Below are 57029 nucleotides of genomic sequence, written 5' to 3' on the forward strand. Positions count from 1 at the left end.
AGCCAGGAGCGGAGGTGCATGACGACATCCAAACGAGGCGGCGACGGGACGGAGCCGTTGCAGCGGCGAGCGAAGCTCGGCGGAGGGCGGCGGCGTGAGCGGGAACTGAGAATCCGCGTCTGCGACCAAGAGTACGAAGAGTTCCACGAAGCGGCGACGCGAGCCGGACTCGCGTGTAGCGCTTTCGTCGTAAAGACGGTTCGGACTGCGATTCGCGAGGAGCAGCCTGTGGACGGGGCGCTCGTCGCGTTGCATGCTGACCTGCGGAATGCCAGCCGTCAGGTGAATGCGGTAGGGGTCAACCTCAACCAGCTCGTGCGCCATGCCAACGCCTACAACGAGGTTCCGGAGTCGGTGGCGTGGTTGGCGGCGTATTGCTTTCAGGTGGTGCGGCGGACGGAGGCCGTCATCGTCGAACTTGGCAGGCGTCTGCCATGATCGCGAAGGTCACGCGCGGCACGGATGTCGGGAACCTTCTGCGGTACTTGTACGGGCCGGGCAAGCGCAACGAGCACACCGACCCTCACCTCGTCGCCGGGTACCGGCACCCGGCCGCACTGGAACCGGCAAGGCGCACGGACGGAAGGCGCGATCTTCGGCCGTTGGGCGAGGCGCTGCACTCTCCGCTGGAGACGATGCGGCGAAGCCGGCCGACGGGACCGGTCTGGCAATGCTCGCTGCGGACGGCCCCCACTGACAGGGCCTTGACCGATGAGGAGTGGGCCGATGTCGCCGAGGAGTTGATGCACCAGACCGGCATCGCCCCACGCGGCGATGCGGAGGCGTGCCGGTGGATCGCCGTGCGGCACGCCGACGATCACATCCATGTCGTGGCCACGCTCGCTCGAGAGGACGGCCGGCGGCCGAACGTCACTCGCGACTACCTCAAGGCGCGGAAGGCGTGCCAGGTCGTCGAGGAACGGTATGGGCTGTGCCGTACCGCTCCTGCAGATCGGACGGCGGCGCCCCGTCCTTCGCGCGCTGAGCTGGAACGAGCCGAGCGCGCCGGGTTGGAGGAGCCGCCTCGTACAGTGCTGCGTCGGCAGGTGGCCACGGTCGCTGCCTCGTCCGATAGCGAAGAGGCGTTCTTCGCCGGCCTGCGTGAGCGCGGGCTGGCGGTGCGGCTGAGGTTCAGCGTTCGCACGCCCGGCGAGGTGACGGGATATGCCGTTGCGGTGCCCGAATACACCAACTCGGAGGGGGAGCCGATCTTCTTCTCCGGGGGCAAGCTCGCCGATGACCTGACCCTTCCCCAGGTGCGCCGCCGGTGGGAAAACGGCGCGATCGGTCGGCCCGCTGCCCCCTCGCGCCGGTGGGCACCGGGCTCGTCCGCCGACCACCGGGTGCGGACCGCGGCCTATCGGGAGGCCGCCCAGGTGGCCGGCACGGCGGCGTGGCAGATGCGCGAGTTCCGCGATCCCCGTGTTCGCGCCGATTTGTCGGCGGCGGCCTCTGACGTCCTGCACGTCACCGCGGACATCACCGGCAACCGCGAACTGGCCGAGGCCGCCGACATCTACGACCGCGCCGCCCGAGAACCGTTCGGCCGTTCGCCATCGGTCACGCCATATGGAAGCGCTCTTCGCGCGGTAGCGCGGACGCTCGCGGTCACCAACGTGCGCTGGGGAGATCGACGCGAACACAAGAGGAACCTCACCGTCGATCTGCTGTTCCTCATCGCGAACCTCGCCGATCTCATCGAATCGACGGCCGAACATCGCCTTGCCCAGCAACGCATCGCCCAAGCCGATGCAGCACGCCAGGCCGCAGGACGGCTGCACGCTATCCGGCGGACGGCACCTGGGCCGGCCACACCGGTGCCGCGGCACGTCGCGGAAACCCTCGACGAGGGCCGGACGATGGCGAGGCTTGCGGCCGAGGCCTTCCCCGTACCGCTGGCTGAAGGACTGGGCTCGACCGCCGCACCCATTAGTCGTCCATCTCAGGCGCCACAGCCTCGTAGGGGCGCGCCCAAGCGCTGACCTGTCGAGGGTGAGACTCGCCGGTGCCTCCGAAATTCTGGAGTCAAGATCGAAGTAGCGGGACAATCACGGAGCGTAAACAACGTCATGAAGTGGCAGGGGTTTCTATCTGCCGCTCCTCAACAGGAAGGACGGGCCATGTTCACGATCAGCTCTGGCCCTCCCATGGAGGGTCTGTACCCCAAGGAGCGCACTCATGACCTCCAACCCCAGCGGGACCAGCGGTAACACTCAGATCGACCACAATGTCGAACAGTTCGCCGATGATCTGGAGCGGGCCGTCCGCTCACTGAATCGAGCTGTAGACGAGCCAGGCGGCCTCGCCGGACCTTCGACCGTCTACGCGGTGCTGGATGCCGTTCACACCGCCGCCATCGAGATCGACCACCTTCTCCTTCAACTCGAACGCTTCCTCGCGCACCAGCATGCGGACGGACGCCTCGTCCGCGACCAAGGCGGCACCCTCGGCGAGGCACTCGACAACTTCGGTCGCGCCGTCCTTCGCGCCCGTCATCTGGGCGCAGGATGCGGCGAAGCCATCAACCAGGCCCGAAGGGCGATCAACAACGTTCACGGCACAGGATCGCCGTCCCGACCAGCGCGCCACCGCCCCACGACACCGCGACCGCACCGGTCCTATCGGTCCCGATCCGACGAGCCGAAGCACGGTGAGGCCTTCTGAAAGCCGACGGCTACGGAGGAGATGGTTCGGCAATTCTCGGAAGGGGGCCTGAGCCTTGGAGAAGATGAGCCAGGACGAGCTTCTCGGTCTCCCCACCACGACCAGCGTCGAGACCGCAGCCCGCGCCATCGGGCTCGGACGGACGCGTGCCTACGAACTCGCCCGGCGAGGCGAGTTCCCCTGCAAGGTCATCCGCATCGGCGCCAGCTACCGCGTCGTGACGGTCGACCTCCGCCGGCTCCTCGGCATCGAGCCGGGCTGACGAGCCGCCATCCGTCCGGACGAAGGTCCGGCTCTCCTATGAAGAGCCGGACCTTCGGTGTTAACGGTGCAGGGCCGCGCTGTCTGATGGCCGGTGACGAGAAGGCGAGGCTTCCTGGGAGGTGGTATGCCCAGGGAGCCTCGTTGCCTCTATCAGACGGCTCGGATTGAGGCGGGTTTCGAGCGGTTGCGGATCTTGTCGAAGGCGTCCAGTGCTGTGTCGTCCTCGTCGGGGAGGGTGTGCAGGTACTTCTCGGTTGTGGTGATGCTTGCGTGGCCGAGACGTTCCTTCACGACTTGAAGGTCGGCGCCGCCTGCTAGGAGCCAGGACGCGTGGGCGTGGCGAAGGTCGTGGGGGCGGACATGGATGCGGAGGTCGGCTGCCTTGATGCCGGGTTTCCAGACGTGGTCACGGAACCAGGTTCGTGGGATGTGGCCGTCGGTGTTGATGGTGCGGCGGCGTCTGGGAGAGTCCTTGCCGGCTTCGCGTCGGCGGGCGCGGTAGTCGGCGTAGATGTCCTTGCAGTGCTGGCAGCGGCACTTGCCTGCGGAGTATCCGCTGAGTGTGCCGTGTCTGTAGCGGCACTCAGGCTCGATGAAGCCGAGGGTTTCGGGATCGAGGAGGACGCGCAGCCGTCGTGGACGCGGGAGTTCGTCCTGGTGCAGGCGGAAGAGAAGAGAGTCGGCCTCGATGGCTTCTTCCCGGATGAACGCCTGGAGCTTGCAGGCGAGCTGCTTGCTGAAGCGGACGCTGCGATGCTCCCGATCCTTCGGGTAGTCCTTCACCAGGAAGCGGCCGCCCTCGGGATGGTGCTTGGGATTGAGTTCGATGACGACCCGCGAGACGGTGAGCGTCCGCGTGGCGAAGTTGATGTCCTTCGGCCGTAGTTCTGTAAGTTCACCCCAGCGGAGGCCGGTCTCGATCTTGACCTCGACGAGCAGCTTCATGCGCGCGTCGGTCAGTGACTCGTAGAGGCTGTCGAACTGCTCCGGTGTGATGATGGTGCGCTTCTTCTTGGGCACCGGAGGCGTCTTAACTCCCTTGCAGGGGTGGAGGACGATGACGAGGTCGTTGAGCGCCGTGGTGAAGATGGCGCTGAGGATGGTCATGCAGAAGCGGATTGTCGGTGGGTTGACGCCTTCGCTCTGTAGGTGTGTGACCCATTCGCGGACATCGATCGGGAGGACGTCGATCATGCGCATGCCGCCGAACCAGGGCATGATGTATCGCTGGATCTCGTAGTCGTAGTTCTCCCTCGTCCGGAGTTCGATGACGTGGTTGGGGAACCAGACGTCTTCGACGTAGCGTCTGAAGCGTTGTCTGCCCTTTCCCGGATCGGGAAGGCGTTCTAAAGACAGCTTCGCCAGGGCCTTTTGCCATGCTTTGTCGGCTTGTGCCTCTGTTGCGAAGGTTCCGGCGTGCCTGATGTTCCCGCGGATATCGCGGTACACGGCCGCGTAGCGGACCTGGCCGTCCTTGCCGACTCGCGGACGGGAGAATCCCATGCCGACTCCTCAGGTGATCGTTTTGCCACCGAAATGCCACCAAGGACCACGTGAGCGATCTTGATACGCGGTGGCACGAGGCGGCATTTCCACCGCCTCTCACCTGGGAATTTACCCTTAAGTTGTTGAACCGCCGAACACATTGTGTTCGATTTATCCGGTTCGCATCGAGGGGGTCAGGGGTTCAAATCCCCTCAGCTCCACCCAGGATTCGCAAGTCAAGGGCCTGATCGGAATCTACTCCGGTCGGGCCCTCACTCGTTTGTCACCGAGATGTCATCGCGACCGTCCGCCGTCGTCAGACCGGCCGGTCGGCGGGCGCCCTTGCTTTGCGGGCCTGTCGGTGAGCTTACGGAGTGCGAACGTTCGGGCAGCTCAGGCGGCTACTGGCGGGTCACCTCCATAGCCTCGTCCTACGCGGACGCTCCGGAAGGACCGGAGACCGCATGGGCGAGGGGAACGAGGATGAGCACAATCGTCGTCGAGGCACGCGATCTGCGCGTCGGCTCCGGCGGCCGGGTGGTCGGGGGCTTGTCGCTGGCGGTGCCGGAGGGCGAGATCCACGCGCTGCTCGGCCATCGGGGGGCCGGAAAGACCCTGGTGCTGGAGGCGTTGGCCGGTCTCCGGCGGCCGTGCGGCGGCCGGGTCCGGCTTCGGGGCGCCGATCCCTACACCGAGCGGGACGGGCTGCGGGTCGGCACGGTGTGGCGTGACGGCGGCCTGTTCCCCGGCCTCACCGTCACCGAGGTCCTCGAAGGGTGGCGGCGCTGGACGCTGGACCCGCTGACGGTGGACGAGGCGCTCGCGCTGACCGGGCTGGAGGAGGTCGCCCGGGTGAGGTTCGAGCGGCTGACGGCGGGTGAGCGGCGGCTGCTCGACCTGTCGCTGGCGATGGTGAACCGCTCGGACGTGCTGTTCCTCGACGAGCCGACGTCCGGCCTGGATAGTGGAACGGTCCATCGAATCTGGGCGACGCTGCGCCACGTGGCCGCGGCCGGGACGACCGTGCTGCTCGCCACCCGCGACGCGGCCGAGAGCCGGCGGGCCTCCCGCGTCAGCGTCGTCGACCGGGACCGCTCCTACTCCGCGGGGCGCCGGCTCGGCGCCGCCTGACCGCTGGGGCCTCCGCCGGTGGGCAGGGTTGACAGTGCCATGACGAGCAGGCTGATTCCCACGCCGCACAGCGTCCACAGCACTCGGTAGCCTTCGGCCGAGTAGTGCGAGGGCTGCGGAAGGTCCACCAGGATGAGCACGCCCGCGGCGATGCACGCGCTGTAGAACGTGTAGTTCCAGAAGCGGATCCCCGCGCCGTGCATGAACAGGACGAGCGCCACCATCTGGAGTCCGTGTTCCACCGCGAACAGCCGGAGGCCGTGCTCGCTCGCGGGGACCAGCAGCAGCAGGGCGGCGGCGACGGCGCCGATCAGCGCGCCGGTGAGGCGCTGCGCGGCCACGAGCGTCGCCTGCTCCAGGCTCGGCTTCATCGCGATCATGGCCGCGATCGGGATCCAGTAGCCGTAGGACAGGTCGAGTCCGAAGGCGAGCGCGACGGTTCCGGCGATGACGAGGGCGCGCACCAGGGCGAAGGCGACCAGCGGTCGGGTCAGCGCCTTGCGTGCGGTGTCGCCGGGGATCTCCGCGAAAGGACGCGGTGCGTCCCCGCGCCCGCTCACCAGCCACCAGACGGACGCCGCCGCGATCCACAGCGCCGCCCCGCCGGTCCAGGCGAGGACCTGCGCCCAGGTGTGACTGCTGATGTGACCGTGCCGGTGGAGGGTGAACGCGACGCCGATGGTCACGATGAACCAGATGTTGAGAAGCAGGGCGGTGACGAAGCGGTGCACCCCGAAGGCGACGGCCAGCCCCGCCACCAGCGTGATGGCGAAGGCCGCGAGGACCGGCCAGCCCCAGGGGGCCGCCCCGATTCCGAATCCCAGGGCGGTCACGCCCGCGCCGATCAGCGCGAAGAGGCAGATGCGCGTCATGCGGCGCCCGTAGCCGCCGCCCGGATCGCACAGCACGGTGAACAGCAGGCCGAACAGCGTGCTGAGCAGGTACTGCTCATGGCCGATCGCCCAGAAGACGAAGAGCGGCACCAGCCCGACGTCCAGGAAGACGACCGCTCGCGGCCAGTTGAGGCCCGCTGGTTCGACCTTGAACACCCTCGCCGCTCGGCTCATGGTCCACTCCCGCTGTCAGGCCTGCCCGGTCACCGAGGTTCAGCGGATCGCAGGCGCCCGGCCTGGTCAAACACCTGGGCGCGGGCCTGAGCGTGTCCACCTCATGCCTTTGCTCCGGTGCGACCGTCGATCATCTGGGTTTCGAACCCGGCCACCGGACGGCAGGTGGGCGGGGTTTTCGGCAGGATGGGCGGGTGGCGGGAGAATCGTCGTACGTGGAGCGGGTGCCGGCGCCGGTGCTCGCGGCGGTGGCGTCGTTGGTGTGGATCCAGCAGGTCGGGGACGAGCCGCTCGCGCAGCGGATCGTGCCGCACGGCGGTGCCGAGCTGCGGTGCGTCCTCGGTGAGACGCCGCGTCTGCTCGGGCCCCTCACCACGGCGACCTACCATGACATTCCGGCAGGTGGCACGGTCGTCGGAGTGCGCCTGCGACCGGGCGTGCTCGGTGGCCTCGCCGGAATTCCGGCGGACGAACTGGTCGACCAGGACATCGCCGGCACCGACGTCTGGCGCGGCCTGAACCGCCTGACGGACCTGCTCGGGGACGCCCCGACGCCGCAGGCCGCGCTCGGCCATCTCCAGTCGTTCGCCGCGCGGTCCGCCGGGGCGGACGACCCGCTGGTGGACGAGGCCGTCCGGCACCTCATGCCGTGGCGCGGCGGGAGGCCGGCGGCCCTGCCCGCGCTGCTGTCCATCTCCGAGCGCCAGTTGCGGCGCCGGTGCCGGGCGGCGGTCGGCGTCGGGGTGAAGGAGTTGCACCGCATCCTGCGTCTGCAGGGGTTCATCGCCCGGGTGCAGGCGTCGGTCGATCGGCAGGACGTCCTGGACGTCGACCTCGCGCGGTGGGCGGTCGAGACGGGCTACACCGACCAGGCGCACCTCGGCCGCGAGTGCCGCCGGCTCGTCGGCGTGACGCCGGGCGTGCTCCTCGCGCAGACGGGTGCGGCGTGCGGGTGCGGGCACGATCACGCCGCGTCCTACCTTCCGATGCTGCGGCCGGGGGATGGCCGTTTTGTACAAGAGCGGCGATCGGTGCCCGCCTAGCGTCGGGCGGGTGAGAACACCCGGCTCGCGTGCTGATCGCGATCCCCAGCGGAATGGAACGACCGTGCTCAACGAGGCCGCCCGCGCCCTTTTCGAGGGGCCGAACATCGCCCATGTCGCCACGCTCCTGCCCGACGGCGGGCCGCACTCGGTGCCGGTCATGATCGACGTCGAGGGCGATCATCTGGCCTTCTTCACCTCGCCCGACTCCCGCAAGGGCCGGAACCTGGCCGCGGACGACCGCATCGCGATCTCCGTGACCGACCGGGAGAACCTGGTGCTGAGCGCGCTCGTGCGCGGACGCGTCGTGAAGCGGGTCGGCGGGGACGAGGGCTGGGCCATCGTCGATCGCATCTTCGCGAAGTACACGGGCGGTCCGTATCCGTCGCGCGAGGACCGCGAGGCGTATCTCGTGGAGCCGGAGCACGTGACCGTCCCGACATTCGGATGAGCCAAGGAGCGGGTGGAATGGCCAGGGTTGTCATGCAGGCCGTGGTTTCGGTGGACGGCTTCATCGCCTACCCCGATGACACGGTGGGGCCGCTGTTCGACTGGTACGGCAATGGTGACGTGGTGGTGCGCGCGAACGATGAATGGCAGTTCCGCGTCAGCCGCGCGTCCGCGGACTACGTCCAGCCTTTCTGGGACGCCGTCAAGGTCACGGTGATCGGACGGCACCTGTTCGACACCACCGACGGCTGGTCGGGCGTACCGGCCGCCGGTGAGCAGCTCGTCGTCGTCACCCACCGGCCGCTGCCCGAGGAATGGCGGGCGAGGTTCCCCGAGGCGCCGTTCCATACGGCCGACTCGGTCGAGGCGGCCATCACCCGCGCCAAGGAACTCGCCGGGGACGGTCTGGTCTGTGTGTGCGCGGGCGACGTCGGCGGCCAGGCGTTCTCGGCGGGGCTCGTCGACGAGGTGGCGATGGACGTCGTCCCGGTGGTCCTGGGGGAAGGGGTGCGCTTCTTCGGTGGCCACACCGGGACGGTCCTGCTCGGGGATCCCGACGCGGTGGTCCAGGGCGACCGCGTGCTGCACCTGCACTACACCGTCAAGCGCTGACCGGCGCGTCCAGAGACAACTCCATCCAGAGACAACAGGGGTGCGAATGATCCTCGTCACCGGCGGCCTGGGTTCCATCGGGTCGCACACCGCACGGGCACTGCTCGACCTGGGCGAGTCCGTCGTGCTCACCGCGCACCGGTCCACCCGGTTGCCCGAGCACCTCGCCGGCGAGCCCGGCGGCCGGGTCGCCGTCGAGCCGCTGGACGCCACGGACGAGACCGCGTTCCTCGGCATCGGGAAGCGGCACGAGATCACCGGCATCGTGCATCTCGCGGCGGGCCGGTACGACATGCCCGATCCTGTCGAGTACCTCCGCGCCGAAACCGCCGCGCTGCTCAACGCGCTCAAGGCGGCGAGGGAGTGGGGCGTGCGGCGGTTCTCCGTCGCCAGTTCCATCGGCGTGTACGCGGGGGTCGACGAATCCCCGTGGCGCGAGGACGTCCCGCTTCCGGTGGTGGCGCCGCACCAGATCCACGCGTTCAAGAAGACCGCCGAGCTGTTCACCGCGCTGGCCGGCGACAGCGCCGGGTTCGAGACGGTGAGCCTGCGGATCGGCACGATCTGGGGGCCGCTCGGCCTGCCCGACTCGCCGTTCTTCCCGCTTCCCCGCCTGCTCAGCGCGGCGGTCCGGGGCGAGGATCCCGATCTCACCCCGCCCCGTCCGCCCGCCTATGCCGAGGACGCCACGGACCTCTGCTACGTGAAGGACTGCGGCCGGGCCATCGCGCTGCTCATGCTCGCCGAGCGGCTGAACCACCGCGTCTACAACGTCTCGACCGGACGGCTGGTGCGCTTCAGCGAGGTGGTCGCCGCGATCAACACCGCTGTTCCGGACGCGGGCATCGTCCTCCCCGATGGGCGCAATCCCGACCAGCCTCGCCCCAACTACCTCGACATCACCCGGCTGCGGGAGGACACCGGATTCCGGCCGGAGTTCGACGTCGAGAACGCCGTACCGGACTACGTCGACTGGCTCAGGAGGCACGACGGCTGAAGAGCCGGTCCGGGCCGCGCCGGTCGGCCGGCGCCTCGTCCGCTCCTCTAGGCTCACTAGGGTGAATCTGGGCGAAGCGGTACGTATGTGGGACCCGGAACCGGGATGGCTGAACACCGCGAGCTACGGCATCCCGCCAGAGCCGGCGTTCGCGGCGTTGCAGGACGCGCTGGCCGAATGGCGCCGCGGCGCCACCGGCTGGGACAAGTGGGACCGGTCCACCGGCCGTGCCCGCGACGCGTTCGCGCGGCTGGTCGGCGTCGCGTCCGACGACGTCGCCGTGGGCGCCTCCGCCGCGCAGGTGCTCGCCCCGGTCGCGGCCTCGCTGCCGCCCGGCTCGCGCGTCGTCGTCCCCGACATCGAGCAGACGTCGAACCTGTTCCCGTGGCTGGTGCACGACCTCGACGTGCGCACGGTGCCGCCCGCCGACCTGCCCGGCGCGATCGACGGGCACACGGACGCGGTGGCCTTCAGCCTGGTCCAGTCCGCGACGGGCGAGGTCGCCGACGCCGCCGCGGTCGTCGCGGCGGCGCGCGCGCACGGCGCGCTCGTCGTCGCCGACGCCACCCAGGCGGTCGGCTGGCTGCCGGTCGACGCGACGCCCTTCGACGTCCTGGCCGTCTCGGCGTACAAGTGGCTGATGTGCCCGCGCGGCACCGCCTTCTGCTACGTGAGCCCCGCCGTGCGCGACCGGATCCGGCCGCTCGCCGCCAACTGGTACGCCGGTGACGGCGACGCCTCCTACGGCCCGCCGCTGCGGCTGGCCAAGGACGCCCGCCGCTTCGACATCGCCGCCCCCTGGTTCTCCTACGTCGCGGCGGCCCCCACGCTGGAGCTGCTCCTGGAGATCGGCATCGGCGCGATCCACGACCACGACGTGCGGATGGCCGACCGGTTCCGGGCCGGCCTCGGCATGCCGTCCGGCGACAGCGCGATCGTCACCGTCGACCGCCCGGGTGCGGCCGAGCGGCTCGCGGCGGCCGGCGTCAGGGCGTCCGTCCGCAAGGGGGCGGTGCGCCTGGCCTTCCACCTCTACACGACCGAAGCCGACGTGGACGCCGCCGTCGCGGCACTGAGCTGAGCCCGCCCCGGGCGACCGCGCCGGCCGCCGTCAGGGCTCGATCGTGATGCCCGCGTCGGCGGCCAGGACGTCCAGCAGGCTCATCGCGTCCTGGGCGGCGACGATCGCCCCGTCGAACGACCTGATCCCCGCGACACCGGACAGCTCGCAGTCCCGGAAGCGGGTGCCGCTCATGGTCGCGCCGGAGAACTGGGTGCCGCTCAGCTTGCAGCCCTCGAACCGCACGTCGTGCAGCTCGGCGGACTGGAAACTGGCCTCGCTCAGGTTGCAGTCCGCGAACACGACCGTCCGCAGCCGGGCGAACCGGAAGCCGGCCATGTCCGCGCGGCAGCCGTCGAACCGCACGTCGCGCAGGCCGCCCTCGGTGAGCTGCAGGCCCGTCATGCGGCAGTTGCGGACCTCGGTGTTGAACATCCGCGTGTTGAACATCCGCAGGTTGGCCAGGTCGCAGCCCTCGAAGACGACGTCGGCGAACCCGGCGCGCTGGAGCCGCAACCCGGCCAGGCCGCTGCGGGCGAACCGGCACCGCTCGAACTCCACGTCCTCGACGTCCTCGGCGCCCCCGGTGGTGAGGTCGGCCTCGCCGTAGGCCAGCGACAGGTACGTCCCGTCGTCGCGCAGCTCCAGCTCGTCGATGCCGGCCGCCGCCAGGTTCTCGGGGAGTGCCGGGGGGCGCGGTTCGCGCGGCGGACGCGCGCGGTGCGCGGCGTGTGGGGTCGCGGACATGACGGCGACCCTACTGCGCCTCCCGCACGGGTCCGGGGCGAGTCAGCCCGCCCGGCCGTCCTGGCGGCCGGATTCGAGGGCGGCGGCGACGAAGGACGCGACCAGCGGACGGCGGTCCTGCTCGTTCCAGGCGAGGACGAGGCGGCTGGGCGGCGCGTCGGTCACGGGGACGCCCACCAGGCCGGGCGGGAGCGGTTCGACCAGCGAACGGGGCAGCATCCCGATCATCCGGCCCACCGTGACCATGTGGAGCAGCTGCACCGCGTCGGCGACCTCCGGGCCGGTGCCGTCGCCTCCGGGGACCCCCTTCCAGCGCGGCAGCGTCTCACCGTCCAGATCCGCCGTCCGGACGGAGGCGCGCCCGGCCAGGCGGTGCCCGGACGGGACGACGGCGACGCGGTCCTCGGCGTGCAGCGTCTCGTGGGCCAGGCCGTCGAGGTCGTCGAACGGCGCGTAGAGCAGGCCGACGTCGGCGCGGCCGTCGCGCAGGAAGTCGGTGCGGTCGGCGGGGCCGCTGAACAGGATGTCCACCCGGCGGGCGTCGGGCCGCCGGGCGTACGCGGCGAGGATCCCCGACAGCAGGCCGGCGTCGCCGCCGGGCTTGAGCACGAGCCGCAGGTGGGCGCGGGGATCGGCGGCGCGGCGGGCGCTGCGGACGGCGGCGGCGACCGCGTTGAGCGCGTGCCGCCCGTGCTCCTGGAGCGCCTTCCCGGGCTCGGTGAGCTCGACGTGCCGGCTGGAGCGGACGAACAGCGGGACGCCGAGCCGGTTCTCGATCCGCCGGATCGCCTTCGACAGCGCCGGCTGGGCGATCGACAGGCGGACGGCGGCCCGGCCGAAGTGCAGCTCGTCGGCGACCGCCATGAAGTACTCGAGTTCGCGGGTCTCCAGTTCGGCCATGCCTCCAGGTTATCGCCGGAGGCCGAACCGGTCTTGGACTCCGGAGGCGGGTACGGCCGAGAATCGAAGCATGATCCAGCACACGATGATCGTTTCCTTTGACGAGTCCCTGCCCGACGCCGAGCTCGATCAATACCTCGGTGACATCGAACGCGCCATGCGCGACACCGGTTCCGTCGAGTCGGTCGAGGCCCGGCGCCACATTCCCGTGCCGGGTGAGGAGGCCGTCCCGGCGCTGGTCGCGACCGCGATCGTGCAGGTCGCCGTGGCGGACGCCGGCGCGCTGGCGAAGGCGTTCGCGGCGCCCGCCATCCACGAGGTCATCGACCGCTGGCAGTCGCGGCACCCGTACAAGGTCGCCTGGGCGAACCACGAGCCGCTGGCCTGAGCGGCGCCGCCCGGCTGCTGTAGCTTCGGCTGATGACGATCGGCCTGATCTCCGCCCCCACCAATCTCGGGCTGCGCCCGCCCGCCCCGGCGAGCGTGCCCGGCACCGCCAAGGCGCCCGAGGCGCTGCGTGAAGCCGGCCTGTACCGGCGCTTCGCCGAGCGCGGCGCGCACGAGCGGGGCGTGGTGCTTCCCGGACGGTACGCCGACGACGCCGCACCGGGCGTGCTCCGCAACCAGGCGGCCATCGTGGAGCACGCCCGGCGGCTCGCCGAGCGCATCGGGAGCGTCCGCGCCGACGGGCTCGTGCCGCTGGTGATCGGCGGGGACTGCAGCCTGCTGGTGGGGGCGGGGGTCGCGCTGCGGCGGGCGCCGGGACGCCACGGCCTGGTGCATCTCGACGGGCACACCGACTTCCGGCATCCCGGTAACTCGGACCGGTGCGCCAGCCTGGCGGGGGAGGACCTCGCCGCCGCGGTGGGCCTGCACTGGCCCGCCGTCTCCGACATCGACGGCCTGAGCCCCTACTTCGCTCCGGCCGACACCGTCCATGCGGGCTGCCGGGACGACGACGCCGCCCTCGACGAGACCACCGCGCTCCTCGGGGCGGTCGTCCCCGCGGCGCGGATCCGGCGGCAGGGCGCCGCGGAGGCCGCGCGCCGGATCCTGGAGGTCGTCGACCGCGACGACCTCGACGGCTACTGGCTCCACCTGGACGTCGACATCCTCGACCCGGGCGTGATGCCCGCCGTCGACTCCCCGGACCCCGGCGGGCTCGACGCCGCCGAGCTGACCGGCCTCCTCGCCGCCCTCGCGCCGCGGGCGATCGGGGCGCAGGTGACCGTCTTCGACCCCGACCTCGACCCGGACGGGAGCCGCGCCCGCCTGCTCGCCGACGTCCTCGCCGCCGGCCTCGAAGCACTGGGCGAGCGCCGCTGAGCGGGACCGTCCCGGCCCCGGCTACTTGGGCGCGCTGGCCAGTTCCTTGGTGTTGGGACGGGACGGGTGGTCGCGGCCGAGCGGCCCGGCGGCCATGGCGCGGACGAGCGTCCCCGTGACCTGGGTGGTGAACGCGCGGCCGGCGTCGTTGACGCCATGCCCGCAGGCGCGCCCGCGCATCGCGCACACCCAGCGCATCGTGCCGGTCGCGAACACGCCCGCGCCACTGCGGGTGGTGTAGTAGGACGCGTGCGCGGTCGCCTGGGCGTTCCCGCAGGTGATCGGCGAGCGCGCGACGATCTCCAGCGTGGACGGCGTCGGGCCGGCGCGGTTCAGCGCGTCCGCCTCGGGGCCGACCACGCCGGGGAAGCGGGTCCCCGCGCGGACGCCGGTGCCGCGGAACAGCCAGAAGTCGGGCTCGTAGACGGTGAACGCCCCCTCGGCCGGGAAGCACATGTACTGGATGCCGATGATGTCGCTCTCCGGTCGCGGCTTCGGCGGCAGCCGCCAGTCCTGCGTCGTCTCGGCCGGGTTCGTCCGGGACATGGGGTCGGCCGTGGAGTCCTTGTAGCAGATGACGAGCCGGTCGGCGCCGAGCGCCGTGCCGCCGAACCGGATGTGCCGGTTGACCGCGTTGGCGCCGAGGAAGGCGATGTTGACGCCGTGGTCGCGGGCCTGCGTCGCGCGCTGCCGCATGGTGGACGACCAGTACTCGTCATGCCCGAGGCTGAGCAGCCCGCGCGCCCCCTCCAGCACGCGGGAGTCGGCGTGCAGGTCGTTGTCCGTCGCGTACGCCAGCGGGACGCCGAGCTTCTCGGCGAGCGCGATGGCGGGCTGCTCGTAGAGCATGAACTTGCTCGCGCCGTTGCCGTCGTAGGGGCGGTCGAAGCTGACCGCGTGGGCGCGGTCGGTCTCGCCGCCGGACGGCCCCTTGTACAGGTCGTAGCCGCCCCACATGTTGTACGCCTGCCAGGTGGTGGTCGCGTTGAGCACGACGACGCGTCCGGAGGCGTTCGGCGATCGGACGGTCACCGGCACGTACCGCTGCGCGCCCGACGCGGCGGTCAGCCTGATCAGGTAGCTGCCTGCGGGCCAGCCGGAGGTGGGGACGGTCAGCGACGGCCGCCACGGCGCCGACACGGTGCGGGTCGTCCGGTCGATCCGCGGCGCGGCCTGCCGAGCGCCCGCGACCTGCCCGGACCGCCACACCCGCCGCGCCTCCGCGCCGCCGTACCAGCCCATCCGGAACGCCTCGGCGGTGAACCCGGGCGTCGTGGTCGACACGAACAGCCGGAGCGATCCCCCGGGCGGCACGCTCACGTGATCGGCGTACCCCTCGATCTCGTGCTCGGCGCCCTTGTGGCGGATCTGCCAGTCAGGCGTGCCGGACTTGGCGTTCTCGGCCTTCTCCGCGACCGCCGCCGCGCTGGGCCGTCCGGAGGACGGGTGGCGGGACGACGTGCATCCGCCGACCAGGACGACCACCGAGAGCATCACCAGCACGACCGGCGCCCCGAGCGCGCGCAGGACCGACCCTTCGCGCGGGGGCCGCCCCTTTTCCCCATCGGACACGCCGCACCCACCCCTCCCTGCATTCCTCGCGGGTGTCCCGTCCGCCGCCACGCACCAATGATCGCTTCCCCCGCCGCGCGGCCGTTTAACCGCCGGTGGCATTCTGGGTAACCGCCGGTGGCGTCAAGGTCGCCTGGAATGTCGCGTACGCCCCCGGAGGTGCGGAACATGCTGGTGGAGGACGGTGCCGTCGCGCTCGACGACCCCGTGGGCGAGTCGCTGCGCGGCGCTCACGCGCACCTCGCCCGACGGGCCGGCAGGGCCGCCACGTACCTCCCGGAGGTCGCGACCTTCGCCGCGGTGTCCGCCGTCCCGGATGCGGCGGAATGGGACGATCTCGCCCGGCTGCTGGGCCGGGGCGAACTCGCCGACCTGTTCAGCAGCCCGGCGGCCCCGCCGCCGGACTGGGAGCCCGTCTTCGTCCTCGACGGTCTCCAGATGCTCTGGCGCGGAGGCGCCGACCCCGCCGATCTCCACGACCGCGACGGCGATGTGGTGGAACTGGGCGCGGACGGCGTGCCCGAGATGCTCGACCTCGTCGCGCGCACCCGGCCGGGGCCGTTCCGGCCGCGCACCCGCGAGATGGGGACGTATCTCGGCATCCGCGAGAACGGCCGGCTGGTGGCGATGGCGGGCGAGCGGCTCCGGCCGCCGGGCTGGACGGAGATCAGCGCCGTCTGCACCGCGCCCGAGGCCCGCGGGCGCGGCCACGCCGCCCGCCTGGTGCGCGCTCTGGCGGCGCGCGTCGAGGCGCGCGGCGAGCGCCCGTTCCTGCACGTGGCCGAGCAGAACACCGGGGCGATCGCGCTCTACGAGCGGCTCGGCTTCGAGGTCCGCAAGCGGGTGACCTTCCGCGGATTCCGCGTCCCGTAGCGGCCCCCGTCCGCCGGGCCAGGCGGATGAGCCGGCCGTGTCGCCCCCGGTGATGCCTATACGGGGCCGATCAGGATAAGTATCGGCTCATGGGCGACCCGGAGAAGGCGACCGGCACGGCGACGGCCGGGCACGGCACCTCCGCGTCCGGGACGAGGGGGCGCGCGGCGCTGATGCTGGGCGCGCTGGGCGTCGTCTACGGCGACATCGGTACCAGCCCGCTGTACGCCCTTCAGACGGTGTTCTCGATCGACCACGGGGCCGTCCACCCCACGCACAGCGACGTCCACGGCGTGATCTCGCTGGTGTTCTGGACGATCACGGTGATCGTGTCGGTGAAGTACGTGACCCTCATCCTGCGGGCCGACAACGACGGCGAGGGCGGCGTGATGGCGCTCGCCGCGCTGGTCCGGCGGGTGCTGGGCGACGTGCGGGGCAGGGCCGCCGTGGCGATGGGGCTGGGGGTGCTGGGCGCCTCGCTGTTCTACGGCGACAGCGTGATCACCCCGGCGATCTCGGTGCTGTCCGCCGTGGAGGGCCTGAAGGTGAGCACGCCGGGCCTGTCGCACGCGGTCGTGCCGGTCGCGGTGACGATCCTCGCGCTGCTGTTCCTCGCCCAGCGCTGGGGCACGCACCGGGTCGGCAGCCTGTTCGGCCCGGTCATGCTGGTGTGGTTCGCGGCGCTGGCGGCGGCCGGCCTGGTCGAGGTGGTCGAGCGGCCCGCCATCGCCCGCGCCCTGCTGCCGTCCTACGCCGTCGAGTTCATCGCGGACCGCCCCTACACCGCGTTCATCGCCATGGGCGCGGTCGTCCTGGTGATCACCGGTGCGGAGGCGCTGTACGCCGACATGGGGCACTTCGGGAAGGCCCCCATCCGCCGGGTCTGGTTCGCGGTCGTGTTCCCCGCGCTGACGCTGAACTACCTCGGCCAGGGCGCGCTGATCCTCGACGACCCGCGCAGCATCCGGAACCCGTTCTTCCTGCTGTACCCGCACTGGGCGCGGCTCCCGATGGTGGTGCTGGCGACCGCCGCGACCGTGATCGCCTCCCAGGCGGTGATCTCCGGCGCGTTCTCGGTGTCCCGCCAGGCCGTCCGGCTCGGCTACCTGCCGCCGCTGCGGATCAAGCACACCTCGCCGCGCGAGATCGGCCAGGTCTACCTGCCGGCGATCAACGGGATCCTGTTCGCCGGCGTGCTGATCCTCATGCTCGGCTTCCGCTCGTCCGGCCGGCTGGCGACCGCGTACGGCATGGCCGTCACCGGCACCTTCCTCATCACCACCGCGCTGTTCCTGGTCATCGCGCGGGTGGCCTGGCGGTGGGCGGCCTGGAAGCTCGTGCTGACCGGGGTCGTCGTCGGCGGCGCGGAGATCACCTACTTCTCCGCGAACCTCACCAAGGTCACGCACGGCGGCTGGCTGCCGCTGCTCATCGGGCTCACGGTGTTCACGCTGATGACGACCTGGGAGCGCGGGCGGGAGATCGTCACCGCCAACCGGAACTCCAAGGAGGGTCCGCTCCCGGAGTTCATCGAGAAGCTGCACCGGGACGGCGTGCGGCGGGTGCCCGGCACCGCGGTGTTCCCCCATCCGACCAAGACGACGACGCCGATCGCGCTGCGCGCCAACTTCGAGCACAACCACGTCGTCCACGAGCACGTCGTGATCGTCTCGATGGTGTCGGAGAACGTCCCGTACATCCCGATCGAGGAGCGGCTGAGCATCGACGACCTCGGGTATAGCGACGACGGGATCGTCCACGTCACCGTCCGGCACGGCTTCCAGGACCGCCAGGACCTGCCGGCGGAGCTGCGCCGCGCGGCCCGGCTGCCCGGCGCCGAACTGCGCTTCGACCCCGACCGGGCCTCCTACTTCCTGTCCTACGGGGCGCTGCGGCTCACGCGCGCGTCCGGCATGCGCCGGTGGCGCAAGCGGCTGTTCCTGGCGCTGGCCCGCAACGCCGCGAATCCCGCCGAGTACTTCGCCCTGCCGGAGACCCGCACCGTCCTCATGGGCTCCCGGATCGACCTCTGACGCCCGGCCGCCGCGTGCCGGAACGAGGACCGTCCGGCGGAGCCGACCCCATCGGGTTTACCGTGTCCGCACATGTCCTGGTATATGAGGCGGGGGGCCGGATGTACCCACGACGGTTCGGGCGCTACGAACTGCTGGCGGAACTCGGTGCCGGCGGGATGGGCACCGTCCACCTGGGACGCGCGCCGGACGGGCGGATCGTCGCGCTGAAGACGATGAACGGGGCCACCGTCGGCAGCGAGAGCGGGCACCGCCGGTTCGAGCGGGAGGCGGCCGCGCTGCGGAAGGTCGACGATCCGCACGTCGCCGCGTTCGTCGAGGCCGACCTCGCGGGCCCGGAGCCTTATCTGGTCACCGAGTACGTCCAGGGTCTGCCCTTGGAAGCGCTCATCGCGGACGGGCCGCTCGCGGCGGACGGCCTCGACCGCCTCGGGCTCGGCCTCGCGCGCGCTCTGGAGGCCGTGCACGGGGCGGGCCTGGTCCACCGCGACGTCAAGCCGGCCAACATCATCATGCCGGGCGGGAGTCCGGTCCTCATCGACCTCGGCGTCGCTCACCACCTCGACCGGACCCGGATCACGACGATGCCGATCGGCACGCTGCGCTACATGGCGCCGGAGCTCCTGGCAGAGCAGCGGCCGACGGGGGCGGCGGACGTGTTCGGCTGGGGCGCGGTGATGGCCCACGCGGCGACCGGCCGGCCCTGCTTCCCGGCGGACACGATCCCGGCGCTCGTCCACCAGATCCTCACGATGGAACCGGACTTGTCCGGCCTGCCCGGCTGGCTGCGGGACATCGTCGCGCGGGCGCTCGCCAAGGAACCGGCGGACCGCCCGTCCGTCCGGTCGCTGCAGGAGGCGATGACCCGCCGGCCGCAGGTGGAACTGCTCCAGGCCGCGTACGCCGCCGCGCGGGCGGAGCACGACCACGCCCGCGCCGAAGGGATCGCCTTCGGCCTGCACGCCGTCGCCGTCGCCGCCGAGGACCGGGTGCTGGCCGCGAGCAGCCTGCTCGACCAGGCGCACGCCGCGCGGTACGCGGGCGGGTTCGGCCGCGCGGAGACCCTGTTCGAGCGGGCCAGGGAGGCGTCCGCCGCCGTCGGCGCCCGCCGCGACGAGGGCTGGGCGTGGGACGGCCTCGGTGTCTGCCGCCGCCACCGCAAGGACGACGATCTCGCGCGGGCGGCCTTCGCGGAGGCCCTCGCCATCGCCGAGGAGGTCGGCGACGCCGAGCTGCGCGCCTGGAACCTGTGCAATCTCGGTGACCTCGCCCTGCGGCGGGAAGAGCTCACGACCGCGGTGGCCCGCTACGACGAGGCGATCGAGGCGTCCCAGGGGCATCCGGGCATCGAGCTCGACGCCCTGCAGGGCAGGGCGCGTTGCGCGCGCAAGCAGAAGGAGTACGGGACGGCGGAGGAGCTCCTCGAACGTGCGGCCCGCCGCGCGGAGGAGGTCGACGACCTGCGGGCGGCGGGCTGGGCCTGGTACGACCTGGGCGAGGTGGCGCGCGACCACCGCGACCACGAGCGGGCCAAGACCGCGCTGGAGGCCGCACAGGGCATCGCGACCCGGCTCGGCGACCGTCTGATGGAGGGCTGGACGCTGTGCAAGCTCGCCAGCTCCCTCCGCGACACGGGCGCCACCCGCGATGCCGCCGCCGCGTACGAGCGGGCGCGGGACGTCGCCGGCTCTCTGAACGACAAGGAGATGCGGAAGTACGCCGAGAGCCGCTTGGCCGCGCTGCCCCAGCACTGACGGCCCGCCCCCTGGCGGCCTAGGTGAACGCGGCCTGCGGCAGCGGTGCGGTAGACGTGGGGCATGAGGCTGCGCGACGAGACCGAACGCGTCCTGCGGGCGTGGAACGCCCATGAGACGGCCCGCGGCGGGTCCCCGATCATCGACTTCGACTGCCGTCCGGAGGGGGTGGAGCCCGAACCGGCCTCCGACCGGCTGGCCGTCCACCGGCGGCTCGCGGAGCTGCGCGCGGACGCCGCCGGACCGGTGGCGGCGCGCCTGGACGCCGACCTCGCCTACCTCGGCGCCCTGCTCGGCGAGCGGCCGCCCCTCGGCGACTACGTCCGCAGGACGCAGGGGTGCGGCACCGCCGGGTGGCCCGAGGAGTACGTGGCGGAGCGCGGCGACCGGGCCCGCGCCGCGCTGTCCGCCCTCGGTATCGGCTGGGGGCCGGACGCCAACGCCGAACTCCGGGAGATGGAAGGGCCCTTGGACGTCCGCGACGCCCCGGACGCCATCCGGCAGGCCGCAGCCGAACTGGAGCCCGCCGTCCGGGAGGCGACGGGCGGCACCGCCGAATACACGCTGACCATCGAGACCGCCGAGGTGGACGCGTACTGGGCCTACTGGCTGGACGGCGCGGGCCACGACGTCCGGCTCCGGCTCAACCTCCCGAACGTCGCGTTCACCGAGTCCGGCGCCCGGCAGTTCGCGCTGCACGAGGTGCTCGGCCACGGGCTGCAGAGCGCGAGCCTCACCGAGCGGGCGTCCGCCGAGGACGTCCCGTGGGTGCGGCTGCTCAGCGTCCACGCACCGCATCAGGTGATGCTCGAAGGGCTCGCCCAGGCGTGGCCGCTGTTCCTCCTGCCCGGTGACCGGGTGCTGACGGCGCGGGTCCGGCTCGGCCACTACGTGCAGCTCGTCCTCGCCCAGGTCCACCGCGCGATCAACGCCGGGACGCCCGCCGCCGAGTGCGCCGCCCATCTGCGCGCGGCGGTCCCGTGGATGACGGACAAGGCCATCGCGGGCGCCCTCGCCGATCGGGGGACGAACCCGGAGCACCGCTCCTACATGTGGGCGTACCCGGCCGGGATGGACTGGTTCGCGGCCCTCGCCGAGGCGGGCGGCGAGACGTCCCGGGAGGTGCTGCGGGCCGCGTACCGGGCCCCGCTCACCCCGTCGGACCTCGCCGCGCTCTGGCCGGACGGCCCGGTCATCGGCGGTCCGGGCGCCCCGTCCGCCCTGCCGAGGTGACCGGCGCCCGCGTCAGCCGTCCCGGGGGACGGACGAGGCGCGGTGGAAGCGGTCGGCCCAGTCGCGGAGGAGGTCGACCAGCTTGGGCGGGTGCACCACCCGGAAGTCGGCGCCGATCGCGCCGACGGCCAGGGCCGCCCAGTCCAGCGAGTCGGACGTGAAGCGGACGCGGCAGCGGTCCGGCCCGGCCTCCTCGGCGGCGGCCCAGCGCCCGATCCGCTCGCGGACCGCCGCGGCGGGCGCGTCCACCAGCACCTCGACGCGGTGGGAGCGGGGCACGGCGTCGAGGCGGGCGCGGACGAACTCGGCGGCGTCGGCGGCGGGCAGCTCGCGGGGGCGGAAGCGGGCGCCGGTGCCCGCCGGGTCCGCGATCCGGTCGACGCGGAGGTTGCGCCAGTCGGCGCGGTCGAGGTCGTAGGCGACGAGGTACCAGCGGCGGCCCAGCGACACGAGCCGGAGCGGCTCGACGTGCCGCTCCGTGCGCCGCCCGTCGGCGGCGGTGTAGGCGAACCGGAGCCGCTCGGTGTCGCGGCAGGCCAGCGCCACGGACGTGAGGACGTCGGGGTCGACGTCGGTCCGGGCGGGCCCGCCCCAGCCGCCGGTCACCGTCATGGCGCGCAGCGCCTCGACGCGGCGGCGCAGCCGGCCCGGCATCACTTGGACGATCTTGGCGAGGACCCGCAGGGACGGCTCGGCGATCCCGTCCACCGGGCCCTGCGCGGCGGCCTGGAGGCCGACGGCGAGCGCGACGGCCTCCTCGTCGTCGATCACGAGCGGCGGCAGGGCCGCGCCCGCGGCGAGCTGGTAGCCGCCGTCGACGCCGCGCCGGGCCTCGACGGGGTAGCCGAGCTCGCGCAGCCGGTCGACGTCGCGGCGCAGCGTGCGCTGCGAGACGTCGAGGCGTTCGGCCAGCTCGGCGCCCGGCCAGTAGCGGTGGCTCTGCAGCAGCGAGAGGAGCCGCAGGGTGCGGTTGCTGGTGTTCGCCATGGTTCCGAGTCTCCCGCAATTGAGGTCAGAAAGTGGCCGCTATGGCCCGTAGCGTGGTCGTTGTCAGGGAGAAGGACGAGACCAGGAGGTACGGACCATGACCGAGCACGCGATCGTCGGCGGAACGCGCGAGGACGCCCCGGCGGTGACCGGCGAGCGCGCCGACCTGCTGGCGCTGCTGGCCAAGGCCCGGCACTTCCTGCGGTTCCCCGCCCGCGGCCTCACCGACGAGCAGGCCGGGCTGCGGACGACCGCGAGCGAGCTGTGCCTCGGCGGCCTGATCAAGCACGTCACCTCGTGCGAGCGGGGCTGGGTGGACTTCATCCTGGAGGGGCCGTCCGCGATGCCCGACTTCACCGCCATGACGGAGGCGGACTTCCAGCGCCGCGCCGACGAGTTCCGGATGCTGCCCGGCGAGACCCTGGACGGCGTCCTGGCGGACTACGAGGAGGTCGCGCGGCGGACCGACGAGCTGATCGTCTCGCTGCCCGACCTGGACGCCTCCCAGCCGCTGCCGAAGGCGCCCTGGTTCCAGGCCGACACCCACTGGTCGGCCCGCCTGGTGCTGATGCACATCGCCGCCGAGACGCTCCAGCACGCGGGGCACGCCGACATCATCCGCGAGGCCCTGGACGGCGCCAAGAGCATGGGCTGACCGGCGGCGCGGCGGTCGTCAGGCCGGTTCGGGGACGGGGGCGGGGGACGGCAGCAGGCGCGGCGCCAGGGCGGCGGCCAGCGTCGCCGCCACCGCCGACGCCGTGACGATCGCCCAGGCGCCCGGCCCGAGCGGCGTGCAGCCGAAGAACCCGCTGACGCCCGGCGTCTCGATCACCGCGACCAGCGCGGCGGCCGAGACGGCGCAGGTCGCCATGACGAGCGGGCTGCGCCAGCGGGAGATCAGCGTCTGCCCGAGCTGCGCGCCGACCAGCGCGGCGAGCGCCATCGTGGAGGCCCGGCGGCGGCCCCCCGGGACGAGCCGGGTCAGCCGTCCGAGCTGCCAGGACACCAGCGCCGCCGCGGCGGTCGCGGTCCCGCGGACGGCAAGCGCCCGCCGCATCTCGCGGCCGGTGAAGCCGCGGACCGGCTCGCCGCCGAGCGGCGCCGCCCCGTCCCCGCCGTAGTCGGCCGGCGTGATCGCGACGGCGAGCGCCGGGAGCATGTCGGTGAGCATGTTCACCACGAGCAGCTGCCGGGTGCTGAGCGGCGCGTCCCCGCTGAGCGCGGTGCCGAGGACGGTGAAGGAGACCTCGCCGGCGTTGCCGCCGACGAGGATCGCGGCGGCGTCGCGGACGCTGTTCCACAGCGCGCGGCCCTCGCGCAGCGCGTCCAGGATGAGCGCCGTGTCGGGGGCGGTGAGGACGAGGTCGGCGGCGATGCGGGCGGCGCCGGAGCCGCGGCCGACCACCGCGATGCCGACGTCGGCGCGGCGGATGGCGGCGGCGTCGTTGGCGCCGTCGCCGGTCATCGCGACGACCCGGCCGGCCCGCCGCAGGTCCTTGACGATCCGGACCTTCTGCGCGGGCGACACGCGGGCGAACACCGCGGCCCGCTGGACGGCGGCGATCCGGTCGGCGGCGGCCATCGCGTCGAGCTCCGCGCCGGTGAGGACCCGGTCCGCGTCGGGGATGCCGAGCTCGGCGGCGACGGCCGCGGCGGTGTCCGGGTGGTCGCCGGTGATCATGGTGGTGCGGACGCCCGCGGCGCCGAGCCGCCGCACGGCCTCCTGCGCGGTGGGCCGCGGGGTGTCGGCGATGCCGATGAAGCCGAGCAGTGCGAGGTCCTCGACGTGGTCGGCGATCCGGCCGCGCACCGCCCCGGGGTCGGGGACGGGGCGCTCGGCGATGGCGAGCACGCGCAGCCCCTGCCCGGCGAGCCGCCGCACGGTCGACGCGGCGGCGCGGCGCCGGGACGCGGTGAGCGGCTCGTCGCGGTTGGCGGAGGTGTGGACGCGGGTGCAGCGGGCCAGCAGCACCTCCGGCGCGCCCTTCACCGCGAGGACCGTCCGGTAGCCGTCGTGGCCGAGCGACGCCGAGAAGCCGCGGGTGGTCTCGAACGGCAGCTCCTCCGCGAGGGACCACCGGCCGTCCGGCGGCAGGTCGCCGACCCGGTCCAGGACGGCGCGGTCGGTGGCGTGCGGGACCTGCCGGCTCCCCGGCGGCGGGCACGCGCGCGCCGCGACGCGCAGGACGCGCCGCTCGCCCTCGCCGGTGAGCGGGTGCGGGCGGGCCGGGCCCGTCGCGCGGACGAGCCGGAGCCGTCCCTCGGTGAGCGTGCCGGTCTTGTCGAAGCACAGGGTGTCGACCCGGCCGAGCGCTTCGAGCGCCCGCGTCGAGCGGACCAGCACGCCGAGCCGCGACAGCCGCCGCGCCGCCGCGAGCTGGGAGAGGGTGGCGACCAGCGGCAGCCCTTCGGGCACGGCCGCGACGGCGACCGCGACGCCGGAGCCGAGCGCGCGCCGCAGCGGCAGGCCGCGCAGCATGCCGAGCACGGTGACCGCCGCGCCGCCGAGCAGCGTGGCGGGCAGCGCCTGGTGGGTCAGCTCCGCCAGCCGCGCCTGCATGCTGGACGAGGCGTCGGCCGTCCCGGCGAGCGCGGCGGCGCGCCCGCTCTCGGTGGCCTCGGCGGTGGCGACGACCAGGGCGATCGCGCTGCCCGCGACGACCGTGGTGCCCTCGTACAGCATGCAGTGCCGGTCGGCGGGGTCGTCGCCGGGCGACGGCTCGACGTTCTTGTCGACGGGCACGGACTCGCCGGTGAGGGTGGCCTCGTCCACCTCCAGGGACTCGGCCCACAGCAGCCGGGCGTCCGCCGGGACGAGGTCCTCCGAGCGGAGCTGGATCACGTCGCCGACGCGCAGCCGGCCGGCCGCGATCTGCTCGACGGCGGCGGTCCGCAGGTGCGCGAACGGGTCGGCGGCCGTCCGGTCCGGCGCGGCGGCGGCCCGCACCCGGCGGGCGCGGGTCTGCTGGCCGAGCATCAACTCGCCGAGGGCCTTCTCCGCGCGCATCCGCTGCGCGCCGCCGATCAGGGCGTTGCCCGCCATGACGCTGCTGACCAGCAGCGCGTCCACGCTGGAGCCGACCACGGCGGACGCGGCGGCGCCGAGCGCGAGCACCGGGGTCAGCGGGTCGTCGAGCTCCTGCCGCACCGCGGCGGCGAGCCGCAGGACGGCCTTCACCGGCCGTATGGCGGTCCGCTGCACCAGCGGGCCGGCCGTCCGCGGCTCCCGGTCCTCGCCGGGACCGGCGGCGCGGGCCAGCCGCCGGGCGGCCTCCTCGGCGGTGAGGGCGTGCCAGGCGTCCCGGACGACCGGGGGCGGCAGCGGCCGGTGCTCCAGCCGCCGGGCGCTCAGCCCGTTGGCGAGCATCGCCATGAGGGACGCCGCGTGCACGGGCGGCAGGTCCGGCCAGGACGCGACGGCCCGGCGCAGCAGCGGCCCGCCGACGCGCCGGCGGCGTCGGCGTCCCGCGATCAGCAGCGCGCCGAGCGCTGACGCGCTCAGCGACAGCTCCGCGGCCCGGTCGCTGGCGCGCCGCGCGGGACGGACGGCGGTCAGCAGCCGCCACGCGCCGGCGAGCCCGGGGCCGGTCACGAGGTCGGCGCGCCAGTCGGCGAGGCCGCGGCCGCCGCGGAGCACGCTCACGCCGACGTCGGCGGCGTCCAGCGCCTCGTCCTGCCCGCTGGAGATCGCCAGCACGACGTGGCCGTCGCGCTGGAGGCGGCGCACGGACTCCGCCAGGCCGCCGACGTCGACGGGGGAGTCGTCGCCCCAGGCGACCAGCTCCTGGATGCTGGCGTGCTCGGTCAGGACGACCACGTCGGCCGCCTCGTGCGCCGCCGACAGCAGCGCCTCCGCCAGGGGGTCGAGCGAGGAGCCGACCCGTACCCGGCCGCAGCGCCGGTCGCGCCGGTCCAGCAGGTCGAGGGTGACGCCCTGCGGGTCGGCGGGGCCGCCGGACGGGGCGTCCGGCGCGCGCGCGAGGCGCCACGCGTCCCCGTCGCCGTCCGCGGGCCAGGGGCCCGGTCCCGTGAGGTCGTCCGGCTCGCGGCCGGCCAGGACCGTGCCGGCGGCGCGCCAGACGTCCGCGTCGTCCATGCCTTCGGTGAGGGCGACGGCCGACAGCAGGCGCAGCTCCCCGTCGCACAGCACTCCCGAGTCGATGACGACGGCGTCGACCCGGTCGAGGCGGCGCAGCGCGGTGGGGTCGAGGACGACCGTGCCGCGGACCGCCAGGTCGTGCCCCAGCACCGCGGCGAACGCCTCCCGGCCGTGCCGCACCGCCTTCGGGACGGTCGCCAGCAGCAGGGCGGCGGCGGCGGACGCGTCCCGTGTGCCCGCCAGGACCGCGGCGCCGCCGAGCAGGTGCCCGAGCGCCGTCCGGTTCCCGGCCTTCTCGACCGGGCCGTCCGGCAGCGGACACGGCCGCTCGGCGCGGCCGGCGCCGGCGTGCGGCAGCTCCCCGGCGACCGAGAGGTCCGGTTCGCGGCGCCGCAACACGTCGCGGCGCGCCCCGATCTCGTAGAGCTGGAAGGCGCGGTGCGCGGCGTCGGCGGCCAGCGGGGCGATGCCCTGCCCGGCCCCTTGGACGACGGCGTTGGCGGCGCCGAGCAGCGCGTCGGCGCGGAGCCTGCCGAGCTGCCGCTCCAGCACCGATCGGCAGCGCGGCAGCGCGTCCGCGACGGACACCGCGGCCCGCACGGGGCTCGGCATCGGCGGGAGGTTCAGCAGCCGTGCGGCGACGGCGCCGACGGCCCCGGCGCAGTCGGCGACGAGCGAGGACGTGGCGGCCGCCCAGGCCGCGTCGTCGTCGGGCGGCATCGCGTGCGCGCCGTGGTCGAACGTGTCCGCGTCGTGCGCCTCTTCGACGTCCTCGATGATCGAGACGAGGTCGGCGGGGTCCACGGCGCCTTCTGCGTACGTCACCAAGACGCGGCCGGTGACCGCGTTGACCTCCGCCCAGTCCACGCCTTCGAGAGCGCGCAGCGCCTCCGTCAGCGCCCTCACGTACCGGCGGTGGCGCTCCCCGCCGCCCCCCAGCCCGTTGGTCTGTATGTGGGCCCGGCCGCCGTGCGCCCAGACCCGCCGCCTTCGCCCGCCCGAGGCGAGGGACGCGAAGGCCCCGAGGATGTGGGACGTGTGGCGCGCACCCGTCCGCACGCCGGTGGCGGTGGTCCGCGCGCCCAGTTCCGCGCCCTTGGCGGCCAGGCTCGACGCCGCGTCCGCGGCGGCGGCCGGAACGTTCAGCGCCGCCCTGGCCAGGGACGCTCCAGGAAACGCCACTGCCCGCCCCTCCCGCCCGCGCGGTTCGCCTTCCCCGACGATCGGCGGGTACCCGCGACCACGTTCAGTAAACGAGCGATGAACCCAGCGGAGTCGTCAGCGCGCGCTCTGCGCGGCCTCCGCGGGAGGCGCCTGCCGGAGCGCCGCGTTCTCGACGCGGAGCCGCACGGCCAGCATCCCGAGGTTCGCGACGGTGAAGACCGACGCCGTGAGCCACGCCGTGTGGACGAGCGGCAGCGCGACGCCCTCCGCGACCACGGCGACGTAGTTCGGATGGCGCAGGAGGCGGTACGGGCCGCGGTCGACGAGCGGGAGCCCCGGGACGGTGACGACCCGGGTGTTCCACTGCTCCCGCAGCGACGCGATGCACCACCAGCGCAGCGCCTGGGCGAGGACGGCGACGGTCAGCATCGGCCATCCGAGGGCCGGGACGAACGGCCGGTGCAGCAGCCAGACCTCCAGCGGCGCCCCCGCCAGCAGGAAGACCTGGACGGCCACGAACCCCGGATAGTGCCGCCGCCCGTACTCGACGCCGCCGCGCCGCCTGGCCCACGCGAGGTGGCGCCGCGACAGGGCGACCTCGGCGAGCCGCTCGGCGGCGACGAGCAGGATCAGCAGCGTGTAGGCGATCAGGGGGTCACCACCGCAGCAGCACCATCTCGGCGGAGAACCCCGGGCCGAGCGCCATGAGCAGGCCGGGCGCGCCGGGCGGCCGCGGCCGCCGCGCGATCGTCTGCTCCAGCACGTTGAGCACCGACACCGACGACAGGTTCCCGGCGCCGCGCAGCGACTCCCAGGTCAGGTCCAGCTCGCCGGAGTCGAGCCCGAACGCCTCGGCGATCGTCTCGATCACCTTGGGGCCGCCCGGATGGCAGACCCACGAGGCGATCTCGCCGGGGGACAGGCCGTGCCCCTGGAGGAACGCGGCGACGTCGTCGGCCAGGGTCGCCTTCACGTGGTCGACGAGGTCGGCGGCCAGCACGATGCGGAAGCCGTGCTCGCCGACGTTCCAGCCCATCAGCCGGGACGTGCCCGGGTAGAGGCGGCTCGCGGTCGCGACGACGCGCGGGCCCCGGCCCGGGCCGTCCGGCCGCCGCACGCGGACCCTCCGCCGGTCGCCGGCCGCGACCACGGCCGCGGCGCCGTCGCCGAACAGGCCGCTGCCCACCAGGTTCGCCACCGACGCGTCGTCGCGCTGGACCGTCAGCGAGCACAGCTCGACGCAGACCAGCACCGCGACCTGCTCGGGCCAGGCGCTCAGGTAGTCGTGGACGCGGGACAGCCCGGCCGCGCCGGCCGCGCAGCCCAGCCCGAACACCGGCAGCCGCCGGATGTCCTCGCGCAGCCCCACCCGCTGCGCCAGCGCGGCGTCCAGCGACGGGGTCGCCACCCCGGTCGACGAGCAGAACATCAGGTGGTCGACGTCCCCGGGGTCGAGGCCGGCGCCGTCGAGGGCGTCCCGGACGGCGCGTTCCGCCAGGTCCAGCGCGGTGGCGATGTAGGTGTCGTTGGCGGCGGTGAAGTCGGTGAGCCGGTCGTAGTCCTCGATCGGCAGCGCGAGGTTGCGGCCGCTCACCTGCGTCGCGGAGTGGAGCCGCGCGAGGAGCCGCTGGTCGGTCCGCACCGTCCCGGCGACGGCCTCGGTGATCTGCTGCTGGTCATAGCGATGTTCCGGAAGAACGGTCCGAACCGCCAGCACGCGCATGAGACCTCCAGCCCTCCCGCCTCCCATGCCCACCTTGACGGCGTCGATGCCGGTCGGACGGTGGTGAGGTGGTTCCGGTGCCGCGCCGGGCGGCTTCCGCCGGATGATCGCCGCCGCGACAATGGGGCCGTGCTGCGGCTGGCGATCGTCGACGACCACCCGGTGGCCCGGCGGGGCCTGGCGGCGATCCTCGCCGAGGACGCGGACGTCCGGGTCGTCGCCTCGGTCGCGGCGCCCGCCGCCCTGCCCGACCCGGGCGGCTGCGACGTGGTGCTGTGCGACCTCTACCTGGACGGGGACCGCCCGTCCGTCGCGGCGGTCCGGGAGCTGAGCCGGGTCACGCGGGTGCTGGTGGTGTCGGCGGCGAGCCGCCCGGCGGACGTGCTGGCCTGCATGGCGGCGGGCGCGGCCGGCTACGCCACCAAGGACATGGAGGAGGACGCGCTGCGGGCGGCGGTCCGCGAGGTGGCGGCCGGCGGGTTCGCCCTGTCGCCGCAGCTCGCCGCGATCGTCGGGGCGGCGGAGCGGAGCCGGCCGGGCGGCGAACGGACGGCGCTGACGGCCCGCGAGCGGGAGGCGCTCGACTGGATCGCCCGCGGGATGACGCACGCGCAGGCCGCGCGGCGGATGGGCGTCGCGCCGTCCACGGTCGACACGTACGTGAAGCGGATCCGCGCCAGGCTCCGGCTGGGCAACAAGGCGGAGCTGGCCTGGTTCGCCCGCAACCTCGCCGAAGGGGACCCCGGTGGACGCGGCGGCCCGCCCGGCTGACGCGGCGGCCCGCCCGGCTGACGCGGCGGCGGCGCGGGTGGTGCGGATGGAGGCGTGGTCGCTGCTCGCCACCCGGCTGGCGGCCCTGCTCAACGTCGCGGTGGCGCTGGGCACCGGAGCGGGCGGCGGGCAGCTGCTCGGCCTCGCCGTCGTCCTGGCGGCCGCGATGCTCGCGGAGTCGATGCTGCTGGCCGGGTGGGCGCTGCGGCGGGGCGGGCCCGATCCGCGGGCGGGCTGGGCGGACCTGGCGGCGGGCTGCGCCGCGCTCGCGGCCAACGCGGCGCTGGTCGCCGGCGCCGACGTCCACACCTGGGGGTTCTTCGCCTACCCGTACACGCTCGTCGGGTCGTGCGCGCTCGGCCTGCTGTTCCCGCGCGCCTGGCAGGTCGCGGTGGGCGCCGCGACGCTCGCGCTGGTCTACGGGGCCGCCGACCACCTGTCCAGCGGGCAGCCGCTGTGGAACGCCGTGCCGAACGCCGCCAGCTACCTCGGCATCGCGCCCGTCGTCTGGTTCGTCGCGCGGCAGCTGCGCCGGATGGCCGCGGAGCTGGACGCCTCCCGCGCGGCGGCGCTGGAGCTGGCGCGGCGGCGGGCCGTCGAGGCGGAACGGGAGCGCCAGTCGCGGATGCTGCACGACCGCGTCCTGCAGACGCTGGAGACCCTCGGCGGCGGGACGTGGGTCGCCGACGCCTGGATGCGCGACCAGGTGCGGGCCGAGGCGGCCTGGCTGCGCTGGCTCGTGGAGCGGGGCGGCGCCGTGCCGGACGGCGACGTCCCCGACCTGGCGTCGGGCCTCCAGGCGCTCGCGCGCGACCGCGCCCGCGACGGGCTGCGGGTGGCGGTGCGGTTTCCGCCGCCTCCGCACGACGACCTGTCGGGCGTGCCGGACGCGGTGGCGGGCGCGCTGCTCGACGCCTGCCACGAGGCCCTGACGAACGTGATCAAGCACGCCGGGACGGACCGGGCCGTGCTGGGGGCCGCCGTGGAGGACGGCGCGGTCGTGGTGACCGTCGTCGACCAGGGCCGCGGGTTCGACCCCGCCGCCCGCCCCCGGGGCCTCGGGCTGTCCCGCTCGGTCGAGGGGCGCGTGGCGGACGTCGGCGGCACCGTGCGGGTGGACGCGGCGCCCGGCGCGGGCACCTGCGTGGAGCTGCGCGTCCCGCTGCCGGAGCCGGGCCGGGACGCCGCCGACCAGCGCTGACCGTCCTGTCCCCGAAACCGGGGACGGCGCGGGCCTGGCCCGGTGATCGTCCCGGACCGTACAACGTGACCATGCACAACGTGAACCTTCCGCCCGGCACGGGCGGCGCGGGGCGGGGCGGGACGCGGCGGCTCCGCCTGGGCCTGTTCGCGGGAGCCGCGGCCCTCGTGACGACGGCGGCGGGGCTCGGCGCCGCCGCCTTGGCGTCGTCCGGCGGCGACGGCGCCAGGAGCGCCTCCCACACGTTCGCGCTCCCCGCCGAGGGCGAGAACGACGCGGTGCGCGCCCGCATGACGATGACCATCGGCAAGCCGACCCGGCACACCGGCTGCGGCCGGATGCGGACCGCCACCGTGTACCCGGTCACGCTGACCATCCACAACGACGACCCGACCGGCTGGACCGAGGACTCCGGCCGGAGCTCGACCCCGGGCCTGGAACTCGGCACCGGCCGGGCCGACGGCCGGCAGGACCCGGACGCGACGCCCGAGGACCCGTTCGTCGTGGCGGACTACAGCTGCCGGTCCTTCGAGGACGTCTCCGACAAGATCATGACGATCCCCGCGCGCGGAGCGGCGACCGTCCACCTGGAGCTGCAGGCGTCGGCCGCCCCGGCCCACGACCAGATCGTAGTCGCCGCCCTGCGGGCCGACTCGTTGACCAACGGCCTCGCCACGACGAAGGCCGTCTGGGCGCTCCGGCTCGACGGCGCCCCCTTCCCGCTGCCGAGCTCGTCCTGAGCCCCTTGTGAGCCCGCCGCCGCGCGGCACCGAGATATCCGCTCTGAACTGGGTAGATGTGGATTAAGGGGAAGAACGACTTGATGTCTGGGTGTGTGTGACATGTTCGCCATAGAGGACATGCGGGAGTGGCGGGGGCACGACGTGGTCGACCCGTCGGGGAGCCGGATCGGGGAGCTGGAGGCGGTGTACGTCGACACCGCCACCGACCAGCCGTCCTTCGCCACCGTCAAGGTGGGGCTGCCGACGCGGCAGCGGCTGGTGTTCGCGCCGCTCGCCGGAGCCGCCGTGGGGCCGGGGCACCTGCGGCTCGCCCACGACAAGAAGGAAGTGAAGGGCGCGCCCTCGATCGGCACCGACGGCGAGCTGCCCGCGAGCGAGGAGCAGGCCGTCTTCGAGTACTACGACCTGCCGTACGGGGCGGGCCCGACCGAGCGCCGGCTGGGCCGCCGCTGACCGCCCCCGAGCCGGGGGACGCGCTACCCCCGCTGACGCGCCCGCACGGCCGGGCCGGCGTCAGCGGGACCGGCGGTCCGCCGCCTCGTCCGCGTCCCGCCGGGACCCGCCGCCATGCCCGGACGGCCCGAACCGCTGCCACAGCCAGCGTCCGGCCTCGACCAGGACCGACACGCCGATGGCGATGCCGAGGCCGAGCAGCAGGCCCTTGAACGGGTCGTTCTGGAACGCCGCCCCGCCCAGGTAGCCGATCATCGTCGAGTACGTGGCCCACAGGCCGGTGGCGAGCGCGTCGAACAGCGAGAACGAGTGCAGCGGGTAGGCGACGGCGCCCATCACGAGGGTCGCGGCCGTCCGCCCGCCGGGGATGTAGCGGGCGATGAGCAGGACGAGGCCGCCGCGCTTGTCGAGGAGCTTCCCGGCCTGGTCGTAGGCCTTGCGGCGGCGGCTGCCCGGACGCAGCCATACCCGCTCCAGCCAGCCGCCCGCGTAGCGGCCGATGAAGTAGGAGACGTGGTCGCCGCAGAACGCGCCCGCCCACGCGGTGACGATCACCAGCGGCAGCCACGGCTTGCCGTGGTGGGCGAACACGCCCGCGGTCACCACCAGCGACTCGCTGGGGAAGATCGGGATGAAGGCGTCGACCATCGACAGCCCGAACAGCGCCACGTAGATCCACGGCGACGACATCAGGCCGCGCAGGTACTCCAGGATGGCGTCGCTCACGACCGGGAACCGTTCCCCGTGCCGCGGAACTGATGCACCGCGGCCCCGGACGGTGCGGCCGAGAAGACCGGTGGGCCGTCACGCCTCCAGGCGCTTGATGATCCGGTCCTTCCCGCTCATCCAGTTGGCCTTCAGCGCCACGACGGCCCCGGGCACGTCGCCCGCGACCAGCCGCTCGGCGATCCGCTCGTGCTCCTCCGCGGACCGTTCGAGGACCTCGCGGTCGCCCACCACGACCCGCTCGTACCGGTGCATCGTCAGCTTCAGCGAGGTGATGAGGTCCATGAGCCGCTCGTTCGGGCAGCCCGACAGCATCAGGTCGTGCCACGCGTCGTCGTAGCGCTCGATGACCTCGTACTCCGCCTCCGGCACCGAGAACGCCCGCGCCTCCTCCAGCAGCCGCGGCGCCACCGACCGCAGATGCCCGGGATCGGTCAGCTCCAGCGCCAGCGACTCCAGCGCCGCGACGATCGTGGTCAGGTCGTGGAACTCGCGGGGGCTCATCGGCGCGAACCGGAACCCCTTGCCCCGCTCGCTGACGATGATCCCCTCGCGCTCCAGCCCGATCAGGGCCTCGCGCAGCGGGGTGCGGCTGACCCCCAGCTCCGCGGCGAGCGCCATCTCGTTGATCGGCTGGTCGGGCGCGAACTCGCCGCGGCCGAGCCGTTCCAGGATCTCGTCCTTGATCTGCTCGCGCAGCGGGCGCCGTTCGATCGCCATGCTCGCGTCACCCTCTCCAGACGGCCGGCGGCCGCATCGTCGTCACGTCGTCCCGGCGCCGTCGACCGGGATCACCGCACCGCTCACGAACGCGGCCGCGTCGCTGGCCAGGAACGCCACCGTCCGCGCGATGTCGGCCGGCTGCCCGATCCGGCCGAGCGGCCGGTCGGCCGCGTCGGCGTAGAACGCCTCGGCCGGCTCCCCGAGCTGGCGGGCCTCCTCGGCGAGCATGCCGGTGGCCGTGTCCCCCGGACACACGCAGTTGACCCTGATCCCGCTCGCGCCGTGGTCGATCGCCATCGCCCGGGTCATGTTCACCACCGCGCCCTTGGACGCGCAGTACGACACCGCCCGCGCGCCGCCCTGGATGCCCCAGCCCGAGCCGGTGTTGATGATACTGCCGCCGCCCGCCGCCTCCAGCAGCGGAACGGCGTACCGGCTCATCAGCATCACCGACCGGACGTTGACCGCCATCACGAGGTCCCAGTCGTCCTCGGTGATCTCCGTGACGGTGGTGCGGCGGATGATCCCGGCGTTGTTGAACAGCACGTCGAGGCCGCCGAACCGGTCCCGCGCGGTCGCGACGGCGCGGGCGCAGTCGTCCGCCCGGGACACGTCCGCGCGGACGAACGCGGCGCGCCCGCCCGCCTTCTCGATGCCCGCCGCGACCTCGGCGCCCGCCTCGTCGACGTCGGCGAGGACGACGGCGGCGCCGAGCCCGGCCATCAGCTCGGCGGTGGCCCGCCCGATGCCGGACGCGGCGCCGGTCAGCACGGCGCGCTTGCCCTCCAGAGTGATCAACCGCTTCTCCTTCTCGTGAGATCAGTGGACGGGGTCGTGAGGTCAGTGGACGGGGTACATGGCGGCGCGGCCGTGCCCGGTCAGGACGGGGACGTGCCCGCGCAGTTCGGCGTCGAGGGCCTCGTCGCCGGTGTCGACGAGCAGCGGGCGGCCGCCGAGGCCCGCGAGCTTCGCCTCGGTCGCGACGACGATCAGCCGGTCGCGCCCGACGGCGCGCACGACGTCCGGGGAGATCTGCTGGTTGCCGCGGCCGAGCAGGAACCCCTGCCCGCCGATCGGCGTCACCGCCAGCCACGCCGGCGCCGACCGGACCAGTTTCTCCAACGGGCCGGACGCCACGTCCACCGCGACGGCGTGCCGGTCGCGCAGCACGTTGACGCCCATCACCGGCACGTCGGCGCCGAGCGCGGCGGCCACCGCCCGCATGGTGCCGCCCGGCCCGAGGACGAGCAGATCGGACGGCCCGGCCCGGTCCGCGAGCTCGGCGGCGATGCCCGCGACCGACGACGGGGACGTGACCGAACTGCCCATCTTGCGCTGCTGCACGCGGACCGGCACGTCCGGCACCGCCATGTGGCCGTGGAGCCGGGCCGAGACCCGGCCGTCGCGCACGGCGTCCTCGTCCAGGTCCATGACCTCGGCGGGGCGCGTCCCGGCGCCCGCGGCGAACAGCGCGGCGACCTCGCCGGCGGCCCGCGGATGGACGGCGAACACGGCCGAGTGCATCTTCACCCCGGTCGGGACGCCGAGCACCGGCACCTCAGCTCCGCCTCCGCCCCCGTCGCCGAGCGCGTCGCGCACGTCGCGGGCGGTGCCGTCGCCGCCCGCGAACAGCAGTAGGTCCACGAGCGGGGCGAGCGCGGCGGCGGCCGCCCGCGTGTCGGCGGCGGTGGTCGGGTCACCGGGCTCGTAGACGACCGTGGGCGCGAGCCCGGCGGTACGCGCGGCGTCGGCGCCCATCGGACCGGCGGCGGTCAGCACCTCCACCGGGCCGAGCCGCGACCGCAGCTCGGCCAGTGCGAGCGCGGCCCGCTCGCCCGCGCGCGGCACCGCGCCCAGCGCGCGCGCCCGCGCCTGAACGTCCGCGCCGTCGCTGCCCTTCAGCCCGGCCCGGCCGCCGATCCCGGCGACCGGGTTGACCACCAGCCCGAACCTCATCCGCCGAGGACCTTGCGGCGGTAGGCGCGCCAGGTCACCGACCACGTCGCGGGGTCCTCCAGGACGTCCTCGCGCGCGCGGTGCACGGTGGAGCGGTGCGGCGCCGTCCGCACGGTCTCCGGCTCCTCGCGGGCCTCGCGCGCCACCTCGGCGAGGATGGCGGCGTACTCGTCCAGGTCCGCCTTGGAGTAGGACTCGGTCGGCTCCAGCGTCATCGGCTCCGGGACGAGGAACGGGTGGTGGCTCGTCCAGTAGTGGGTGCCGAAGTCGGCCGTGCGGAGCCCGATGTCCTCGGTGTGCACGCCGGTCTCCTCCGCCAGCCGCTCCCAGCTGTAGCGCACCTGCTCGATCCGGCGCCGCCCCGCCGCGTACGGCGCGGACACGCCCGGGATCTCCAGCACCTTCTTCATCAGGTAGTTGTTGTTCAGCACCGCGACCTCGGCGGCCTCGCGCAGCCCGTCGGCGCCGAGCGACATGATCCACGCGTACGCGCGGACGAGGTTCGGCACGACGCCGTGGAACGGCCGGATCTTCCCGACCGACTGCGGGCGGTCGTCGTCCAGGCGGTAGCGCTCGCCGTCGAACTCGACCGTCGGCGTCGGCAGGAACGGCGCCAGCTCGGCGGTGACGCCGCAGGCCCCGGCGGCGGGCCCGCCGCACGCGTGCGGGGTGGAGAACGTCTTGTGCAGGTTGAAGTGGCACAGGTCGAAGCCGGCGTCGCGGGCCCTGGTGATGCCGAGGATGCCGTTGGCGTTCGCCTGGTCGTAGGCGCACAGCCCGCCCGCCTCGTGGACGATCCGGACGAACTCCTCGATCCGCGGGTTGAAGATCCCGGTGTCCTCCGGGTTGGTGATGAGCAGCGCCGCCGTGCGCGGCCCGACGGCGGCCTTGAGCGCCTCGATGTCGGGGTAGCCGTCGGCGTCCGGGTACAGCGTGATGACCTTGAACCCGGCGGTCTTCGCGCAGGCGGCGTTGGACGGGTGCGAGAAGATCGTCGTGATGACCTCGTCCCGCTCGGTCTCGCCGCGCGCGGCGAAGTACGCGCGGATCATCGACACGTTCGCGTAGATCGCGGCGGACCCGGCCCCCGGCTGGAGCGAGAACCGGTCCATCCCGGAGATCTCCTTGAGCAGCCCCTCCAGCCGGTGGACGATCTCCAGGACGCCCTGCACGGTCCGCTCGTCCTGCAGCGGGTGCAGGTCGGCGATGCGCGGGTCGCGGACGAACTGGTCGTTCACCTTCGGGCTGTACTTCATCGTGCAGGTGCCCTGCCCGACGTCGACGTTGAGGTCCACGCCGAGGTTCTCCTGCGACAGCCGCAGGTAGTGCCGCAGGACGTGCAGCTGCGACAGCTCCGGCAGCGCGGGCGGCTCGGCGCGGCGCAGCCCCTCGGGGAGCGTGTCGTCGAGCGGCACCTCGGGCGCGGGCACCAGCACGCCGCGCTCGCCGGGGCTGCCGAGCTCGAACAGCAGCGGCTCGTCCCAGCGGGCCTGGTGGAAGCGGCGCAGCGGCGGCTTCGGCCCGATCACGGCGTCGGCGCGAGAGACAGGGGAGCGGTCGGTCTTCACTTGATCCTCCGGGGAATGCCTTGGCCATCAGGCCGGAGAAGAATTCGAACTTCGTTCGCCCCGCTGCGGGGAGACCGGCACATTCCGAGAGCGGGGTTCCCCGACATGTGGCTTGGTCTTTCACAGAGGCCGCTGGTCTCGGTAACTTCGGTGCCATGCGGACGGCGTACAAATGTCGGGCCTACCCGAACCCCGAGCAGGCGGCCATCTTCGGCCGTACGTTCGGGTGTGTGCGCCTGGTGTGGAACAAGGCGCTCGCTGAGCGGCATCGCGCGTGGCATGCCGACGGCAGGCGCACTTCTTACAAGGAGGCCGACGCGGCGCTGACGGCTTGGAAGAAGACCGAGAATCCGGCCTTTCTGAACGAGGTGTCCTCGGTGCCGTTGCAACAGGCGCTGCGGCATCAGCATGCAGCGTTCGTCAACTTCTTTGCCGGACGGGCCCGCTTTCCGCGATTCAAGAACCGCAACGCCCGTCAGTCCGCCCATTTCACCCGTTCGGCATTCCGCATGCGCGACGGCGAGCTGCGCGTGGCCAAGACCAGCGCACCGCTGGTCTTCGTGTGGTCCTTCGACGAGGTGGACCTGGCGGCCCTGGACCCGACGATGGTGGTGATCTCCCGGGAGCCCGACGGCCGCTGGTATGTCACCTTCGTCGCCCGTGCGCACCGCAAGGTCCGCAACGCCCGCACCGACTTCCTGCACCGCACGAGCACCAACCTCGTCCGTCACGCCGACACCATCGTCATCGAAGATCTGAACGTCTCTGGCATGGTGCGTAACCGCAGGGTCGCCCGCGCCATCTCTGATTGCGGATGGGGCGAGTTCCGGCGGCAGTTGGAGTACAAGTGCCGGCGGGCCGGACGCACCCTGGTGGTGATCGACCGCTGGTACCCCTCGTCCAAGATCTGCTCGGCCTGCGGGCACCGGCTGGCGGAGTTGAGTCTTTCGACCCGGGCATGGACGTGTCCGGGCTGCCGCACCCGGCACGACCGGGACCACAACGCGGCCAAGAACATCCTTGCGGCTGGTCGAGCCGTAGCCGGGGACACCCCCGGCGATGTCTGTGGAGCCGATGTCAGACGGCAAGGATCCTCCCTTCCGCAGTCGGCCGTGAAGCAGAAACGCCCGCGGCGCGAGCCGTAGGACTCCCCTCTCCTCGGGGAGGGAAGGAAGTCAATTCACGATCTCCTGGAGGGTGTCGGCGAGGCGGTCGATCTCGTCCCTGGTGTGCACCTCGGTGACGCAGTAGAGGGCGTCGGTCCGCGACAGCACCGCGCCGCCGAAGATCCCGTGCTCCAGCAGGGCGTCGTTGACCTCGGCTGACGTGCGGGAGCCGGGGAAGCGGACGGTGAAGTCGGCGAAGTGCGGCGCGGCGGCGTACGGCGTCTCGACGCCGGGCACCGCGGCGAGCCGGTCCAGCGCGTACCGGGTGTTCGCCATGATCGTCTCGCCGATCTCGCGCATGCCCTGCGGGCCCATCAGCGCGAGGTAGACGCCGGCGGTGATGCCGTTGAGGGCGGCGGCGGTGCCGACCCACTCCTTGCCCTCCTCGCGCAGCGCGAACGAGGTGCGGTCGTAGGCGACGTCGCCGAACCCGTACTCGCCCTCGACGCGGGTCGGCGCGAGCCCGAACAGCCGCGACGGGAACTCCGCGACGAACCGCTCCTCGTCGCGGGTGGCGATGAACCCGCCGTTCAGCCCGCCGTAGGCCATGTGGATGCCGAGGGGCTGGATGTCGCCGCACACGATGTCGGCGCCGTAGGCGGCGGGCGGCGCGACGACGCCGAGCGAGATCGGGTTGCATCCGGCGATGAACAGGGCGCCCGCGCCGTGCGTGAGGTCCGCCAGCGACCTCAGCGCGGGGTCGATGATGCCGGACGCCGACGGCGCCTCCGCGTAGACCGCGGCGACGTCGCCCGCCGCCAGCTCCGCCCGCACGGCGGCGAGGTCGGCCAGCCCGGTGGACGCGTCGACCGGGACGGCGACCACGTCGTGCACCGGCCGTACGTAGTCCTCGATCTTGGAGAGCTTGTCCGCGGCGACGGCGGTGACCAGCAGCAGCCGCCGCGCGCCGGTGATCCGGCCGGCCATCCGCAGCGCCGTCGCGGACGCCTGGTACCCGTCGTAGACCGGGACGTTCACCACGTCCATCTCCAGCAGCTCGCCCATCAGCGACTGGTACTCCCACAGCGCCTGGAAGCGGCCGTGGTCCTCGTAGGGCTCGCCCGCGTAGGCGGTGAGGAACTCGCTGCGGTTGACCACCTCGTCGACGACCGCCGGGACGTGGTGCCGGTAGCAGCCCGCGCCGAGGAAGCTGAGGGCGTCGCCGGTGCCGGTGTTGCGGGCCAGCAGCCCGCCGACGTGCCGGACGAGCGCGGCCTCCGAGCGCAGCGGCGGGGGCATGTCGAGCGGGCGGCCGAGCCGGATGGACTCGGGCACGTCCGCGTAGAACTCCGCGACGTCGGCGGCGCCGACGGCGGCCAGCATCTCCGCCTTCACCGCGGGCACGGAGTTCGGGATGTACGGGTGAACGCCCACGCGCTCCCTCGCTTTCGTCGCTTTCTCGTCGGACCTCTTGACGAAAACACATGATGCAGTGTGCTGTATACAGCATTATCCCTGCATCCACTTGGAGGCAAGATGGCGACGGGCATCCAGCGGCGGACGGTGCTGACCGCCGGTGTCGTCTCGACGCTGTTCGCGGCCGCCGGCTGCGCGACCGGCGGCGTCCGCAAGGCCGGGCCCGCGCTGAGCTCGGCCGCGTCCGGCCAGATCAAGGGAACCGTCAGCGTCTGGTCGTGGGACGTGGCGGCGAAGGCGCTCAAGCGGCTGGCGCCCGCCTTCGAACAGCGGCACCCCGGAGTTCGGGTCGAGGTCGTCGACATCGGCTACGACAACGCCTACGACAAGATCACCGTCGGGCTGAAGTCGGGCAAGGGCCTGCCCGACGTCCTCACCGTCGAGGGCGGCCGGCTGCCCGGCTACATCGGCGTCTTCCCCGGCGGCCTCTACGACGTCACCGCGCTCGCCGCGCGGTACCGGACGAGCTTCGCGCAGGCCGCCTGGAAGTACGTCACCGACGAGAAGGGCAAGGTCTTCGCGCTGCCCTGGGACAGCGGCCCCTGCGCCCTCTTCTACCGCACCGACATGCTCAAGGACGCCGGCGTCGACCCCGCCTCCATCCGCACCTGGGACGACTACGTCGCCGCAGGCGAACGCATCAAGGCCAGGACGGGCAAGAAGCTCCTCGTCATGGACCCCGAAGAGGACAGCGTCTTCCCGATGCTGCTCCAGCAGCAGGGCCAGCACTACATGAAGAACGGCCTCATCGCCGTCAACGACCAGCAGGGCGTGCGCGCCGCGACGCTGCTGAAGACCCTCGCCGGCAAGGGCCTCATCCAGTTCGAGAAGGGCTGGGACGGCCTCGTCGCCGCCACCAAGGCCGGCAAGGTCGCGACCACCCCGTACGCGGTGTGGTGGTCGGGCACCCTCACCGACGAGATGAAGGAGCTCAAAGGCAAGTTCGGCGTCGTGCCGCTGCCCGCGTTCGACGCCGGCGGCGTGCGGACGTCCAACGACGGCGGGTCCGCCCTCGCCGTCAGCGGCCAGACGAAGAACGCGGCGGCGGCCTGGGCGTTCGTCGAGTTCATGCTCGCGGACACCGCGAACCAGGTGTCCATGCTCAGGACCGAGGGACTGTTCCCCGCCTACCTGCCCGCCCTCAAGGACCCGTACGTCACGGCCCCGCAGGAGTACTACGGCGGCCAGCCCGTCTTCAAGACGTTCGCCGACCTGGAGAGCAGCGTCCCGCCCGTCGAGGACACCAAGGACATGCCGAAGGCCCGCGACATCGTCAACGGCACGATCTCCGGCATCGTCCTGCACGGCGAGGATCCGAAGCGGGCGCTCGACTCGGCCGCCAAGCAGATCGCCGCCGCCACCGGCCGGCGGATCGCCGGCTGACATGGCGCAGCAGACGACGGCCCGGAAACCGGTCGCGGCCGCCCGGACGAAGGCGCCCTCCGCGCGCGGGCGGCGGCGGACCTCGCGGACGGCCCCGTGGATGTTCGCCGGCCCGGCGGCGGCGCTGTTCGGCGTGTTCTTCGCCTATCCGCTGCTCGCCGGGCTCTACCAGAGCTTCACCGCCGACCGCGACGGCGTCACCACCTGGGTCGGGCTCGCGCAGTACCGCCGGATGATGCACGACCCCGTCTTCTGGACGTCGATGCGGAACATCGCGCTCATCCTCGTCGTCCAGGTCCCGGTCATGATCGCGCTGGCGCTCGCGATGGCGTACGGGCTGAACCAGTCGTGGCTGCGGTTCCGCGCGACGTACCGGATCGCCTGCTTCCTGCCCGCCGTGACGATGCTGGTCGCCTACTCGGTGGTGTTCCGCGTCCTGCTGAAGACCGATGACGGCCTCGTCGACCAGGCGCTCACCGCCGTCGGGCTGCCGAGCGTCGACTGGCTGAACGGCCCCGGCTGGGCGCGGATCGCGCTGATCGGCTCGATCACCTGGCGGTGGACGGGCTACAACGCGGTGATCCTGCTCGCCGGGCTGCAGGGCATCGGCCGGGAGCAGTACGAGGCCGCCGCGATCGACGGCGCCGGGCCGGCGACCACGTTCGTCCGGGTGGTGCTGCCGCAGCTGCGGCCGGTCGTCCTGTTCTGCCTCGTCACCTCGACGATCGGCACGCTGCAGCTGTTCGACGAGAACTACGTGCTCACCAAGGGAGGGCCGGGCAACGCCACCATGTCGCCGGTCCTCTACCTGTACAAGGTCGGCTTCGAGCAGCTGGACTTCGGCTACGCGGCGGCCATCGCCTGGGTCGTCGTCCTGATCATCGGGCTGATCTCGTACGCGCAGTTCCGCTTCCTCGGGAAGGACGCGTCGCGATGACCTCCCTGCCCGCGCGGGCGTCCACACCCCCGCGCACGCCGCCCCGCACACCGCCGCGCACGCGGACCCGGCCGCCCGCGCCGCGCCGCGTCCGCCTGCTCGGCCGCGCCGCCGCGGTGCTCGCGCTCACCGCCGGCGCGCTGGTCAGCGCCCTCCCGTTCTACTGGATGGTGGTCGCCTCGACCCGCGACAACGCCGAGCTGTTCGCGTCGCCGCCGCCGTTCCTGCCGGGCGGGCGGCTGCTGCACAACCTGGTCGCGCTCCAGCACTCGATCGGCTTCGGCCGGGTGATGCTGAACAGCGTCGGCGTCTCCGTCGTGTACACGGTGCTCAGCTCACTGATCTCCGCGATGTGCGGGTACGGGCTGGCCAAGTACCGGTTCCGGGGCCGCGGGCTGCTGCTCGGCCTGGTGCTGGCGACGATGATGATCCCGTTCCAGGTGCTGCTCGTCCCGCTGTTCCAGATGATGGCGAGCCTCGGCTGGGTGGACACCTACCAGGCGGTGATCCTGCCGTTCCTCGCGAACTCGTTCGGCATCTTCCTGATGCGCCAGGCGTTCCTCGGCTTCCCGGACGAGCTGATCGAGTCGGCCCGCATGGACGGCGCCGGCGACCTGCGGATCTTCTACCGGATCGTGCTGCCGGTGGTGCGGCCGCAGCTCGGCGCGCTGGTCATCTTCTCGTTCATGACGCAGTGGAACGCGTTCCTGTGGCCGCTGCTGATGCTGAACACCGAGGACAAGTACACCGCCCCCGTCGCGCTGTACACGCTCATCGGGCAGAGCCACGTCGACTACGCGGGGCTGATCCTCGGCTCGTTCCTCGCGACGCTGCCCGTGATGCTGCTGTTCTTCCTGTTCCAGAAGCAGTTCGTGTCCGGGCTTCTTGGGGGTGCGGTCAAAGGATGAGCGAAGCGAACCGGGGGGTGCGGGGGGTCGTCCCCCCCCCGATGACAGGGATGAGTGAAGCGAACCGGGGGATCACGCGTGTGCCGGGGCTGCTGTACGGCGGCGACTACAACCCGGAGCAGTGGCCCGAGGAGGTGTGGGCGGAGGACGCCCGGCTGATGCGGGAGGCCGGGGTCACGCTGGTGACGGTCGGCGTGTTCTCCTGGGCGCGGCTGCAACCCGGACCGGACGAGTGGGACTTCGGCTGGTTCGATCGGGTCCTCGGCCTGCTCGCCGAGCACGGCGTCGCCGCCGACATCGCGACCGCGACGGCGTCCCCGCCGGCGTGGCTGGTGCGGGCGCGTCCGGAGATCCTGCCGGTCACGGCGGACGGGGTGCGGCTGGAGTTCGGGTCCCGGCAGCACTACTGCCCGTCGTCCCCGGTGTACCGGGACGCGGCGGCGCGGCTGGCGCGCACCATCGCCGCCCGGTACCGGGACCATCCGGCGCTGGCGATGTGGCACGTCCACAACGAGTACGGCGACCACGTCACCGAGTGCTTCTGCGAGGCGTCCGCGGCGGACTTCCGGCGCTGGCTGCGCGACCGGTACGGCGACGTCGCCGCGCTGAACGCCGCGTGGGCGACCGACTTCTGGTCGCAGCGCTACGGGACGTTCGAGGAGATCGAGCCGCCGCGCACCGCGCCCGGCCCGGTGAACCCGACCCAGGCGCTGGACTGGCGGCGGTTCTGCTCGGACGCGCTCCTCGGCTGCTACCTGCGGGAGAAGGCCGAGCTCGACGAGGTCGCGCCCGGCGTGCCGGTGACGACGAACTTCATGTCGATGTTCAAGCCGCTCGACTACTGGACGTGGGCCGCGCACGAGGACGTGGTGTCCGACGACGCGTATCCGGATCCGGCGGATCCGGAGGCGCACGTCGGTGCGGCGATGAACTACGACCTGATGCGGTCGCTGAAGGGCGGCCGGCCGTGGCTGCTGATGGAGCAGGCGCCGTCGGCGGTGAGCTGGCGTCCGGTGAACGTGCCGAAGCCGCCGGCGCTGGCGCGGCTGTGGTCGCTGCAGACGGTCGCGCACGGCGCGGACGGCGTCCTGCACTTCCAGTGGCGGGCGTCGCGGGCCGGGGCGGAGAAGTTCCACAGCGCGCTGCTGCCGCATCGCGGGACCGAGGGACGGCAGTGGGCCGCGACCGTGGCGCTCGGCCGCGACCTCGCCCGGCTCGCCGAGGTCGCGGGCACCCGGATCGCGTCGGACGTCGCGATCGTCCTGGACTGGAACTCGTGGTGGGCGCTGGAGCTGGACGACCGCCCGTCCGCCCGGCTCCGGCTCCGCGACCTCGTCCGGACGTGGTACGCCGCCCTGGCGGACCGCAACGTCGCCGTCGACTTCGTGCCGCCGGACGCCGACCTGGCGGGGTACCGGCTCGTCCTCGCGCCGAACCTGTACCTGACGGCGGAGGCCACGGCCGCGCGGCTCACCTCGTACGTCGCCGGCGGCGGGCGGCTCGTGTGCGGCTTCTTCAGCGGCATCGTCGACGAGCACGACCACGTCCACCTCGGCGGCTACCCGGCGCCGCTGCGCGACGTGCTCGGCGTCGTCGTCGACGAGTTCTGGCCCGTGCCCGACGACGCGTCCGTCCGGGTGGAGATCGGCGGGCGGCGGGCCGCCGCGACGCTGTGGAGCGAGTGGCTGGAGCCGCTGACCGCCGACGTCGCGGGCACCTACCTGTCCGGCGAGCTGGAGGGCCGCCCCGCGGTCACCCGCAATGCCTACGGCGAGGGTCGCGCCTGGTACGTCGGCTGCCACCTCGGCGACGCGATCGGGGCCGTGCTGGACGAGGCGCTCGCCGACGCCGGGGTGCTCCCCGTGCTCGACGCCGCACCGGGCGTCGAGGTCACCCGCCGCGACGGGTCCGGTCACTCCTACTACTTCCTGCTCAACCAGAGCGGTGAGGAGCGCGAGACGCCCGCGCCGGACGGAACCGACCTGCTGACCGGCGCCGGCGTCCGCCGGTCCCTGCGCCTTCCCCCCTACGGAGCGGCGGTCGTCAAGACCGCACGCGCCTGAACCCACCCCCTTCCGAAGAGGTCGTCATGCGTCGATCGCTGCATGTCCTGGCCGGGCTGACGCTCGGCTCCGCACTCGTCCTCCCCATAGGCGCCGCCGAGGCCGCCCCGCCTCCCCGGCCGCCGGGCCCCGCCGGCTACGCCGACGTGCTCGACCTGCACGGCGTCCCGGCGAAGGCCCTGCCGCCCGAGGTCAGCGACGTCAACGTGTTCGCCGACCAGGGCGCCTGGCACGCCTACGCCCTGCCGAAGCCCGGCGACACGTCCACCTACGGCGGCTTCACCGGGCCGCTGTACATCGCGCAGGAGTATCCGTGGTGGCTGAGCAAGGCGTTCAGCCGCATCACGCTCAGCGAGAACGGCAAGGAGATCGACCTCGCGTCCGCGGCGAGCCCGCGCTTCACCTCGCTGCCCGGCGCGCTCCGCCAGACCTACGACCTGCCGGGGCTGCGGCTCACGCTGGAGCTGCGGTTCGCGTCCGACCGCACCGCGCTCGTCCGGGCGTCGGTGGCGAACACCGGCCGCGCCCCGCGGACCCTGCACGTCGGCTGGACGGGCGAGCTGCTGCGCCCCGACGCCGAGCCGATGCGGGGCGCGCCGTCCCTGCACGCCACCGCGGACGGCGTCGCGGTCGCGTTCGCCAAGGTCAGGAAGACGTGGGACTACCTCACCGGCGGCACCGAGCGGTTCGAGGTCCGGCACGACGGGCCCGTCCGCACGACCGTCACCGGGGACGCCTACCGCACCGACCTGGCCCGCCCGCTGACCGTCGCGCCGCACCGGTCGTCCGCGCTGGCCTGGACCGAGAGCTACACCTTCACCGCCGCCGAGCGGAGCCGGGAGGACACCGCCGCGCCGCTGCGCGATCCCGATCGGGTGATCGCGGCGACGGACGAGCGCTGGCGAGGCTACGTCGCCGCCGTGACCCGCGGCGTCCCGGCGGACCGCCGCCGCCTCGCCGTGAAGTCGCTGGAGACGCTGGTCACGAACTGGCGCGGTCCCGCCGGGATGCTCAAGCACGGCGGGATGACCCCGTCCATCACCTACAAGTGGTTCACCGGCGGGTTCTGGGCCTGGGACACCTGGAAGCAGGCCGTCGGCACCGCCCGCTTCTCGCCCGCGCTCGCGGAGTCGCAGATCAGGTCGATGTTCGACTACCAGGTCCGCGCGGACTCCAAGGACCGCCCGCAGGACGCCGGCATGATCCCCGACTGCGTGTTCTACAACGACCCCGCGCAGGGCGGCGGCAACTGGAACGAGCGCAACAGCAAGCCGCCGCTCGCCGCCTGGGCCGTCTGGGAGGTCTACCAGCGCAACGGTGATGCGGCGTTCCTGCGCGAGATGTACCCGAAGCTCGTCGCCTACCACGACTGGTGGTACCGCGACCGGGACCACGACCACGACGGCCTCGCCGAGTACGGCGCCACCGTCGACCCCGCGAACGCGACGCCGGAGGACGCCCGGCAGGCCGCCGCCTGGGAGAGCGGCATGGACAACGCGCCGCGCTTCGACGCCGCGCTCGGCACCGGCGTGGTCGAGAACCGCGACGCGGGCGGGAGCCTCGTCGGCTACTCGCTGAACCAGGAGTCGGTCGACCTCAACTCCTACCTCGCCGCCGAGGACGGCTACCTCGCCGCGATCGCCCGGCGGCTCGGCCGCGGCGCCGACGCCGACCGCTGGACGGCCCGGCAGCGCGCCGTCACCGCCGCCGTCCGCAAGGCGATGTACGACCCGGCGACCGGTTACTTCTACGACACCGACCTCGCGTCGGGCCGGCGCCTCACCGAGCGGGGCCGGGGCATCGAGGGCGCGATCCCGCTGTGGGCGGGCGTCGCGGGCGGCGCCGAGGCCGCCGCCGTCCGGGGGAAGCTCACCGACCCGGGGGAGTTCGCGACGAAGGTGCCGTTCGCGACGGTGGCGAAGAGCTCGCCGTACTTCGCGCCCGAGGAGTACTGGCGCGGGCCCGTCTGGCTCGACCAGGCGTACTTCGCGCTGGCCGGGCTCCAGCGGTACGGCTACCGGCGGGACGCGGCGTCCCTCGCTGACCGGCTGCGCGGCTCGGCGGCGGGCCTGCTCGGCGACGCCCCCATCGCGGAGAACTACGACCCGCTGACCGGCGCGGCGCTGAACTCCACCAATTTCAGCTGGTCGGCGGCGCTGCTCCTGGAACTCGGCTGACCGGTGGCCGCCCGGCCGCCCGCACCGGTGGCCGCCCGGCCGCCCGCACCGGTGGTCGCTCGGCCGCCCGCACGGGCGGCCGGGCGGCGGTGCCCGCTCCGGTCCGCCGGATTTTGCCGTTCCTGTGAGCCCGATGCGCATTAGCGGGCTTTGTGCCGGGGCAATTCCCCTGCGATCACCAAGCGATGGGCGGCGCCGGGGGGAAGGGCAGGAATGCGGATAAAAGGAGCAATTCGGTCGCGGGGCGGGCGGGCGGCGCTGGCGCTCGGCGGTGCGGCCGGCCTGGCGCTGACGGCGACGGCCCCAGCAGCGTCGGCGTCGGCGGCCGGAGGGGGCCCGGCCGGAGGAGGGCCGACCGGCGCGGGCACCGTCACGTACCAGGCCCGGCTGCGGCCCCTGAACCACCAGACCGGCTCCGGACGGCTGACGCTGCGGCTGCGCGGGAGCACCGCGACGATCACCGAGCGGTACTCCGGGCTCGCGGCGACGCTCGACGGCAGGCCGTACCCGCACCTGCAGCACATCCACGGCGGCGCCCGCGGCATGTGCCCGCCCGCGTCCGCCGACCGGAACGGCGACGGCGTCATCAGCACCGCGGAGGGCAGGCCGTACTACGGCCCGATCCAGGCGACCCTCTCGGTGAAGGGGGACATCACCCCGCAGGGGGGCACGAACCTGAACAACGCGCCGAAGGGGCCGAGCGTGCGCTACGAGCGGACGATCACGCTGAGCCCGGCGGCCGTCGCCTCCCTGCACAAGGGCATCGCGGTCGTCGTCGTCCACGGCGACGACCCGAGGGCCCTCGGCCGGAAGGCGCGGAACGAGAAGAGCGAACTGGTGCCGTCGCTGCCGCTCGCCGTGACGTCGCCCGCGCTCTGCGGCGTGCTGAAAGCGATCCCGGCGGGCGGCGCCGGGACGGGTACCGGTTCCACCACCGTCGCCAGGGATGCCACGGGCGCGTGGCTGTTCGGCGCGGGCGCGGTGCTGTTCGGCGCCGGGGCGCTCGCGCGCGTCCTGTTCGTCCGGCGGCGGGACCGCGCGACGTTCCGGCCCGCATGAGGACCGCCTTCTTCCGCGGCGACCGCCGCGCCCTCGGGCTGAGCCTCGCGGCGGTCGCGTGCGGGGCCGCCGCCGTCGCCGTCGCGGCCTCGGTCGCCGGGCAGCGGGACCGGGCACCGCAGGCACCGCCCGCGGCGCCCACCTGGGCGCCGCCACGGGAACCGGAGGCGGCGGACGCCCTCGCGCTGCCCGCCGCGGCGCCGACCCGGCTCACGATCCCCGCGCTCGGCGTCCGCGCCCGCGTCGGGCGGGCCGGGCTCCGGTCCGACGGCACGCTGCGACCGCCCCGCCCCCCGCACGAGGACGAGCCCGCCTGGTACACCGGCTCCGTCACGCCGGGGGAGGCGGGCACCGCCGTCATCGAGGGGCATCTCGACTCGGCGGCGGGGCCTTCGGTGTTCTTCCGGCTGGGACGGCTGCGCCCCGGCCAGACCGTCCGGGTGCGGCGCGCGGACCGGACGACGGCGGTGTTCACCGTCGACGCCGTCCGCCGGTTCCCGAAGGACGCCTTCCCGACGCGGGCGGTGTACGCCGACACGGCGGGGCCGTCCCTCCGGCTCATCACCTGCGGCGGCCGGTTCGACCCCGCCGCCCGCCACTACAGGGACAACACCGTCGCGTTCGCGCACCTCACCGCCGCGCACTGATCCACCGCACACTGATCCACCGCCGCACGATGAGGTGCGGCGAGCCGTCGTCTTGGCACCGCGCATGACGACGGCTCGCCGCAGGCCGGCGAAGCGCGGCGGCCGTCAGTGCTTGCGGCCGGGGAGGCTCTCGTAGAGGTCCGTGAGCTTCTGCCGGAAGCCGCGCTCGGCGATGCCGAACTTCTGCGGGTCCTTGAAGCCGGCCTTCACCGTCTTCTTGGCCTGGTCGCTCATGATGTGCGGCGGGATCGGCGGGATCTCGTTGTCCACGACGAACTCCAGCACCACCGGCCGGTCGCTGGACAGCGCCTGCTTCCAGGCGTCGGTGACCTTCTTCGGCTCGTCGCAGTAGATGCCCTTCAGCCCCGCCAGCTCGGCGAACTTGGCGTACGGGAAGTCCGGGATCGTCTGCGAGCCCGGGTACTTCGGGTCGCCGCCCATCGCGCGCTGCTCCCAGGTGACCTGGTTGAGGTCCTGGTTGTTGAACACGCAGAACACCAGCGGCGGGGAACCGGCCAGCCGGTCCGCGTACCGCTTGACGGTCAGCATCTCGTTCATGCCGTTCATCTGGAACGCGCCGTCCCCGACGAAGCAGATCACCGGACGGTCCGGGTACGCGAACCGCGCCGCGATCGCGTACGGCACGCCGGGCCCCATCGTCGCGAGCGTCCCGGACAGCGAGGCCTTCATGCCGTCGCGGAGCTTGATGTGCCGGGCCCACCAGTTGGTGGCCGAGCCGGAGTCGGCGGTGAGGATCGCGCCGTCCGGCAGCAGCGGCGACAGCTCGTGCGCGACCGCCTGCGGGTTGATCTTGCCGCCGAAGGACTGCGCGGCGCGCTTGTCCATCACCGTGTTCCAGGCGCGGACGTTCTCCTCGATCTTCTCCCGCCAGGACCGGTCCTTCTTGCGCTTCAGGAGCGGGATCAGCTCCGTGAGCGTCTCCTTCGCGTCGCCGACGACGTGCGCGTCCATCGGGTAGCGGATGCCGATCATCCGGCCGTCGATGTCGATCTCGACGCCCTTGCAGCTGCCCTCGTCCGGCAGCCACTCGGCGTACGGGAAGCTGGACCCGATCATGAACAGCACGTCGCAGTTCATGATCATCTCATCGCTGGCCTTGGAGCCGAGCAGCCCGATCGGGCCGGTGACGAACGGCAGGTCGTCCGGGACGACCTCGCGGCCGAGCAGCGCCTTGGCGATCCCGGCGCCGAGCAGCTCGGCGACCTCGATGACCTCCGCCTCCGCGTCCGCCGCGCCCTGCCCGATCAGCATCGCGACCTTCTTGCCCTCGTTGAGGATGTCCGCGGCCTTCCGCAGCTCCTCCGGGTCCGGCAGCATGCGCGGCCGGCTCCACCCCACGCTGGAGTACACCGCGCCGTGCTCCTTCGGCGGCGACGGGACGGCGTCGCTCTCCTGGACGTCCTCCGGGATGATGATCGTCGCCACGCCGCGGGTGGTGAGCGCGGTCTTGAACGCGCGGTCGATGATGTGCCGCATCTGCCCCGGGTCCATGCAGATCTGCACGAACTCCGACACGTCCGCGAACAGGTTCTCCAGCGCCACTTCCTGCTGGTAGTGGCTGCCCTGCGACAGCCGCTTCTGCTGCCCGATGATCGCGACGACCGGCTGGTGGTCCAGCTTGGCGTCGTAGAGGCCGTTCAGCAGGTGGATCGCGCCGGGCCCGGACGTGGCGGTGCACACCCCGACCTCGCCGGTGAACTTGGCGTGCGCGCAGGCCATGAACGCGGCCATCTCCTCGTGCCGGGTCTGGATGAACTCCGGCCGGCCCTTCGCCCGGTCGAACGCGCCGAGCATGCCGTTGATGCCGTCGCCCGGGTATCCGTAGACCCGCTCGATGCCCCATTCACGCAGCCGCTCGAGCACGTAGTCGGCTACCTGCTGCCCCATGATCTCTCCAGACGTCGGTCGGTGCGCGTGTGCCGTCCTTCGCCACGTCCCCGAGGAAGGGCAAGGCAAACAGGGAGCGGTGCCGCGGCGGCCCGGACCGTTTCGCCGCCGTTCCCGGCGGTACCTAGAGGCGGAACCGAGAGGGGAGCGGCCGATGGGCACGGGCAGCGGCATACCCGTCGACGGCGTCACGGTCCACGCGTTCACGGTGCCGACGGACGGCCCGGACGGCGCGGAGGAGGACGGCACCCTGCGCTGGGAGTCGACGACGATGGTCCTCGTCGAGGCGCGGGCGGGCGGCCGGACCGGGATCGGCTACACCTACGGCGCCACCGCCGTCGCGACGCTCATCGAGTCGACGTTCGCCCCGCTCGTGCGGGGCGCCGACGCGCTCGCGCCCGCCGCGACCTGGCACCGGATGTTCGCCGCGATCCGCAACGCCGGCCGGCCGGGGGCGGGCGCGATGGCGGTGTCGGCCGTCGACATCGCCCTGTGGGACCTCAAGGCCCGGCTGCTCGACCGCCCCCTGTTCCAGGTGCTGCCGAGCTTCCACGACCGCGTCCCCGTCTACGGCAGCGGCGGCTTCACCAACTACCCGCTCGACCGGCTCGCCGGGCAGCTCGCCGGCTGGGTCGAGCAGGGCGTCCCCCGCGTCAAGCTGAAGATCTCCCGGTCGCCGGACGACGACCCGCGCCGGCTGACCGCCGTCCGCGAGGCGATCGGCCCCGAACCCGACCTGTTCGTCGACTCCAACGGCGCGCTGACCCGCAAGGCGGCGCTGTACTGGGCGCGCCGCCTCGCCGACGAGTGGGACGTGCGCTGGTTCGAGGAGCCGGTCAGCTCAGACGACACCGAGGGGTTGCGGCTCGTCCGCGAGCACGGGCCAGGGCGGCTCGAGGTGGCCGCCGGCGAGTACGGGTTCGTGCTGAAGGACTTCGCGGACCTGCTGGACGGCCCGTCCGTGGACTGCCTGCAGGCCGACGTGACCCGCTGCGGCGGCGTCACCGGGCTGCTCCAGGTCGCGGGCCTGTCGGCGGCCCGGCAGGTCGGGCTGTCCGCGCACTGCGCACCGGCCGTGTCGGCGCACGCGTTCTGCGCCGTCGAGCGGCTGCGGCACCTGGAGTACTTCCACGACCATGTCCGCTTCGAGGACCTGGTCTTCGACGGGACGCTCAGCCCGGAGGGCGGCGCGCTGCGGCCCGACCCGGACCGCCCCGGCCTCGGACTGGACGTCAAGTGGGCGGACGCCGCCAAGTACCGCGTCCACGGCCCCACCTGAGCCGGGCGGTCAGCGGGGGCGGATCAGGCCGCTGCGGGTGGCGGCCGCCACGGCGGCGGTGCGGGAGTCGACCTCCAGCTTCGCGTAGATGTGCACCAGGTGCGTCTTCACGGTCGTCTCGCTGAGGAAGAGCCGCTTGCTGATCTGCCGGTTCGACAGGCCCTCGGCGACCAGGCCGAGCACCTCCAGCTCCCGCCCGGTCAGCGTCGCCGACGGCGCCCGCATCCGGCCCAGCAGCCGGGACGCGACCGACGGCGCGAGCGTGCTGTCCCCGGCGGCGGCCGACCGGATGGCGGCGTGCAGCTTCTCCGGCGGCGCGTCCTTGAGCAGGTAGCCGGTCGCGCCCGCCTCGATCGCCGCGAGGATGTCGGAGTCGGAGTCGAACGTCGTCAGCACCAGCACGTGCGGCGGGCGCGGCCCCGCCGAGGTGATCCGCCGGGTCGCCTCGGCGCCGTGCAGCCCGGCGCCGAGCTGCAGGTCCATGAGGACGACATCGGGGCGCAGCCGGGCGGCCTCCGCGACCCCCTCCTCACCGGTCGCGGCCTCGCCGACCAGCGCGAAGTCGGGCTGGTCGAGCAGCATGGCGCGGATGCCGGAGCGGACCACGGGATGGTCGTCGACCAGCAGGATCCGGATCGGGTCGCTCATCGGTCCTCCGGCCCGGCGGGCAGCGGCAGGCTCGCCACCACCGCCGTCCCCTCGCCCGGCGCCGACTCGACGGTCAGCGTCCCGCCGAGCGCGCGCGCCCGGTCCCGCATGGCGCGCAGCCCGTAGCCGGTGCCCTCGCCCGGCACGTCCGGCTCGGCGGGCACGTCCGGCTCGCCCTGCACGTCCGGCACGTCCGGCTCGGCGGGGGCGGCGGCGGACGGGTCGAAGCCGCGGCCGTCGTCGAACACGTCCAGCACCACCATGTCGTCAAGGTAGGTCAGCGTCACGCCGACGTTCCGGGCGGCCGCGTGGCGGCCGGCGTTGCCGAGCGCGCCCTGCGCGATGCGCAGCAGCGCCACCTCGTACTCGGTCGGGAGCCCGGCGGGCGTCCCGGACACCTCGAACCGCATCCGGGCGGCGGACCGCGCGCCCGCCGACTCGGTGACGCGGCGCAGCGCGTCCGTCAGCGACGACCGCTGCAGGACGGGCGGCGCGAGCCCCCGCACGAAGGTGCGGGCCTCCTCCAGGTTCTCGGCGGCGGCCTTCTCCGCCTCGTCCAGCCGTCCGCGCGCCGCGCCCGGGGCGTGGTCGAGGTCGCGGCGCGCGGCCCTCAGCAGCAGGATGATGCTCGACATGCCCTGCGCGAGCGTGTCGTGGATCTCCCGGGCGAGCCGCTCGCGCTCGGCGAGCCGGGCGGCGCCCGCCTCCGCGCGGACGAGCCGCTCCCGGGTGCGCACCAACTCCTCGATCAGCAGCCGGCGCCGCTCGCTCTCCCGGTAGAGCGCCCCGTACGCCAGCGCCATCATCGTCGCCACGGCCGCGCCGATGCAGGGGCCGAGCACCTCGGCGAGCGTCGGCCCGCCGCCGTGCCACGCGGACGCGGCGATCGCCGCGCCCGTCAGCACGGCCACCCCGGGCAGCGCCGCCGGCGGCGGCAGCAGGTGCAGGTAGGCGAAGAACAGCGGGAACGCCAGCCACACGAAGTCCGGGGACGCCAGCGCCAGCGCGACCCACCCCGCGCTGATCAGCCCCAGCCACGCGCGCGCGAGCGCCGGACGGGTGCGGTGCTCGCGCAGTCGCGGGACGACCGCGGCCGCGTACGCGATGCCGAGCAGCACGCCGCCCGCGGTGGCCCAGGCCAGGCCGGCGTGCGCCACGCGGACCAGGGCGATCGCGAGCAGCACCAGGAAGGTGCCGTGCACGGCCCAGCCGAGCAGCCGCACCGCCGGCGAGAACGGATCGTCCCTCATTTCTCACCCAGCGTAGGCGACCGGCCGGTCCCCGGAATCGATCGAAAGGTGGATCCGGGGCCGTCCGGAGTAAGGCGGTCCGGCGGTGCGCGCGGACGATGCGCCCGGGGGCGCGCGCGGCGGAGGCTGGAAGCGTCCAGATCACCGAAGAACGGGGGGACGCACGGTGTTCGTCGCGCTCAGGGACCTGCGCTTCGCCAAGGGGCGGTTCGCGCTCATGGGCGCGGTGGTGCTGCTCATCACGCTGCTGGTGACGATGCTGTCCGGGCTCACCGCGGGGCTCGCCAGGGACAGCGGCTCCGCCGTCGAGGGCCTGCCCGCCGACCGCGTCGCGTTCGGCACCGCCGCGTCGGCGGACGGGAAGCCGTCGTTCTCCGACAGCCGGATCGACCAGCGGACGCTCGACGGCTGGCGGGACGTCCCCGGCGTGACGGCCGAGCCGCTCGGCATCGCCATGGGCCGCCTGTCCTACGGCTCGGGCGGGGAACGCGGCGTGCCCGCCGCCTTCTTCGGCGTGGCTCCCGGCGGGAAGGCCGGCGGCGGCGCCCCGGCCGCCGGGCAGGTCGCCCTGTCGAAAGAACTGGCGGACCGGACCGGCCTCGCGGCGGGCGCGCGGATCAAGGTCGCCGGGCGTTCCCTCGCGGTGGCGGGGGTCCGCGGCGACGCGTCGTACAGCCACACCCCGGTCGCCTGGCTGGCGCTCGCCGACTGGCGGGCCTTGGACCCGCAGGGCGGCGACCAGGCCGCGACGGTCCTGCTGCTGCGCACGCACGGGAGCCCGGACCTGCGGGCCGCCGACGCGCGGCTCGGCACCACCGCCGTCGCGCTGCGCGACGCGAGGTCGGCGATCCCGTCGTTCAGCGCCGAGAACGGCTCGCTGCAACTGATGCGCGGGTTCCTGCTCGCCATCTCGGCGCTGGTCATCGGCGCGTTCTTCACCGTCTGGACGATCCAGCGCCGCGGCGACGTCGCCGTGCTGAAGGCGCTCGGCGCGAGCACCGGCTACCTGCTGCGCGACGCGCTCGCGCAGGCCGTCCTGGTGCTGCTGGCCGGGGCCGGGGCCGGCGGCCTGGCCGGCGGGCTGGCCGGGGCCGCGGTCGCGGGCCGCGTCCCGTTCGTCGTGTCGGCCGGCACCACCGTCCTGCCGGTCGCCGCCATGATCGTGCTCGGCGCCGCCGGGGCCGCCCTCGCCGTCCGGAAGATCACCTCCGTCGATCCGCTGACCGCCCTAGGAGCCGCCCGATGAACACCCCGCCGAATCGCCCGGCGAGCACCGCGCCGGCCGGACTCGCCCTCACCGGCGTCGTGCTGACCTACCCCGACGGGGACCGCACGCTGACCGCCCTCGACCACGTGACGATGGACGTCGCGGCGGGCGAGTTCGCGGCCGTCGCCGGCCCGTCCGGGTCCGGCAAGTCGAGCCTGCTCGCGGTCGCCGCGCTGCTGATCGCCCCGGCGTCCGGCACGGTCGCCGTCGCGGGGCGGGACGCCGCCGGGCTGAGCCCCGCCGAGCGCACCCGGCTGCGCCGCGACCACATCGGCGTCGTGTTCCAGCAGCCCAACCTGCTGCCCGCGCTGACCGCGCTCGACCAGCTGACCGTGATGGCGCACATGGCGGGCCGCTCGGCCCGCGCCGCCGCCGACCGCGCCCGCGAGCTGCTCGCGGCGGTGGGGCTGGCCGGGCTGGAGCACAAGCGGCCGCACCAGCTCTCAGGCGGTGAGCGGCAGCGCGTCAACATCGCCCGCGCGCTGATGAACGACCCGCGCGTGCTGCTGGTAGACGAGCCCACCAGCGCGCTCGATCACGAGCGGGGCGCCTCGGTCGTCGGCCTGCTCGCCCGGCTCACCCGCGAGCGCGGCGTGGCCACCGTCATGGTCACCCACGACCTCGCCCAGCTGGACGCGGTGGACCGGGTCTGGTCGATGCGGGACGGCCGGCTGTCGGAGACCTCCGGCGCGGCGGACGGCCAGGTCACCGGGGAGGCCACGGCGGGCCGCCCTGCGTCGCCGCCCACACCCATAGGTAGATGAGGAACCCGGTCGCGATCAGTCCCAGCAGCAGCGGCCAGTTCGGGCCCGCCGCCCTGTGTCCACGCCTGGCGCGCACGTTCACCACCCGTTCCGTCCGACGATGCGTCAAGGGCGATGTCTCCGGACGAGCGCGCCCTATGCCCCAGGACGGGCAAACTCGGCGAGCGGACTCGGTACGGAAACCCCAGGTCAGGCGGCATCGCGGCGAGAGCCCGGCCGCCACGCGCGCGGGCGTCAGCGGCCGGCGGGCTCCTCGTGGCCGGTGTCGACGCGCTGCTCCCGCTGCGGCTCCCAGCCGTGCGTCTCCAGGGCGCGCAGGAACGCCTCCACCATCACCGGGTCGAAGTGCTTGCCCGCGCAGCGCCGCAGCTCGCGCTGGGCGTCGCCGACCGGCATCGGGTCCTTGTAGGGGCGGGCGGAGGTCATCACGTCGAAGGCGTCCGCCACGCCGATCACCCGGGCGAACTCGGGGATCTCGTCGCCGACCAGGCCCATCGGGTAGCCGCCGCCGTCCATCTTCTCGTGGTGGTGCATGATCCCGGCGAGCGCCTCGTCCAGGAACCCGATCTCGCGGACGATCTCCAGCCCGCGCATCGGGTGCAGCTGGATCGCGGCGAACTCCTCCTCGGTGAGGCCGCCGCCCTTGCGCAGGATCTTCGTCGGGACGCCGATCTTCCCGATGTCGTGCAGCATGCCCGCGTACCGGATCGCCTCGACCCGCTCCGGGCGCATCCCGATCTGCCGCGCGATCATCACGGCGCCGCGCGACACCCGCTCGGAGTGCCCGCGGGTCGCCGGGTCCTTGGTCTCGACGGCCTGGCACAGCGCGGCG

51 protein-coding genes (1 of these 51 running past the window's edge) are annotated in these 57029 nt (G+C 73.5%); 31 read left to right on the plus strand and 20 right to left on the minus strand.

The window, feature by feature from the left end; genetic code table 11:
- Together ABT299_RS27280 and ABT299_RS27285 are read left to right on the plus strand one after the other, a co-directional pair.
- Positions 1–438: hypothetical protein (locus ABT299_RS27280; protein WP_500252439.1), on the plus strand; the 438-nt coding region annotated here is incomplete at its 5' end.
- Entirely contained in the window at positions 435–1982 is a 1548-nt protein-coding gene (locus ABT299_RS27285) for a relaxase/mobilization nuclease domain-containing protein (protein WP_500252440.1), read from the plus strand. The genes ABT299_RS27280 and ABT299_RS27285, both read left to right, overlap by 4 nt.
- Before the next feature lie 286 nt (positions 1983–2268).
- On the opposite strand, the gene ABT299_RS27290 is transcribed toward ABT299_RS27285, so the two are convergent.
- Positions 2269–2556 (minus strand): hypothetical protein, encoded by a 288-nt coding sequence (locus ABT299_RS27290; protein ID WP_500252441.1) that lies wholly within the window; start codon positions 2554–2556, stop codon positions 2269–2271.
- 172 nt (positions 2557–2728) lie between these two features.
- Here ABT299_RS27290 and ABT299_RS27295 point away from each other — a divergent pair, with 172 nt between their 5' ends.
- Positions 2729–2926, plus strand: coding sequence for a helix-turn-helix domain-containing protein (locus tag ABT299_RS27295; protein ID WP_500252442.1), 198 nt, complete (start codon positions 2729–2731; stop codon positions 2924–2926).
- 152 nt (positions 2927–3078) lie between these two features.
- On the opposite strand, the gene ABT299_RS27300 is transcribed toward ABT299_RS27295, so the two are convergent.
- The gene (locus tag ABT299_RS27300; protein WP_500252443.1) at positions 3079–4431 is read right to left on the minus strand and encodes a tyrosine-type recombinase/integrase; all 1353 of its coding nucleotides are present in this window, start codon (positions 4429–4431) and stop codon (positions 3079–3081) included.
- A gap of 465 nt (positions 4432–4896) precedes the next feature.
- On the opposite strand from ABT299_RS27300, the gene ABT299_RS27305 reads away from it, so the two are divergent.
- Entirely contained in the window at positions 4897–5544 is a 648-nt protein-coding gene (locus ABT299_RS27305; RefSeq protein ID WP_500252444.1) for an ATP-binding cassette domain-containing protein, read from the plus strand.
- On the opposite strand, the gene ABT299_RS27310 is transcribed toward ABT299_RS27305, so the two are convergent.
- Positions 5511–6611: an FUSC family protein gene (locus ABT299_RS27310; RefSeq protein WP_500252445.1), complete on the minus strand. Its 1101-nt coding sequence runs from the start codon at positions 6609–6611 to the stop codon at positions 5511–5513. The two genes, ABT299_RS27305 and ABT299_RS27310, sit on opposite strands and share 34 nt — an antisense overlap.
- Before the next feature lie 194 nt (positions 6612–6805).
- Here ABT299_RS27310 and ABT299_RS27315 point away from each other — a divergent pair, with 194 nt between their 5' ends.
- The 5 genes from ABT299_RS27315 (at position 6806) to ABT299_RS27335 (ending at position 10794) form a co-directional block, all read left to right on the plus strand.
- Positions 6806–7654, plus strand: a complete 849-nt coding sequence (locus ABT299_RS27315; protein WP_500252446.1) for a DUF6597 domain-containing transcriptional factor — start codon at positions 6806–6808, stop codon at positions 7652–7654.
- Positions 7655–7718: 64 nt separating this feature from the next.
- Positions 7719–8105, plus strand: a complete 387-nt coding sequence (locus ABT299_RS27320) for a pyridoxamine 5'-phosphate oxidase family protein (RefSeq protein WP_206699882.1) — start codon at positions 7719–7721, stop codon at positions 8103–8105.
- Positions 8106–8122: 17 nt separating this feature from the next.
- Positions 8123–8716, plus strand: a complete 594-nt coding sequence (locus ABT299_RS27325) for a dihydrofolate reductase family protein (protein WP_500252447.1) — start codon at positions 8123–8125, stop codon at positions 8714–8716.
- A 46-nt stretch (positions 8717–8762) separates the two neighbouring features.
- Complete coding sequence (locus ABT299_RS27330; RefSeq protein ID WP_500252448.1) at positions 8763–9713, plus strand: NAD-dependent epimerase/dehydratase family protein; 951 nt, start codon at positions 8763–8765, stop codon at positions 9711–9713.
- An 85-nt stretch (positions 9714–9798) separates the two neighbouring features.
- On the plus strand, positions 9799–10794 hold the full coding sequence (locus ABT299_RS27335) for an aminotransferase class V-fold PLP-dependent enzyme (protein ID WP_194736698.1): 996 nt from the start codon (positions 9799–9801) through the stop codon (positions 10792–10794).
- A 30-nt stretch (positions 10795–10824) separates the two neighbouring features.
- On the opposite strand, the gene ABT299_RS27340 is transcribed toward ABT299_RS27335, so the two are convergent.
- Positions 10825–11520 (minus strand): pentapeptide repeat-containing protein, encoded by a 696-nt coding sequence (locus ABT299_RS27340; protein ID WP_500252449.1) that lies wholly within the window; start codon positions 11518–11520, stop codon positions 10825–10827.
- A gap of 42 nt (positions 11521–11562) precedes the next feature.
- Positions 11563–12420 (minus strand): LysR family transcriptional regulator, encoded by an 858-nt coding sequence (locus ABT299_RS27345; protein WP_500252450.1) that lies wholly within the window; start codon positions 12418–12420, stop codon positions 11563–11565.
- A gap of 70 nt (positions 12421–12490) precedes the next feature.
- On the opposite strand from ABT299_RS27345, the gene ABT299_RS27350 reads away from it, so the two are divergent.
- Positions 12491–12808, plus strand: a complete 318-nt coding sequence (locus ABT299_RS27350; RefSeq protein WP_190854894.1) for a hypothetical protein — start codon at positions 12491–12493, stop codon at positions 12806–12808.
- 32 nt (positions 12809–12840) lie between these two features.
- Entirely contained in the window at positions 12841–13746 is a 906-nt protein-coding gene (locus ABT299_RS27355) for an arginase family protein (protein WP_500252451.1), read from the plus strand.
- Between the two features lie 21 nt (positions 13747–13767).
- On the opposite strand, the gene ABT299_RS27360 is transcribed toward ABT299_RS27355, so the two are convergent.
- Positions 13768–15318: a N,N-dimethylformamidase beta subunit family domain-containing protein gene (locus ABT299_RS27360; protein ID WP_500252452.1), complete on the minus strand. Its 1551-nt coding sequence runs from the start codon at positions 15316–15318 to the stop codon at positions 13768–13770.
- A gap of 138 nt (positions 15319–15456) precedes the next feature.
- On the opposite strand from ABT299_RS27360, the gene ABT299_RS27365 reads away from it, so the two are divergent.
- The 4 genes from ABT299_RS27365 to ABT299_RS27380 all read left to right on the plus strand — a co-directional run bounded on the left by ABT299_RS27365 (position 15457) and on the right by ABT299_RS27380 (position 21211).
- Positions 15457–16191 carry a GNAT family N-acetyltransferase gene (locus tag ABT299_RS27365; protein WP_500252453.1) on the plus strand — a complete coding sequence of 245 codons (735 nt, stop codon included), beginning with the start codon at positions 15457–15459 and terminating at the stop codon, positions 16189–16191.
- Positions 16192–16280: 89 nt separating this feature from the next.
- Positions 16281–18224 (plus strand): potassium transporter Kup, encoded by a 1944-nt coding sequence (locus ABT299_RS27370; protein ID WP_500252454.1) that lies wholly within the window; start codon positions 16281–16283, stop codon positions 18222–18224.
- Between the two features lie 101 nt (positions 18225–18325).
- Positions 18326–19978, plus strand: coding sequence for a serine/threonine-protein kinase (locus ABT299_RS27375; protein ID WP_500252455.1), 1653 nt, complete (start codon positions 18326–18328; stop codon positions 19976–19978).
- 63 nt (positions 19979–20041) lie between these two features.
- On the plus strand, positions 20042–21211 hold the full coding sequence (locus ABT299_RS27380) for a hypothetical protein (protein WP_500252456.1): 1170 nt from the start codon (positions 20042–20044) through the stop codon (positions 21209–21211).
- 12 nt (positions 21212–21223) lie between these two features.
- Here the strand turns inward: ABT299_RS27380 and ABT299_RS27385 are convergent, their stop codons facing one another.
- Positions 21224–22198, minus strand: a complete 975-nt coding sequence (locus ABT299_RS27385; RefSeq protein WP_500252457.1) for a helix-turn-helix transcriptional regulator — start codon at positions 22196–22198, stop codon at positions 21224–21226.
- A gap of 97 nt (positions 22199–22295) precedes the next feature.
- On the opposite strand from ABT299_RS27385, the gene ABT299_RS27390 reads away from it, so the two are divergent.
- A complete protein-coding gene (locus ABT299_RS27390) occupies positions 22296–22853 on the plus strand; it encodes a DinB family protein (protein WP_190854880.1) in 558 nt (185 codons plus the stop codon).
- A gap of 18 nt (positions 22854–22871) precedes the next feature.
- On the opposite strand, the gene ABT299_RS27395 is transcribed toward ABT299_RS27390, so the two are convergent.
- From ABT299_RS27395 to ABT299_RS27405, 3 genes are all read right to left on the minus strand, one after another.
- Positions 22872–27479 (minus strand): cation-translocating P-type ATPase, encoded by a 4608-nt coding sequence (locus ABT299_RS27395; RefSeq protein ID WP_500252458.1) that lies wholly within the window; start codon positions 27477–27479, stop codon positions 22872–22874.
- 96 nt (positions 27480–27575) lie between these two features.
- Entirely contained in the window at positions 27576–27977 is a 402-nt protein-coding gene (locus ABT299_RS27400; RefSeq protein WP_500252459.1) for an isoprenylcysteine carboxyl methyltransferase family protein, read from the minus strand.
- Between the two features lie 139 nt (positions 27978–28116).
- The gene (locus ABT299_RS27405) at positions 28117–29211 is read right to left on the minus strand and encodes a type III polyketide synthase (RefSeq protein ID WP_277819873.1); all 1095 of its coding nucleotides are present in this window, start codon (positions 29209–29211) and stop codon (positions 28117–28119) included.
- A 102-nt stretch (positions 29212–29313) separates the two neighbouring features.
- Between ABT299_RS27405 and ABT299_RS27410 the strand changes: the two genes are divergently transcribed.
- The 4 genes from ABT299_RS27410 (at position 29314) to ABT299_RS27425 (ending at position 32352) form a co-directional block, all read left to right on the plus strand.
- Positions 29314–29955 (plus strand): response regulator, encoded by a 642-nt coding sequence (locus ABT299_RS27410; protein ID WP_500252460.1) that lies wholly within the window; start codon positions 29314–29316, stop codon positions 29953–29955.
- Complete coding sequence (locus tag ABT299_RS27415; protein WP_500252461.1) at positions 29930–31156, plus strand: sensor histidine kinase; 1227 nt, start codon at positions 29930–29932, stop codon at positions 31154–31156. Before ABT299_RS27410 ends, ABT299_RS27415 begins: the two co-directional genes overlap by 26 nt.
- 71 nt (positions 31157–31227) lie before the next feature.
- The gene (locus tag ABT299_RS27420; protein ID WP_500252462.1) at positions 31228–31896 is read left to right on the plus strand and encodes a hypothetical protein; all 669 of its coding nucleotides are present in this window, start codon (positions 31228–31230) and stop codon (positions 31894–31896) included.
- Between the two features lie 102 nt (positions 31897–31998).
- Positions 31999–32352 (plus strand): PRC-barrel domain-containing protein, encoded by a 354-nt coding sequence (locus ABT299_RS27425; protein ID WP_500252463.1) that lies wholly within the window; start codon positions 31999–32001, stop codon positions 32350–32352.
- A gap of 60 nt (positions 32353–32412) precedes the next feature.
- Here the strand turns inward: ABT299_RS27425 and ABT299_RS27430 are convergent, their stop codons facing one another.
- From ABT299_RS27430 to gcvPB, 5 genes are all read right to left on the minus strand, one after another.
- The gene (locus tag ABT299_RS27430; RefSeq protein ID WP_190854866.1) at positions 32413–33078 is read right to left on the minus strand and encodes a VTT domain-containing protein; all 666 of its coding nucleotides are present in this window, start codon (positions 33076–33078) and stop codon (positions 32413–32415) included.
- A gap of 78 nt (positions 33079–33156) precedes the next feature.
- On the minus strand, positions 33157–33798 hold the full coding sequence (locus ABT299_RS27435; RefSeq protein ID WP_190854864.1) for a GntR family transcriptional regulator: 642 nt from the start codon (positions 33796–33798) through the stop codon (positions 33157–33159).
- A 42-nt stretch (positions 33799–33840) separates the two neighbouring features.
- A complete protein-coding gene (locus ABT299_RS27440) occupies positions 33841–34599 on the minus strand; it encodes an SDR family NAD(P)-dependent oxidoreductase (protein WP_500252464.1) in 759 nt (252 codons plus the stop codon).
- Between the two features lie 42 nt (positions 34600–34641).
- The gene (locus ABT299_RS27445) at positions 34642–35757 is read right to left on the minus strand and encodes an ATP-NAD kinase family protein (RefSeq protein ID WP_500252465.1); all 1116 of its coding nucleotides are present in this window, start codon (positions 35755–35757) and stop codon (positions 34642–34644) included.
- On the minus strand, positions 35754–37325 hold the full coding sequence (gene gcvPB, locus ABT299_RS27450; protein WP_500252466.1) for an aminomethyl-transferring glycine dehydrogenase subunit GcvPB: 1572 nt from the start codon (positions 37323–37325) through the stop codon (positions 35754–35756). Before gcvPB ends, ABT299_RS27445 begins: the two co-directional genes overlap by 4 nt.
- A gap of 155 nt (positions 37326–37480) precedes the next feature.
- Here gcvPB and ABT299_RS27455 point away from each other — a divergent pair, with 155 nt between their 5' ends.
- On the plus strand, positions 37481–38470 hold the full coding sequence (locus tag ABT299_RS27455) for an RNA-guided endonuclease InsQ/TnpB family protein (RefSeq protein ID WP_500252467.1): 990 nt from the start codon (positions 37481–37483) through the stop codon (positions 38468–38470).
- Between the two features lie 30 nt (positions 38471–38500).
- Here ABT299_RS27455 and gcvPA read toward each other — a convergent pair whose 3' ends face one another.
- Complete coding sequence (gene gcvPA / locus ABT299_RS27460; protein ID WP_500252468.1) at positions 38501–39865, minus strand: aminomethyl-transferring glycine dehydrogenase subunit GcvPA; 1365 nt, start codon at positions 39863–39865, stop codon at positions 38501–38503.
- Positions 39866–39967: 102 nt separating this feature from the next.
- Here gcvPA and ABT299_RS27465 point away from each other — a divergent pair, with 102 nt between their 5' ends.
- From ABT299_RS27465 to ABT299_RS27495, 7 genes are all read left to right on the plus strand, one after another.
- Entirely contained in the window at positions 39968–41290 is a 1323-nt protein-coding gene (locus ABT299_RS27465) for an ABC transporter substrate-binding protein (RefSeq protein WP_500252469.1), read from the plus strand.
- Between the two features lies 1 nt (position 41291).
- A complete protein-coding gene (locus tag ABT299_RS27470; protein WP_387027717.1) occupies positions 41292–42227 on the plus strand; it encodes a carbohydrate ABC transporter permease in 936 nt (311 codons plus the stop codon).
- Complete coding sequence (locus ABT299_RS27475) at positions 42224–43135, plus strand: carbohydrate ABC transporter permease (protein WP_387027719.1); 912 nt, start codon at positions 42224–42226, stop codon at positions 43133–43135. Before ABT299_RS27470 ends, ABT299_RS27475 begins: the two co-directional genes overlap by 4 nt.
- 50 nt (positions 43136–43185) lie before the next feature.
- Entirely contained in the window at positions 43186–45198 is a 2013-nt protein-coding gene (locus ABT299_RS27480; protein ID WP_500252470.1) for a beta-galactosidase, read from the plus strand.
- 26 nt (positions 45199–45224) lie between these two features.
- The gene (locus ABT299_RS27485) at positions 45225–47375 is read left to right on the plus strand and encodes an MGH1-like glycoside hydrolase domain-containing protein (protein ID WP_500252471.1); all 2151 of its coding nucleotides are present in this window, start codon (positions 45225–45227) and stop codon (positions 47373–47375) included.
- Positions 47376–47588: 213 nt separating this feature from the next.
- On the plus strand, positions 47589–48434 hold the full coding sequence (locus tag ABT299_RS27490) for a hypothetical protein (RefSeq protein WP_500252472.1): 846 nt from the start codon (positions 47589–47591) through the stop codon (positions 48432–48434).
- Complete coding sequence (locus tag ABT299_RS27495) at positions 48431–49081, plus strand: class F sortase (RefSeq protein WP_500252473.1); 651 nt, start codon at positions 48431–48433, stop codon at positions 49079–49081. Before ABT299_RS27490 ends, ABT299_RS27495 begins: the two co-directional genes overlap by 4 nt.
- A gap of 105 nt (positions 49082–49186) precedes the next feature.
- On the opposite strand, the gene ABT299_RS27500 is transcribed toward ABT299_RS27495, so the two are convergent.
- Complete coding sequence (locus ABT299_RS27500) at positions 49187–50989, minus strand: thiamine pyrophosphate-requiring protein (protein WP_387027727.1); 1803 nt, start codon at positions 50987–50989, stop codon at positions 49187–49189.
- Positions 50990–51143: 154 nt separating this feature from the next.
- On the opposite strand from ABT299_RS27500, the gene ABT299_RS27505 reads away from it, so the two are divergent.
- Positions 51144–52268: an enolase C-terminal domain-like protein gene (locus tag ABT299_RS27505; RefSeq protein ID WP_500252474.1), complete on the plus strand. Its 1125-nt coding sequence runs from the start codon at positions 51144–51146 to the stop codon at positions 52266–52268.
- A gap of 9 nt (positions 52269–52277) precedes the next feature.
- Here the strand turns inward: ABT299_RS27505 and ABT299_RS27510 are convergent, their stop codons facing one another.
- Together ABT299_RS27510 and ABT299_RS27515 are read right to left on the minus strand one after the other, a co-directional pair.
- Entirely contained in the window at positions 52278–52916 is a 639-nt protein-coding gene (locus ABT299_RS27510) for a response regulator (protein WP_500252475.1), read from the minus strand.
- Entirely contained in the window at positions 52913–54166 is a 1254-nt protein-coding gene (locus tag ABT299_RS27515) for a sensor histidine kinase (RefSeq protein ID WP_500252476.1), read from the minus strand. The genes ABT299_RS27510 and ABT299_RS27515 overlap by 4 nt, the downstream gene beginning before the upstream one ends.
- Before the next feature lie 166 nt (positions 54167–54332).
- On the opposite strand from ABT299_RS27515, the gene ABT299_RS27520 reads away from it, so the two are divergent.
- Together ABT299_RS27520 and ABT299_RS27525 are read left to right on the plus strand one after the other, a co-directional pair.
- The gene (locus ABT299_RS27520; RefSeq protein ID WP_500252477.1) at positions 54333–55412 is read left to right on the plus strand and encodes an FtsX-like permease family protein; all 1080 of its coding nucleotides are present in this window, start codon (positions 54333–54335) and stop codon (positions 55410–55412) included.
- A complete protein-coding gene (locus ABT299_RS27525) occupies positions 55409–56197 on the plus strand; it encodes an ABC transporter ATP-binding protein (RefSeq protein ID WP_500252478.1) in 789 nt (262 codons plus the stop codon). Before ABT299_RS27520 ends, ABT299_RS27525 begins: the two co-directional genes overlap by 4 nt.
- A 234-nt stretch (positions 56198–56431) precedes the next feature.
- Here the strand turns inward: ABT299_RS27525 and ABT299_RS27530 are convergent, their stop codons facing one another.
- Positions 56432–57029: the 3' portion of an HD-GYP domain-containing protein gene (locus ABT299_RS27530; protein ID WP_387027736.1), read on the minus strand. 692 nt of this gene lie beyond the right edge of the window; the window shows 598 of its 1290 coding nt (coding positions 693–1290); its start codon lies beyond the right edge, outside the window — the gene reads right to left on this strand; its stop codon occupies positions 56432–56434.

The organism is Spirillospora sp. NPDC000708 (genome assembly GCF_040299565.1).
Taxonomy (GTDB): Bacteria; Actinomycetota; Actinomycetes; order Streptosporangiales; family Streptosporangiaceae; genus Spirillospora.

Excerpts from the sequence above, each read along its gene's own strand:
- ABT299_RS27285 (WP_500252440.1), top strand. The coding sequence starts at position 435 with ATGATCGCGAAGGTCACGCGCGGCACGGATGTCGGGAACCTTCTGCGG.
- ABT299_RS27295 (WP_500252442.1), top strand. The coding sequence starts at position 2,729 with ATGAGCCAGGACGAGCTTCTCGGTCTCCCCACCACGACCAGCGTCGAG.
- ABT299_RS27300 (WP_500252443.1), bottom strand. The coding sequence starts at position 4,431 with ATGGGATTCTCCCGTCCGCGAGTCGGCAAGGACGGCCAGGTCCGCTAC.
- ABT299_RS27305 (WP_500252444.1), top strand. The coding sequence starts at position 4,897 with ATGAGCACAATCGTCGTCGAGGCACGCGATCTGCGCGTCGGCTCCGGC.
- ABT299_RS27310 (WP_500252445.1), bottom strand. The coding sequence starts at position 6,611 with ATGAGCCGAGCGGCGAGGGTGTTCAAGGTCGAACCAGCGGGCCTCAAC.
- ABT299_RS27325 (WP_500252447.1), top strand. The coding sequence starts at position 8,123 with ATGGCCAGGGTTGTCATGCAGGCCGTGGTTTCGGTGGACGGCTTCATC.
- ABT299_RS27330 (WP_500252448.1), top strand. The coding sequence starts at position 8,763 with ATGATCCTCGTCACCGGCGGCCTGGGTTCCATCGGGTCGCACACCGCA.
- ABT299_RS27335 (WP_194736698.1), top strand. The coding sequence starts at position 9,799 with ATGTGGGACCCGGAACCGGGATGGCTGAACACCGCGAGCTACGGCATC.
- ABT299_RS27340 (WP_500252449.1), bottom strand. The coding sequence starts at position 11,520 with ATGTCCGCGACCCCACACGCCGCGCACCGCGCGCGTCCGCCGCGCGAA.
- ABT299_RS27345 (WP_500252450.1), bottom strand. The coding sequence starts at position 12,420 with ATGGCCGAACTGGAGACCCGCGAACTCGAGTACTTCATGGCGGTCGCC.
- ABT299_RS27350 (WP_190854894.1), top strand. The coding sequence starts at position 12,491 with ATGATCCAGCACACGATGATCGTTTCCTTTGACGAGTCCCTGCCCGAC.
- ABT299_RS27355 (WP_500252451.1), top strand. The coding sequence starts at position 12,841 with ATGACGATCGGCCTGATCTCCGCCCCCACCAATCTCGGGCTGCGCCCG.
- ABT299_RS27365 (WP_500252453.1), top strand. The coding sequence starts at position 15,457 with ATGTCGCGTACGCCCCCGGAGGTGCGGAACATGCTGGTGGAGGACGGT.
- ABT299_RS27370 (WP_500252454.1), top strand. The coding sequence starts at position 16,281 with ATGGGCGACCCGGAGAAGGCGACCGGCACGGCGACGGCCGGGCACGGC.
- ABT299_RS27375 (WP_500252455.1), top strand. The coding sequence starts at position 18,326 with ATGTACCCACGACGGTTCGGGCGCTACGAACTGCTGGCGGAACTCGGT.
- ABT299_RS27380 (WP_500252456.1), top strand. The coding sequence starts at position 20,042 with ATGAGGCTGCGCGACGAGACCGAACGCGTCCTGCGGGCGTGGAACGCC.
- ABT299_RS27385 (WP_500252457.1), bottom strand. The coding sequence starts at position 22,198 with ATGGCGAACACCAGCAACCGCACCCTGCGGCTCCTCTCGCTGCTGCAG.
- ABT299_RS27390 (WP_190854880.1), top strand. The coding sequence starts at position 22,296 with ATGACCGAGCACGCGATCGTCGGCGGAACGCGCGAGGACGCCCCGGCG.
- ABT299_RS27405 (WP_277819873.1), bottom strand. The coding sequence starts at position 29,211 with ATGGGAGGCGGGAGGGCTGGAGGTCTCATGCGCGTGCTGGCGGTTCGG.
- ABT299_RS27420 (WP_500252462.1), top strand. The coding sequence starts at position 31,228 with ATGCACAACGTGAACCTTCCGCCCGGCACGGGCGGCGCGGGGCGGGGC.
- ABT299_RS27425 (WP_500252463.1), top strand. The coding sequence starts at position 31,999 with ATGTTCGCCATAGAGGACATGCGGGAGTGGCGGGGGCACGACGTGGTC.
- ABT299_RS27435 (WP_190854864.1), bottom strand. The coding sequence starts at position 33,798 with ATGGCGATCGAACGGCGCCCGCTGCGCGAGCAGATCAAGGACGAGATC.
- ABT299_RS27445 (WP_500252465.1), bottom strand. The coding sequence starts at position 35,757 with ATGAGGTTCGGGCTGGTGGTCAACCCGGTCGCCGGGATCGGCGGCCGG.
- ABT299_RS27455 (WP_500252467.1), top strand. The coding sequence starts at position 37,481 with ATGCGGACGGCGTACAAATGTCGGGCCTACCCGAACCCCGAGCAGGCG.
- ABT299_RS27465 (WP_500252469.1), top strand. The coding sequence starts at position 39,968 with ATGGCGACGGGCATCCAGCGGCGGACGGTGCTGACCGCCGGTGTCGTC.
- ABT299_RS27470 (WP_387027717.1), top strand. The coding sequence starts at position 41,292 with ATGGCGCAGCAGACGACGGCCCGGAAACCGGTCGCGGCCGCCCGGACG.
- ABT299_RS27475 (WP_387027719.1), top strand. The coding sequence starts at position 42,224 with ATGACCTCCCTGCCCGCGCGGGCGTCCACACCCCCGCGCACGCCGCCC.
- ABT299_RS27480 (WP_500252470.1), top strand. The coding sequence starts at position 43,186 with ATGAGTGAAGCGAACCGGGGGATCACGCGTGTGCCGGGGCTGCTGTAC.
- ABT299_RS27485 (WP_500252471.1), top strand. The coding sequence starts at position 45,225 with ATGCGTCGATCGCTGCATGTCCTGGCCGGGCTGACGCTCGGCTCCGCA.
- ABT299_RS27490 (WP_500252472.1), top strand. The coding sequence starts at position 47,589 with ATGCGGATAAAAGGAGCAATTCGGTCGCGGGGCGGGCGGGCGGCGCTG.
- ABT299_RS27495 (WP_500252473.1), top strand. The coding sequence starts at position 48,431 with ATGAGGACCGCCTTCTTCCGCGGCGACCGCCGCGCCCTCGGGCTGAGC.
- ABT299_RS27500 (WP_387027727.1), bottom strand. The coding sequence starts at position 50,989 with ATGGGGCAGCAGGTAGCCGACTACGTGCTCGAGCGGCTGCGTGAATGG.
- ABT299_RS27505 (WP_500252474.1), top strand. The coding sequence starts at position 51,144 with ATGGGCACGGGCAGCGGCATACCCGTCGACGGCGTCACGGTCCACGCG.
- ABT299_RS27510 (WP_500252475.1), bottom strand. The coding sequence starts at position 52,916 with ATGAGCGACCCGATCCGGATCCTGCTGGTCGACGACCATCCCGTGGTC.
- ABT299_RS27515 (WP_500252476.1), bottom strand. The coding sequence starts at position 54,166 with ATGAGGGACGATCCGTTCTCGCCGGCGGTGCGGCTGCTCGGCTGGGCC.
- ABT299_RS27525 (WP_500252478.1), top strand. The coding sequence starts at position 55,409 with ATGAACACCCCGCCGAATCGCCCGGCGAGCACCGCGCCGGCCGGACTC.